Here is a 52,120-nt window from a genome sequence, read left to right as displayed (position 1 = left end):
TCCGCCGCTAACGTCATAGAAGCAAGCTTCTAATCAGTTCGCTCGACTTGCATGTATTAGGCACGCCGCCAGCGTTCATCCTGAGCCAGGATCAAACTCTCCGAAGAAATGTTTGACTTGCTCATTTTAAAAAATAAAAATTAACGTTGACGTTTGTCGCTTTGTTCAGTTTTCAAAGTTCAACCGCCGCTCTTAAGCGACTTTATTATCTTATCAAGTTACCGACGTAATGTCAACAACTTTTTAAAATTCTTTTTTCAGCTTCGTTGTTACTGTTATGTCTCAACGACGCCTTATAATAATATAACGCCCTGCACATAAAGTCAATATGTTTCGAGAAGAAAAATGTTTTTTTTCTTACTTTACTTCTTCCCCTACTGAGAAGTAGTTAAACGTAAATAATCTAAATTTTCTAATTTTTATTTATACCTATATTAAAAAAGAAGCCCTTCACAAAAAGAGCTTCTTTCTTATCTTACTAATTAAGGTAAATAACGACGTGCACCTGCATACTCTTCAATATACCCCTTCGTGTTTAAAGGAATAATCTCTACTGTCCGCTCGGAGTTCGGCGAATGAATCATCATGCCATCTCCCGCATACATTGCTACATGGTGGACGCTTCCTTTTCCTTGGTTATAGGCAAAGAATAATAAGTCTCCGGGTTGAAGATTGTTCATCTCTACTGGTTTCCCTGCTCTAGACTGTGGGCCTGAGTCACGTGGAATTGTAATACCATGGGACTGGTACATCGTAAACGTAAATCCAGAGCAGTCAAATCCAAAACCACTCATGCCAGCCCATAAATATGGAAGATTTAAAAATGCCTTTCCGCTTTCAACAAGCTCCGTGCCAGTTGGTACAGGAATATCTTTTTGAGACGCGTAGATTTTTCCTGCTTTTGCAGAAACCCATGCTGTCTTTCCATTTGGTTTTAATACTTTATATGCACTCTTTGATTTTGCCAAAAGAGGTAAGCGCGTATTATAGCTAACTTCAATGCCTTTCTTTTTCAAAGAAGGCGAATGATATAAATAAGTAGTCGGAGCCGTCACCATTACAAAAGGCTTCTTTGCATACTGTTCGTACGTTTTGCTATAGGTTAATTGTTTAGTAGGCATCCACCCGGGATATCCTAATTCATTTCGAGAAGTAGGCTGTCCGTCTACAGCTACTTTGACCCAATCTCCTTGTCTCTCTAAAACCGTTACTTTGTTTCCATATAACGCTTGTGTCTCAAGCATCCCGTCACTAGATAACTGCTGCTTCTGTTTCAAATTCATCGATGTGGTCCACTTCTTCATATCTACAGGATTAGTAGCTGACGGAGCGTCCACTTCACGCAAGATGTTTGGTGCTGTCCAAAGAGTAGCTGCTGCGACATCTATATAAGCAGTTTCTTTTTCTTCAGAAGCATGAACAGAAGGAACTGCACTGACTCCAAATGTAGCTAAAATAACTGTTGTTGCCGTCAAAAGCCAAAGTTTTATATTCATCGTCTCTCTCCTTCTACTATATTACTATCTTTTTATTTTGAGATAGGAACGGTGATTTCTCCTATTCCAGGAAGATCTGATAAGAAAACCTCTTGACCGCTGTACTTTAACACATCCAGTTCAGTTGAAAGCCAAAGAGGAGCATCTAAGTCAAAATACGTGATATTTGGATGAGCGGCTGCCAGATGAGCAGCTGCTCCCACGGAAAGTGATGGTTCCATCATACTTCCAATCATACACGCAACACCGTTCGCCTCGGCAATACTCGCGATTTTTCTTGCTTCATTAATGCCTCCGCACTTCATTAGCTTAATATTTAAAAGATCCACGTACCGCCCGCTTACAAGCCTTAATGCATCTTTGGCAGAAAATAGACTCTCATCTGCCATAATGGGTACGTTTACTCGTTCAGTCACAAACTTTAACCCTTCCCAATCATGAGCAGGGACAGGCTGTTCTACCAATTCAATACCAAAGTTGAGAGTTTCCATTTTATTAATTAATTGCACTGCTTGTTTTGGAGTCCATCCTTGATTTGCATCCAACCGAAGTTTTACATGATCCGGAATGACAGATCGAATATGTTTAATACGCTCAAGGTCTAGCTCAGGAATTGAACCTACCTTCACTTTTAAAATGTCAAATCCGTCCGCTGCACTTTTTTGTGCGTCTTCAGCCATTTTTTCAGGTTTATCAACACTTATCGTCATACACGTAGAGATAGGCTGCTTATCGCCCAAGAAAGCATATAAAGGAATGTTGAGAAACTTTGTATAAGCATCATGCAAAGCGATATCGGCAGCCGCTTTAGCACTTGAATTGTGAATACAGCAGCTTTGAATTTTTTTTAAGAGTTTTTGAAACTGACGTATATCCTCCCCTATTAGCGCTAGTTTAATAGGTCCTTGAAGTGCAGCTTGAATGCCTTCTAAAGAATCGCCTGTAATAACATATGTTGGCGAAGCCGCTCCTTTTCCTTTTATTCCGTTTTCTAACTGAATCTCTACACTTATGCTGTCTATCTCTGTTGCTGTTCGAAGCGCTGTTTTAAACGGAACGAGCAGTGGAACGGTTTGATGCTTTACAGTTATGTCTTTAATTATCATTTCAATCGCTTCCTTTCGATTCAGCACACATATTCTTTTATACCTATTTTGGTTTATTCTTAGATCGCCCCTAAAATTTTGGCGATCATCATACCAAAATAAGTACCTAAGAAGGAACCCATCAGAGCCATAATGACTCCTACCGGAATCAGTGCACGGTTATAAGCAGCTGCAAGCATTGGAGCAGACGCCATTCCGCCAATATTAGCTAAACTGGCTACCCCGAGCGTAAATAAATCATATTTAAATAGTTTAGCTAGCAACAGCATGATCACTAAGTGGACGAACATAATGAGAAAACCAGATACTAAGTAAATAGGAGCCTGAGCTAAATTTGAAAAATCTGATTGAGAAGCAATTAACGCTACAACGATGTATAACATAACGTTTGATACATCGAGCGTACCTGGAATTTTTGCCGCTGGAGTTACAGCAAGCACTAAACCAACGACAGAAGCAATCATAATCGTCCAGCTCGTTGCATTAATAACGGCTCCCACTTCAGGCAAACGCCCTCCGATAAATGTAGACAATGCCGAAACGAACAAACCTAGCCCAAGCAAATAAAGAAGATGCTGAAACTGTGGGCCTTCTTTTTCGCTTTCAGATGTTGCTGCGACTTCATCTATACTATTCTCAATAAAGCTGACGTCTGCTTTTGTCCATTTATTAAATTTAGATGCAAATGGTACAAGCCAAAACATAAGCATAACCCATACGGCATAGTTAATCGTATCCATCATAAGAGCGTAGCCAAATATATTTTCTGGAACATCCAAAATCCCTTGAAGGGCAACCATGTTAGCTGACCCACCGGTCCAACTTCCTGATAAAGCACCAAAAGCTTTCCACGTATCCTCTACATAGAAATTCTTAAAGATGGCATAGACGAGGATAAAGCCTATCATTATACTAAAAACCGCAACGATGAATCCTCCCAGCATTCTTGGACCAAGTTTAATTACACTTCGAACATCACACTTTAACAGCATAAGCATCAGCATAGCAGGAAGAAGTGCATTTTTAACGCCTGCATACATGGCGGCATTTGACTCGCTATCCCCAAATAATCCTGCCGTTTGCATAAGAGCCGCTCCTATATAAATAAGTACAATACCTGGAATAAACTTAAAAAATCCATTGGCTTTAAATCTTTTTTCAATTCCTACCATGAGCGCAGCAAAGGCAGTTAACACACTCACATACATAAATCCATCTTGAATCATTTATTCTTCCCCCTTCATCTCCCCGAAAATGTTTTTATGCAAAACAAAATCCAGCCCAACGTTTGAAAACGTCAGGCTGGATTTCGTCTAGGTCTATGTAGACAAAGCAGCTGTTATTTGCTGATATTTTTTCTGTGCATCATGAAACGCTACCACCAGCGCTTTTTGGGAAGACCCGAAGTAGCGGCTGTTAATGTCGTCTGTAAGGGTGGGATCACTTATATGACGTCCAATAAAAATTGATTGAACAAATCGAACGGTTAACTCAATCGTCGCTGAGCATTCCACATCAATAATTTTTCCATTTGTTTTATCAACTACCAATCCTAAAAAATACTGATTGAACTTTTTAGTAATCGGATTGCTTTGAGGAGCTTTGGCATCTCCAATAATATAGATAGTATCTTGATCATACATGATTTTTTATTCCTCCTAAAAGAGATAACAGACGATGCTAGGGACCGGCAAATGAACATTTGCGGAGCTACGCAACATGTATTCGCTTTCATAAGGAACATTATAATCTACTCTCAATATATCATCTATAAAACAATTTCACAATATAAATTTTATACTATTCAGAATAAAATAATATTTACCCTATAAAAAAGGCCGTACGAATACATACGGCCTTTCTGCGTCATCCTTTGAACATTGTAGAGGAAAAACGGTTAGGGTAATCTGTCATCACTACTTTTACTGAAGCCTGCTGGAGCTTCAAAAAGTCATTCAGTTCATTAATTGTATATACTCGTAAGTCTAATCCTTCTTGCTTTGCTTTTTTCCCGTACGAAGAAAGAGCAAACGACATATCACAGTGCAGGTGCGCACCTATCGATTTTGCTTTTCCAATCGCATCTTCACTCACCCCTTCAAATAAAAATCCTGTTGGGATATATGAATGGAGAGATCTCACTTTAGCCAAGCTATCATAGTTAAAAGATGACAAAATAACTTGATCTTCTAAATCAAACTCATCGATTAGACGAAGAACTTTTTCCTCAAGTTTTGGATAGTAAATTTGGTCATTTTTTAATTCAATGTTCACGGTCATTTCTGTCTTTTTGTCCATCATCCACTCAAACACTTCTATTAACGTGGGAATTGATTGTTTAGAAAAACGAGAATCATACCAGCTTCCAGCATCGAATAACCGCAGCTGTTTATATGAAAATTCTTGAACATATCCCATTCCATTCGTCGTTCTGTCAATTCGTTCATCGTGAATCACTACTATTTCTCCGTCTTTGGTTAGTTGTACATCCAATTCAATACCTGAAACTCGCATTTTTCTAGCTTCTTCAAATGCAATCATTGTATTTTCAGGATATCGTCCGCTAAAGCCGCGATGCGCATAAAGATCAATTGAATTATTCATTGTCCTCTATCTCCCCTAACTAGTCATTCACTAAATAAAAAGCTCGTCCTCAAAATAACTTGAAAGACGAGCTTCGTAATCATACGTTATTTTTGATTGGCTACTTCTAATGCTCTATTCGTTTCTTTTGCTGCTTGATCAAGTGCTTGTTTCGGCTTTACTCCCTGGTACAGGCTTTCCATTCCTGTTACTACCTTTTGGCGTGATTCCGGAAATACCGAAATTAAAGCGCCTTGTGTTGCCGAAGTTGATTTAGTTTTATGAAGCTGATCAACCGTCACTTTTAGTTGAGGATATTTTTTCCATTCTTTCTTTACGATTTCTTGATCATATGCTTTAGGATTAACCGCAAAATAGCCACTTTCCACGTGCCATTTTGCCTGAACTTCTGGTGTTGCTAAATATTTCATGAAGTCCCACGCCGCTTTAGATGTTTCATCACTAATTCCTTTAGACATCCATAAAGATGCTCCCCCGATAGCTACTCCTTGGCGATCCTCTTCTTTTGGCACAGGAAGATCTGATACACCCACATCAAATGGAGCATTGTCTACTAATGTTTTAATACCTGCTGATGAATCTAAAAACATTGCAATTTTTTTAGATTGAAATGCTGCGCGCATATCATCCCAGTTTTGCCCTACATTGTAGAAGGTACCTTCTTTGTACATATCATTGATTAAATTAAATGCGTTTTGTCCTTCTTTTCCATTAAATACTGCCTTCTCGGCATCCCCTTTACGGCCGTTTTCGTGATCTACATACAAACCGCCTTGAGAAGCAACTAGCTCTTCAAAGAACCATCCGTAATTTAGAATTGAAAAACCGTATTGTGATGTTTTATTTCCTTGTTTCTCTGTTAGTTTCTTTGCAGCTGCCTTTAATTCATCATACGTTTTTGGTGGATTTTCAGGATCTAACCCTGCTTTTTTAAAGGCATCTTTGTTGTAAACTAACACAGGTGTTGAAGAGTTAAACGGCATTGAATATTGCTTTCCATCTACTTGGTAATAGCTTGAAATATTTTTCTCCCACTGTGAAGTATCGTAGTGGTCTTCATCAATAAATTTTTGAACAGGCTGAACCTTGCCGCTGTCTATCATGAATTTCGTTCCTACTTCGAACGTTTGCATGATAGCAGGTGCATCTTTAGTTCCTGCTACCGTATTAAATTTTGTTTGTGCTTCCTCATACGTTCCTTGGAAAACGGGCTTTACTTCAACTTTATCCTGAGATTTATTGTACTCATCGACTATTTTATTGAGTGATTTTTCAAGGTCACCGCTCATGGCGTGCCAAAAAACGACTTCTGTTTTACCTGATGCTGTTTTTTTAGTTTCTTGCGCTTCCGAAGAACCAGTTGAGTTTGAGCAAGCGCCTAGAATGACCAGCAAGCATGCCGTTACGATAGCCAATATCTTTTTCATCACATTCACTCTCCTATTTAATTGCACCTTGTGTTAATCCTTTTTGAAGACGTTTTTGACCTAGGAATAATAGTAATAATGTCGGTATAATAACAACCACGACAGCAGCCATAACCACTCCCCAATCAGTTGAAATCTCCTGCGTTTGCATTTGTTTTAAACCAATCTGAACGGTACGAACATCCTCTGTATTTGTCACTAACAGTGGCCATAAATACATATTCCATGTTGTTAAAAAGCTATATACGCCAAGCGTAACTAGACTTGTTTTAGAAACAGGAAGCACAACATTCCAAAAGAAACGGAAGCGGCTGATCCCTGCGACTTGAGAAGCTTCATACAGCTCGCCCGGAATGGTTTTAAACTGTTGGCGCAATAAAAATGTTCCAAATGCTAAGGCGAAAAAAGGAATTGTTAATCCCAAATAGTTATTAATCCAGCCTAGCTTTTGTGCTGTTAAAAAGTTAGGAACCATCGTTGCTTCCCATGGAATCATCATCGTAGAAATAAAGAGAAAGAAAATAGTATCTCTTCCTTTAAATTTAATAAATACAAATGCAAAAGCAGCCAAACTTGAAACTAACAGCTGCCCGGCCATGACAAAAATAGATACAGCAAAACTGTTAATTAAATAATGAAGCAGCGGAACTTTTTCAAAAGCATCCCGATAGTTTTCAAATGAAAAAGATGATGGCCAAATCTTCCCTTCCAACACTTCCGCTCCACTCATAAAACTAATGGAAAAAGCGTATAGAATAGGAAACATCAATACTAAAGTAGCTGCAATGAGTAACAAATAAGTTGTCCATTTTCTCGTGATGCTCATTGATAATGTACCTTCCTTTCTCCAAGCTTAAATTGAAGAGCCGTAACCAGTAGAATACAGAAAAACAAAATTGTAGCTTGAGCACTTGCAGAGCCAACATTATAGTTTACAAATGCATCTTTGTAGATTGAATAAACAATGACATTTGTGGAATCTGTAGGCCCGCCTTTTGTTAAAATGTCAATTTGTCCAAACGTTTGAAACGCGTTAATAAACGAAACGGTGATAATAAAAAACAGCGTTGGCGAAAGCATAGGAAGCGTAATTTTACGGAGCTGATACCAATAGCTAACTCCAGCAATACGCGCGTTTTCATACAGCTTTTCATCAATATTTTGTAACCCGCCAAGTAAAATTAAAAAGGTAAAACCAATGTTCATCCAAATCGTAGAGATGGACACAGCAATCAGCGCATACTTAGGATCTAATAACCACTGCACATCATGAATGCCTACAAGATTTAATACTTTATTAATAACACCGATTGTCGGGTTATACATAAACATCCAAATTACAGAAGAAGCCGCTACGCTCATTCCCATCGTAGATGAAAACATTGTTCTGAAAAAACCAATTCCTTTTAGCTTTTCATTTGCGATTAGCGCTAGGAATAATGCAATAATTAAGCCAATAGGCACCGTGTATAGTACAAATAAAAAAGTGGCTTTCATACTTTGTAAAAAGTTTGGATCTGTAAATAGATAAAAGAAATTTTGTAATCCTACAAATTTCAAGGGATTTCCCTGTGTGTCTGTAATAAAAAGACTTAAATATAAGGTCTTAATCATTGGGTAGAAAAGAAATACACCAAATAACAATAATGATGGCAGCAAGTAAGATAATCCTACCAATAGGTTAGGCATTGACTTCTTTTCTTGTGGATTTGATGAAACAGAAACAGGCGAGTTTGCTGTTTTGGTAACAGCACTCATACAAATGCCCCCTTTACAGTTAAATCTTCCGTTGATGGTTCATAGTGCAAGCATGAACCTGTATCACTATCAAATAAAAACAGGTGTTTTGGATCGATAAAAATAGGGACGCGCTCTCCCACTTTTATATTCCATTGACCGTTCCACTTAGCCATCCACTGTTTGTCTCCCATTTGAAATGTAAGCAGTGTTTCCGTTCCTAGAATTTCGACATTATCTACCTCTACGATAAAGCTGGTGTTGTCGTTTGTCGCAAGCTGAACGTGCTCAGGTCTTACTCCAACCACAACTTCCTTTTTACCGCTAAGGTTGTTGTATGATGCACTCATAGAAATAGCTCTTCTATCTTCAAAAACGAGTAAGTTATTTTCTATAGAAACGTTTGATAAGTTCATAGGGGGAGAACCTATAAACGACGCTACGAACGTGTTTGCCGGTGCATTGTAAATATCGAGCGGACGCCCAACCTGCTGAATATTACCTCCATTTAAAATCATCATTCGATCCGCCATCGTCATCGCTTCCGTTTGATCATGCGTGACATAAATCATCGTAATACCTAACTTACGCTGAATCTGGCGAATTTCTGATCTCATCTTTGCTCGCAGCTTCGCATCCAAGTTGGATAACGGCTCATCCATCAGGCAAATAGGTGAATGAGTAACTATAGCACGTGCGAGTGCTACACGCTGACGCTGTCCTCCCGAAAGCTGTCTAGGCTTTCGTTTTAAATATTCACTTAAACCAAGCATTTCTGCTGCTTCCCTGCAGCGCTTGTGCTGTTCTTGCTTTGAAATCTTCTTTGTATGCAGACCAAAAAGAATATTTTGTTCTACTGTCAAATGCGGATATAAAGCATAGTTTTGAAACACCATGGACAAATCGCGCTGACTTGGAAGCAGTTTATTTGCTTTTACATCTCCAATTAGCAACTCTCCCTGCGTGACTTCTTCTAATCCGGCAATCATTCGCAGCATTGTACTTTTCCCGCATCCTGAAGGACCTACTAATACGAAGAATTCTCCAGGTTCAATTGTGACGTTAATATCTTGAATGACATTTGTTTTTTGATCATATGACTTTCCAACGTTAACTAACTCTACTTTTTTCATTAAAAATGCTCCTTTCTCGCTCATTCATATTTTTTCCACAGCCATGATTTCCCTGTAGAAACTGCCGTAGCCCCTGCTTTTAAAGCAGCTTGGATATGGCTTTCATTTTGAATGAGTCCACCTGTAATAATAGGGATACTTGTTTTTTTAACGATTTTCTCTATCATCTCCGGAATCAACCCTGGCATTAGTTCTAATGCATCCGGTTTAATATTTTGAACAGTTTTTAACCCTTGTGCTACTGCGTCTGTATCCACTAAAAATAGCCGCTGAATAGCAACCAGCCCTTCCTGTTTTGCGTAATTAATGAGTGAACTTTTAGTGGTTACGATACCTGTGGGCTTTACAAACTTAGCGAGAAATTTAAGCCCTTCCCGGTCATAGCTAATTCCCGGAATTTTTTCAATGTGTAAGAAAACCATTCGATTATGCTGTTTGAGTAAATCTACATAGCGTTTAATTACACTAATATTGCCCGTTAATAAAAAGGCGGCCTGGATCTCTGTTTCTAAAAATTGCTCTAAATTTTTCGGACTTTTAATGGATGCAATTAAACGATCTTGTCCAAGCTGTTGTAAGAAATCTGCTTCCTTATTCAAAACGATTCCTTCCTTTCATTTATAAAAAAACCACAAAAAACGCATAGGATGTTTATATAGACCTATTGTTTTTTGTGGTTTCTCAATTTCATAACCTTAGTAACTATTCACTTATCGTTCACATGTTTTATAATAATGGTTATTTGTGAAGGCAATATAAAGAAGCTGTTGAGTTTTGTAAAGTAAACGTATAGTTCCTGTAAATCTGCTGAAGATAAAAAAAAGCCGTTGATTTCTCAACGGCTTCACAGTGCACATTCTTCGATTTCAAATCCTAAATCTTCAATTAATCCCCAGTCAGCTGTAGGTTCTTGACCTTGAGTCGTTAAATAATCGCCTACAAAAATTGAATTTGCAGCAAACAAACCAAGCGGCTGAAGTGATCTAAGGTTAACTTCTCTGCCTCCTGAAATTCGAATTTCTTTGGCTGGATTTACAAAACGCATCATCGCTAACAGCTTTAAGCATTGCATTGGCTTTAACGCCTTTTTGTCTTCTAGAGGCGTTCCTGGAACGGCAACAAGAAAGTTGCATGGAATAGAATCTGCATCTAACTTTTTAATTTGAAAAGCTAATTCAACGGCTTGTTCATTTGTCTCGCCCATTCCAAAAATCGCACCGGAACAAGGTGACAAACCTGCTTTTTTAGATGTAGTAACCGTATCGACTCGATCTTCATAGCCATGCGTAGAACAAATATCGTCGTAGTTATCAGCGTGAGTATTTAAATTATGATTATAGCGATGAACACCCGCCTCAACTAGTTCGTGTGCTTGATCATCTGTTAAAAAGCCTAGACAGGCACAGATTTTCAAGTCTGTCTTTTGACGAATTTCTTTTACCGCTCCCACTACGTGCGCTACTTCTTTATCAGTAGGACGACGGCCTGACGCCACGATACAATATGTACCTGCTTTTCTTTTTTGAGCTTCAAAAGCACCTTCTACAATTTTCTCTTTTGTTAACCACGCATACTTATCAATCGGCGCTTCTGATACAATTGACTGCGAACAATATCCACAGTCTTCTGGGCATAAACCCGATTTAGTATTAATAATCATATTGAGCTTTACTTTTTTTCCATAATGATGATGACGAATTAAGTAGGCGGCATTCATGACCTCTAACACTTCTTCATCCGGTACATGAAGAAGTTGAAGCGCTTCGTTATATGTAATTTCTTTTCCTTTAATAATAGACTGAGCAAGTGCTTTCCAATCTCTTAAACTTGTTGTTTCCATCAATTCCCCTCCATTTAGTAAACTCATAAACATAAAAAGTTTACAATTATAACTAAAAGTTACCATTGCTACACCTTTTATGTCAACACTACTTAATTAATAGTTAACTAAAAAAGCCACTTCTTTGATACTGAAGTGGCTTCTTGCTTATTGAGCTTGCAGTGTGTAAATAACCGATACAAAGTCTCCCGATTTTTCATCATAGGCTTCAACACCCGGATATTCATGATTTAGAGCAATTCCTGCATACATGAGCTCATCTCCATAAGCTGTTTGGTCTGTTTCCATCACGGTATATTCATAATCAGGATGAAGCCCTTTTAGCTCGATGCGTTCATAAGAAGGATTTGGTCTAGTCAATACTTGATAATAACCGATGATTGCCTGTTTTTGATCGGTTGAAACAATCATCCAGCTCGTCACATTCCCATCTTGTTCAAACGGACTTTTTAAACGATAGAATGTACCATTTTGAATAAGAGAGCGGTGTTTTTTATAATAACGAATTTGTTTTTTTACCGTTTCTTTTTCATCTTCTGTCATCAGCGTAACATCTAGCTCATAACCAAATGCGCCAAAATACGCAACGTCTCCTCTTGTTTCCAGACTTGTTACTCTGCGTACTTGATGATTTGGTACGGCTGATACGTGTGCTCCCATTGAACTGATTGGATAGGCAAAAGACGTGCCGTACTGAATCTTTAGACGTTCAATCGCGTCCGTGTTATCGCTCGTCCAGGCTTGAGGAGCATAATAAAGCATTCCCGGATCAAATCTAGCGCCTCCGCTTGCACATGATTCAAATAAAATATCCGGGAACTTCTTTGTTAGTCGCTCATACAAATCATACACACCTAAAATATAGCGATGCACTACTTCAAACTGGCGATTCGCAGGCAGCCCAACAGATCCAATCTCCGTTATATTTCGATTCATATCCCATTTTATATAAGAGATAGGTGCTTCACTTAAAATAGCTTCCATTCGTTCATAAATATAATTCACTACTTCTTCTCGTGAAAAATCAAGCACGTATTGATTTCGTCCATGAGACTGATGACGATTTGGTACATGAATCAACCAATCTGGATGCTGTTCATACAAGTTGCTTTGCTTTGAAATCATTTCAGGTTCAAACCATAATCCAAACTCCATGCCTAAATCCGTTACTTTTTGAGCCAATGACTTCATACCGCCCGGAAGCTTATTTTTGTCTACAAACCAGTCTCCAAGAGAAGTTGTATCATCATTACGTTTACCGAACCAGCCGTCATCCAATACAAAAAGTTCAACGCCTAGCTTTTGTGCTTCTTTGGCAATATGTACAATTTTCTCTTCGTTAAAATCAAAATACGTCGCTTCCCAGTTATTAATTAAAACCGGGCGCTCCAAATCCCGCCATTTTCCTCTAGCGAGACGCTTGCGATAAAGCTCATGATACTCTTGGCTAAGTCCGTTTAGACCGCTATTTGAATAAGCCAGTACTAGTTCTGGTGATTGAAAAGTTTGTCCACTTTCTAGTCGCCACTGAAAATCAAAAGGATGAATGCCCATCGTTATTCTTGATACATTATAATGATCTACTTCCACTTGTCCAAGAAAGTTTCCGCTGTATACAAGACTAAAACCATACGCTTCTCCACTATGTTCAGTTGCAGCTGGATTCTTTAAAATTAAAAATGGGTTTTGCTGACTGCTGCTTGTACCTCTCGCACTAGAAATACTTTGAATACCAGGCTGAAGCATTCGTGTTTTCACGTGTCTTTCTCGAATCCACGCACCGGAAAGCTGAACCATCTCATAATTTGATGTAGGCAAATCAATGCTGCCGCTCATGATACGCAAAATATCGACTGCTTCTTCTCCTCTATGCTCAAATCGTGCGTGACGCGTAATAATATTTCGGTCTTCGTAAACGGTATACGTTAAAATAAGTGATGCATTGAGCAATTTATCAATCAGTTCAACTTCTACACTTGTGGCTTCACTTTCTTCTTCTACATATGTAGCAGGTAAGCCGTTCAATGGCTTCTTGCCTTTGTAAATTTTATGGTTATCGTATTCAAAATTCGTGATTCGGCTTCCGTTTTGCTGAAGAAGTTGATAGGCTGGCTCTCTGAAGTCTGTTGTTCCATAAGAAGGATACTCTTGTTTAATTGTTTCAAGAGAAAATGCTAGTTCTCCTTCATATACTGAAGCGCTAGCTCCTCTTGTTTCTACACGTAAAAAATGCTGAAAAGATGAACGGTGCTTAAGCTTCTTTCCATAGTACAAGTGACCAAGCTGCCCGTTTCTCAACACTGAAAAGATATAACTTACATCGCGTCCCTGCAGGTGAAATTCCTTTGTACCTTCATTAAATAAGATTCCCACTTTATTCCTCTCCTTACCATCAAATATCTAACGAGACATTTCCTTTTTCATCTATTGCCGTTGCATGCTCAAAGGCAGATGCTAAATTAATCTCTGTTCTCTCATACCATTTCGCTAAATCTTTAAATAACTCTTCTGTTTCAAGCATTCTTGTATCTATTCGCAGTTCAGTTTCATAGCTATGAAGAGACCAAGTGCTTTCACTAAATAAGGTCAGTTCTACATCTAGACACATGTCTTTCCAATTGGGAGCACACAGAATAGGATGGCGTATATCTGAACATGCAATGGTGTAGCGGTTAGAACCATTCTTATTCATAAAACAATGAACAAAAGAGGCATTCACATCGCCCTTACTAGTTTGTAAAGATTTATATAGTTGGATATCTAACAATGGAACGCTCCATTTTAATTTCATTTTTGGAAGAATTCTTTTTTTAACCGACTTGACCGTTAATTTAATAAAGTAAACACCATCTTTTTTTGTTTCATCCAATACGACATGCACACCTGGTTCCTTGTTTATCTCCAAGTTTATATAGGGTGTAGCAATCACTTCCTTCATCTCCTTCACCATCATTCTTAACTTTGTACACCAACAAAATGTAACCGCATTCAAAAATTTGTTCTCGTATTTATTACAAGTAGATCACCCTAAACGAAGCTTTTTTTACTTTCTTTCATTTTATGTAAAATACTTTCTAGGCTCAATGGTAAAAATCAAAGTGAAAAAGAGCATTTTTTTGCTTTATCTAGTAATCAATTAAATGCTCTTTATCTCTTAGCGCGCAATTTTCTCTTCTTTTTCAAAAAAAGATGACAAACCTAATAATATAGTATAATAATAAATAATGCAGAATGATTATACACAGAAAGGATGACAAATATGAATCATGAACCTTCTCTTCTTAAACAACTAAAATTATGGCATATTGTTGTGATAGGGTTAGGCTACATGGCACCTATGGCCGTTTTTGATACATTTGGCATTGTAACTGAATCAACAGATGGACATGTTTCAGGCGCTTATGCATTCACGTTGATTGCTATTTTATTTACAGCCATTAGTTACGGAAAGATGGTAAAAGCTTTTCCCGGAGCTGGTTCCTCTTATACATACGCACAGCAAGTAATGAATCCAAGCATTGGTTTTTTGGTAGGATGGACGGCTCTTCTTGATTATCTATTTCTGCCAATGATTAATGCACTTTTGACAAATATTTACCTAAGCTCTCTGTTTCCAGGTGTTCCAAAGGCCGTATGGATTATCAGCTTTGTTGTCATCATGACCATAATGAATATTTTCAGCGTTCATTTAACCGTTTCTTTTGGTACGCTATTAGTTGCTTTTCAAATTTTAGTCGCTATTATCTTTATTATTTTAAGTGCTACAACTCAAGGCCAAGAGCTATCATTTAAACCGTTTATAAGTGAATCGGCCTCTATATCTCTGTTATTAAACGGAGCAGCTATTTTATGCTTTTCTTTTTTAGGATTTGATGCTGTAACCACTATGGCCGAAGAAACACTTAAGCCTGAGAAAACCATTCCTAAAGGGATTCTTATCATTGCGTGTACGGGAGGCGCCTTATTTATCACGGTTTCTTACTTTGCGCAGCTTCTTTTCCCTTCAGCCTCTTTGTTTCATGATTTAGAAGGTGCATCAGCGGAGATCGCTTATAAAATTGGCGGCCAGCTTTTTCAATCTATTTTTGTAGCAGCGGCCTTGACTTCAACTATTGCTTCTGGACTTGTCTCACATATGAGTGCATCAAGACTTCTCTATGCAATTGGGAAAGATGGTTATCTGCCTCGGGGAATTTTTGGCTATATTCACCCTAAAACAAAGACGCCTGTTTGGAACGTAGTGATTATTGGTGGCCTCTCTTTAATTTCACTAGGTCTGTCTCTTGAAAAAGCTACCTCTTTAATTAATTTTGGTGCTTTAATTGCGTTCAGTTCAGTGAACATAGCGGTTTTTATCCATTATTTTATTCAACAAAACAAACGATCTCTCAGTGGATATATTTCATATGTACTTATGCCTTTACTCGGCAGTTTATTTTTATTTTTTATGTGGCTTAACTTAGAAAAAACATCTTTATTTATCGGTATTGTATGGAGTATAATCGGAATTATTTATTTACTGATTGCCAGACGAAAAAATAATATTACCATTCCTACTTTTCATTTTGATTAAGGAAATAGACTTAACACATGAAAGCTGCATTTACTATACCAATGAAAAAATCCGAACGCATTCGATTCTTAATCAAGAATCAAACGCTTTCGGATTTTTCTTCAACTAAAATACTTTCGTACCAGCCTTTTTCTATTTTTTAGATTGTGAGACTTTTTCCAAAATACGCCTTTTACGGTAAAGCATCATTCCAACTTCTCCTATATCGCTAATCGCTTGTTTGTTAATATACGCCCCAAATACCATTCCTGCTATAGGAATCATTTGAAATAGCTTTTTCCATCCCAAGTTGTCTCTATAGGTTAGAAACACTTCTCTCCAACCTTGGAGCTGCTGCAAGCTCTGCGTTCGATTTCCGCTTGCTAATTCTTCTAAAATCGCACGTTTCCCTACAATGTCAGAAGACGAAAACTGCATGCATTTGACCATAAAAATTCGTTCCTCTTGCTCAGTGGGGTCATAACCATAAGAAACAGCCACTTCTTGCAGTGTCTTAAGTGTAAGTCCCAATACAAAAGGAATATCAATCGCCAGTGTAAAAATTCCACCTACTCCGGTTGTAGCTCCTTGCAGCTGTGCATTCTTTTTTCGGACTTCAATAAAATACTCCGCCAATTCATCCATTTCCTGCAGAGATAAATGCTGAATATCCTCTATTGAAAGCTGCTTATTTTCTTGTAATTGGGCTGATGCTTTCTCTAGCGTGACAGACGTATTAGCTAAATACTGGCCTCCATTATCAACATACTTAGCAATTTCATCTAATAATTTTTCTATTTTTTGATGAATGAACTTTGGCGTTACTTTATCTAAAGCTGAAAAAGGCAAGCGAGCCAGCCGCTCCCAGAAAAAAAGTCCTTTTTGGTCTTTCTCCCACTTTTCAATTTTTCGTAACTCTACTCTTAACTGCTCATGCTCTGACATATCCTCACTCTTTTCCTCGATTTATCAGCTCTGCCCTACTTGTTTATTCCGCACATATTTAATGATAAAAAACAATGCAATTAAAACAACAATTCCGATTCCAATAGGCTGCATATATTGAGAGACAATCGGCCCGACCTCTTTCCACTTAGGTCCTAACTTATATCCTAAATATACGTAAATAGCCGTTACTGGAAGCATCGCAACAAATGTGTAAATAGAAAACAGCCATACATTCATTTTTGCCATCCCGCACGGAAAAGAGATAGCCGTGCGCACTCCTGGAATAAAGCGTCCAAAAAAAGCAACCCCGCTGCCGTACTTATTAAAAAAGCGATCAGCGGCGTCAATTTCTTTTTCTTTCACCAAAAAGTATTTTCCATATTTTAAAACCAGCGGTCGTCCACCGTAACGTCCCAGTGCATAAAGAGTCAACGGTCCACAAACACCGCCTACTGTACCTGCAAGGATAGCCAGATACAAGTTCATATCACCTTGATACACCCAATACCCTACTAAAGGTAAAACAAGCTCTGCCGGGACAAATTCAAACGTTAATGCTAAAATTACGCCAAAATAAGAGAGCTGTTTTAGCGCTTCAATTAAAGAAAGTAAAACCGACTCTAACAAAAATTCTCCTCCTCATGTCATTAAATCTAAGACTGCAAAACTATAATTAGCCGATTGATAGATAAAAACCAATGCGGCATAGTTTTTTCCTTTCCCTCTTTACGTATTACGTACTACAAAAGTTTCAATAAAAAAAAGCGCTAGTTTTATCCAGCGCTTTTATAGTTTAAAGTTAATTTGAATAATACCTACTTTACGAAGAGCATCGTATAAAATAACTAAAGCCGGTCCTAAAAATAATCCGACAAAGCCTAAAAGTTTAAATCCAATGTACAAACTAACTAGTGCAGCCAAAGGTGAAATGCCCATATTTGTAGAAAATACTTTTGGTTCTACTACACGTCTTACTACCGTAATGACTCCAAATAGAATAAATAAGCCGATTGCTAATGAGTCATGTCCTTGAGTAAGAGCAAAAATCCCCCATGGAACGAGCACCGAGCCTGTCCCAAGGATTGGTAAGATATCGACAATTACAATTAATAAACTAAGAAGCGCGGTATACGGAACATCTAATAGCCAAAGCCCTACATAAGCCATTACAAACGTCATGACACTTAAGATAATTTGTGCCTTGATAAAACCAACCCCCGCTTGGATAAGCTGAGTGATGACAACTTGTAGCTTATATTTCGTTTCTTCTGTTAAAAATGACTTAATTTTATTTTTAATAGCAGGCAGCTCAAGGCTGATAAATACAAGTGCTACTAAATAAATAAGAAACTCTAATAGAAACCCAGGAACAGTAGCGGCAAAGCTAATGATGATTTCTACGGTACTTTTTAATAGAGAATCTAATGAATTTACGGTTTTTTCAAGCGTGCGCTCGATAGAAGAAATCACTTCTGTAGGAAGAGCGTTTGAATAGTATTTCCACTTAATAATAGTTGGATAAATCGCGGTTTCATAGATTTCTTTTACAAAGGAAGGCGCTATTTTTGAAAGAGCAACCACTTGCGTAACGATTGTCCGAACAATAAAAAATCCAATAAGTATGAGCGAAACAACATATAAAATGAAGGTCATAAGCACTGCATAGACTCTCTTCATTTTAAAAGATTGATGCAATTTTTGAACAATACCCTCAAGTGCTAATGCTGTTAATAAAGCAAACACAATCGGTAAACTGTAAGGGATTAACAAACATACGATTACTATCGAGGCGATGACCCATATTCGCTTTTTCCACATACTCTACTATCCCCCTACTAGCTAAGCTATCTCTATATTTACTGATAAAGAAAGGAACCAGTGACTGCTTTATGTAAGAATAAAATTTGGATATTTTTATACCTGATGTTACATATTATAGGGTCAATTCCCATAATAATAAAGGGATTATTATGAAAAAAGCTACTTATTCTAATTTTTTGAATAGAATAAGTAGCTTTTTAATTTATAAATTAGCCGGCCCTCATGACCTCTGTACCTTTTTTAGGGTCAAATTTGCCTTCTGATTTAGACATTACAATTGCTGCTAGTGTGTTTCCTACTAAGTTAACAACCGTACGTGCCATATCCATGATTCTGTCTACTCCGGCGATGAAGGCTAATCCTTCTGCGGGAACACCGATTGTTCCAAGAGTAGCTAGTAATACAACAAATGATGTTCCTGGCACTGCAGCCATTCCTTTAGATGTAACCATCAATACAAGAATGAGCGTCAGCTGTTGAACGATCGTTAAATCAATACCATACACTTGCGCTAAGAATAACGCTGCAATCGCTTGATAAAGAACGGAACCATCTAGGTTAAATGTATAACCGATTGGTACAACGAACGATACGATAGCTTTTGGACAGCCCATCTTTTCAAGTTTTTCCATAATACGCGGAAGAACTGTCTCAGAGCTAGATGTACTGTATGCTAACAACAGTTCATCTTTCATATAGCGGAATAAGTGGAAGATGTTAATTCCTGCCCATTTCGCAATTCCTCCTAATACAACAAGTAGGAAGAAAATTAGCGCTAAATAAACTAAGATAACAAGCTTTCCTAATGAAAGGAGTGAATCTAAGCCAAATTTTGAAACCGTTACACCAATTAAAGCAAATACACCAATTGGAGCCACTTTCATTACAAGGTTTACCACGTGAAACATTGCGTGAGAAACGCCGTCGAAGAATTGTACAACTGGCTTTCCTCTTTCCCCAATTGCTGCTACTCCAAGTGCAAACAACACTGTAAAGAAGATAATTGCTAGCATGTCTCCTTCAACAATTGACTGGAAGAAGTTTGTCGGAACAATGTGTAAGAAAGTTTCAGCCACTGACTTTCCTTCTTGCTGTTCGGATGTTTCAACGTATTGTGAAATATCACTCTTCTGTGCTGAATGAATGTCTACACCTTGCCCAGGGTGAAAAATATTAGCAATCAATACACCGATTACAATTGCAAAAGTCGTAATAATTTCAAAATAGAGAATGGTTTTAACGCCGAGCTTTCCGACCTGTTTACCGCTCCCTGCTCCTGCAACTCCAACGACTAAGCTTGAGATAACAATTGGAATAACAATCATCTTGATTAATCTTAAAAATAGGTCTCCTAGCGGCTGTAGGTATGTTACTACACGCGGATCGTTAAACCAAATTACCCCTACAAGAACACCAAGGATTAAACCGGTAAAAATCTGCGTAGCCAAACCAAAACGAATTTTTTTCATAGATGTACCTCCCCAAAGATGTATGACATTTGTATATACTTTTCTGAAAAAACAAAAAAAGACTATTCTTAAGAAAGAACAGCCTTTTACTTACGCTATTTTGGGCTCTTTCTCTCAATGAAGCAAACGGGGTTAACTGTCGGATTCGGAATTGAGAGTTTCCTACCTTTTGTAAGGATTCACCCCAAGGCAGCTTTACTGCCGATAATGATTCCCCCGCTCTATACGATTAAGCTTATTATTCAGTTTTTATAAAATTAAAACGATCTATACGTTGTCATACGTTTTTTACAGTCAATAAAACTAAACAGAAGTCTTACTTTTACTTAACTTTATACTGCACAAATATTAATTTACTATTTTTCGACACGTTTTGTCAATACCCATGTTTATAAAACGCTTTCAAAAGGCGATAATATATATTTATGCAAAAAAGCTATTGCAACATTGCAATAGCTTTTTCTTGCTCTTTGAGTCTCTATTAGAAGTTTAAAGGACTAAAGAACTCGCGTGTTTATTTTATAAAAATACAAAATATAGAATAGCTGCTAAAACAATTCGATATAGTGCAAATGGTACTAATTTGATACGATTAATTAATTTCAGGAAAAAGCGAATAGATACCAGCGCAAAAATAAAGGCGCTGATAAAACCAGCAATAAAAAACGGTAGCGCATCTGATGTGAAATACTGCCAGTTTTTAACCAATGAAAGTCCACTTGCTCCTGCCATGATTGGCACTGCCATAATAAATGTAAAATCTGCGGCTGCCTTATGGCTCATTCCAAGAAGAACTCCTCCTGAAATCGTTGAGCCTGAGCGAGAAAAGCCTGGCCAAAGAGCAATACATTGAAACAGTCCTATACCCAGTGCTTGTCCATAAGACATTTGGTCCACCGTTTCTACACGCGGACGTTTAGGTCCAAACAAATCTGCTAGAATCATTAATACAGCTCCGACTACTAAGCCAATTAGCACCGTATTTAAAGAAAACAAATGTTCATCAATGTAATCATCAAACAAAAGTCCTAACACTCCTGCGGGTAACAGCCCAACAATTACCTGCATTAAATTCAAGCGATTTGTCGGTCCAATTGGAGCAGCTGGCTTTTTTCCCAATCCTAATAAATTAATAAAACGATCTTTAAAAATAACAACTACTGCTAAGATCGACCCTAGCTGAATAACAATTTTAAATGTATTAGCTACTGGAGATGAAAATAATTCTTTTGAATTTAACCACAGGTCATCCACAATAATCATATGCCCAGTTGACGAAACAGGAGCAAACTCTGTTAAACCTTCTACAATCCCTAAAATGATTGCTACAATAATTTCCCACATAAAGCTATGTACCTTGCCTTTCTTTCAAATTAATAAGCTTATCGCTTCGTTTTACATGCTCAACTATTTTCCTATTTTGACACTTGCTTTTTTATCATAATTGTTAAAACTATGAAATACAATGTGTATTTGCAAAAAGATAAGAATCTTTAATAATTTGTAATAAAAACCTTACATGCTATAACCAAAAAAACAAGATATCAGCTTTTATTTGTTTTAAAAAGCAGTCGCTATGTTCGGTATAAATTCCGGGCCGTTAGCTAAAAATGAATCATCTAGACTATTTTTCTTTGGTGTAAAAAAATGACTAAATCATTATGTTTTTTCCATCCTCTTTACTGTCATCTATCATTTTAATCAACTAGTGCTTGCTTATACGACATATCCCCTAAGTAATTTGAAACTTTTTCTCTCTTTTCTCGTATATAGTAGTATCTTTTTTAGGAGGCTTTTTACTATGAATGGAAATGTACGTACAATGAAATGGATCACTGCTGGGTATGAAGCCTTGCTGGGAATTCCTTTAATTGGCGCGGGGATTGTTATGGGGTTTAGTTATACTCCTCTTTTTATTGGATTTATTCTTCATGCTATCACGCTCATTTTAGCTAATAGACGAGGGTTATCTGCTTATGGAAACATACTAGGGATTGTTACCTCACTGGTTGCTTGGATTCCATTTTTAGGGTTTATCATGCATATTATTACAGCTATTGTGATTGCAATCGATGCCGCTAGACAACGCTAATTGTCTAGCTTTTTTTATTTAAGGGTTGATTTTTTACCGAATGATGGTAAACTTAAGCCGTAAATTGAATAATTTGAATGTTATTTCTACTAGGGGTGTCTGATAGCTCAGACTGAGAGAAGAGTGCAATAAAACTCTTTAACCCTTTGAACCTGATTTGGGTTATACCAGCGGAGGGAAGTAGTCTTGAAAAGAATATATGTTTATTCTTTTTTCGCCTATTCCATCGGGTTCTGTCTATCACAGAACCCGATTTTTTTATGGTTCGGTATAGCTACACTTTATGCGAAACCGGAGGAATATGTCATGTCAAAACAAAATGTATCAATTTCTATGAAAAAGCCTTTTCCAAACAGTCACAAAGTATATGTCCAAGGATCCAGAGAAGACCTTAAAGTGCCTATGCGTGAAATTCATCAGTCTCCTACTACAGGATCTTTTGGTGAAGAAGAAAATAGTCCCGTCCGTGTATACGACACGAGCGGTGTTTATACAGATCCCTGTTATGAAATTAATTTACAAAAAGGATTACCGGCTCTGCGCGAAAAGTGGATTGCAGAACGAAACGATGTAGAAACATATCAAGGCCGTACGGTTCAGCCACAGGATAACGGTTATTATGATGGTGATCCAAGAGATCAGTACGAGCGCTTTATCACTAATCGTTTACCGTTGCGCGCGAAAAAAAATCAAAATGTAACGCAAATGCACTATGCGAAAAAAGGAATCATCACGCCCGAAATGGAATTTATCGCTATTCGTGAACAGATGGATCCTGAAGTCGTACGTGAAGAAGTAGCAAGAGGACGTGCCATTATCCCTAATAATATCAATCACCCTGAGAGCGAACCGATGATTATCGGCCGCAAATTCCACGTGAAAATTAATGCTAATATCGGAAATTCAGCTATTCGTTCAGCTATTGAAGATGAAGTAGAAAAAATGACATGGGCAACGCGTTGGGGAGCCGATACAATTATGGATTTATCAACAGGAAAAGATATCCACACAACACGCGAATGGATTATCCGCAACTCGCCTGTTCCTGTAGGGACCGTTCCTATTTACCAAGCGCTTGAAAAAGTAAAAGGCGTAGCAGAAGATCTAACGTGGGAAGCATATCGCGATACATTAATTGAACAAGCAGAACAAGGTGTTGATTACTTTACTATTCACGCAGGTGTTCTTTTACGCTATATTCCTCTAACAGCGAAACGTACGACAGGTATTGTTTCACGCGGAGGATCCATCTTGGCGCAGTGGTGTTTAGCTCATCATGAAGAGAACTTTTTATATACTCGCTTTGAAGAAATCTGTGAAATCTGTAAAGCATACGATATTTCTATTTCCCTTGGCGATGGGTTACGTCCTGGTTCCATTGCAGATGCTAACGATGAGGCACAGTTCGGCGAATTAGAAACGCTTGGTGAATTAACTAAAATTGCTTGGAAACACGATGTTCAAGTTATGATTGAAGGTCCTGGACATGTTCCTATGCACCTCATCAAAGAAAACGTAGATAAACAAATGGAAATATGCCAAGAAGCTCCCTTCTATACTCTTGGACCGCTTACAACCGACATCGCTCCAGGCTATGACCATATTACATCAGGTATTGGGGCTGCAATGATTGGTTGGTTTGGGACAGCTATGCTTTGCTACGTAACCCCAAAAGAACATTTAGGTCTGCCGAATAAAGAAGACGTTCGAGAAGGGGTTATCACCTATAAAATTGCTGCGCATGCCGCTGATCTAGCAAAAGGCCATCCAGGAGCACAAAAACGTGATAACGCGCTGTCTAAAGCAAGATTTGAATTTAGATGGAATGATCAATTTAACCTGTCACTAGATCCAGAGCGCGCAAAAGAATATCACGATGAAACACTTCCTGCTGAAGGTGCTAAAACAGCCCATTTCTGTTCAATGTGCGGACCTAAGTTCTGTTCAATGCGTATTTCTCAGGATATTCGTAACATGGCTCAAGAAAACGAGAAAGATGTAAACGAAGTAAGAAAAGAAGGCATGAAAGAAAAAGCTAAAGAGTTTGTTAACAGTGGTTCAAATATTTATCAATAATGAAGTAGAACAGCTTAAAGAACAAATTAAGCTGCTTGAAAGAAAGTTATTATTTGTTCAGCAAAATTGTCAGCACATTATCGTTGAATCATCCCATTCTTCCGTAAGGCGCTGCATTAAGTGTTTCTATCAACAAGAAGCAGAGGCTGAGCCAAAAGTATTTTAGTTGAAGAAAAATCCGAACGAGCTGAATTCTTGATTAAGAATCCAGCTCTCTCGGATTTTTTCATTGGTAGGGTGAACGTAGATTTCATGCATGCAGCAACCGCGATGTAACATGCTTTCCATACTAGCTCCTTAATCCCATATGTTCGTCTTTAGATTGGATTGATTTCGTTACGTCTCTCAATTTCATCCTTTTTTGAAACGTGCTTTCAGCATGTTCTTAATCCAATATAGTATTTTAATAATAACCCAGCCTATAAATGTACCTAGCGTATTCAAAAAGATATCGTCAATATCAAATACTCGTTCCGTTAGCTTGTACTGTAAAATTTCAATCAGAAAACTGATTAAGAAACCCGTCGTAAACACTTGAATAAAACCGTCAAACCACTTCATAAACAAAGGAATAAACATTCCAAGCGGCGCAAACATCACGATATTCCCCAGTATATTTGTCAGCGTGAGGATTATATTCCCGCTGTCCCACATCAGACGGATCGTGCTAAATAAATCCAAGTTCATTGCTTTTCCGTAAACATGTTCGTTTTCCCGTATGAGAGTAGCATAAATGACCACTGCCGTATACGCAATAAATAGAGTGAACATGACTTTTTTAACGATTGACCTGATGCTTACATTCACTTCAACATCACCTTCTTTGACTCCCAAAACCATTTATTATTATCTATATGTACCCGTCCACTGCTTTCATTCGTAGTGAATGCATTTACATGCTTTTTTATCCTATCACATCAATAAATAAATACAATTCCCTTTATACAATTTTATTAAACTTGATTCTTTATAAATAAAAATCCTCATCATTTTATGCTGCTCATTTCATTAATTTCTACATCTATAAATAATAAGAAGCAGCGAGATAACACTTCGCTGCTTCTTATTTAATCTGGATAATAAGGATTCAAATGGATTAATACTTCCTGGATATTATCATGTTTTTTCATAAGTGTTGCTTTGATTTCTCTTCCTAAATCATGACCTTCCTTAATTGTTTTAAAGTGGTCAATTGAAATACGTACATCCACTAATATGTAATGGCCATGTTCTCTTGCTCGAACGCGATCAATCCGCTTCACATCTTCAAATTCATAAATGCTTTCTTCAAGTTCTTTCAGTAGCTCTTCATCAATATTGCCTTCCATTAAGATTTGAAAAGACTCTCCCATCATTTGTCTGGCAATGTTAAAAATTAAATAAGCAACAAAGATACTTGCTATTTTGTCTCCGTATAACAGCAGTTGAACATCCATTTTATCACCAATAATGGATAATAAAACACCAATTGCCGCTGCAATAGAAGCAACAATATCTGCTTTATGATCAAATGCAATTGCCTCAATTGCCTTACTGTGGTGCTGCTTCGCTACGTTTAAAGAATAACGGTATAACAATACCTTTGCTATGTATGAAATAACAGCAATCCACATGGCTAAAATATTTGGAGATTCAACCGGATGGAATAAACCAACGACTCCTTCAAATACCACATAAAATGATACAAGCAATAAAATAATTCCTACGATTCCTGAGACAATCACTTCTGCTTTTCCATGTCCATATGGATGGTCATCATCTGCTGGTTTATTGGCTACTCGTATAACCAACAAGACAATAATAGAGGCAAATACGTCTGCTGCAGAGTGAATACCATCAGCAAATACAGCATCACTATTTCCAATCCATCCTACTATTACTTTCCCTAGCGTAAGGGCAATATTGCTCCATACGCTAATCCATGCTACTTTTTTGGCAATGGACTCCCTTATACTATTGTTCATTTGCACACCTCGACTTACTTCTTAAAAAATCAGCTTTTTTATCTTATCACTGCACATTCAAGTGGGTCTAGAGCAATCTATTTTCTCTTAGCTATATATGTTTCAGTACCGCAAAATTACTGATAACCCACAACATACTCCTTATTATTTCTCCGCCAACTTCTTACGATCAGTTGCCATTGGAGGTTCTTCCATCCAACCTTGCTCAATCATAATCCGAATTCCATCTTTTCCGTACTTTCCTATACGTCCAATTAGCTGAGAAAATTCTACGGCTACATCCGAACGGAACGACATAGACAAACCAGCACCACAGTTATCAATAGCGATCGTCACCGCTGTGGAAGTATGATACATCATCAGCTTATCTGAAAACGGTGAAATCGTTGAGTTGGTTACATATGCATCAAGCAGCCTCGGACTTGGTAAATCAGCTTCAGACAGTAACTCGGTGAAGTGCTTGATTTGCTTACTTGCAAGCTTGACTCCATCAAAAAAGTAAGAGCGTAATTTTTGTGTGGTAGCTACTTGACTAAATGCCAGCATCAGCGTTTTACCTAATACATTTGTATTAACAATTTCTTGAATAGCCGTAACCTCCAAAGAAGTTAGAGGATGCATTTGAGAGAAAAGTGGTGATATAAACGTTTTCTGGTCCACAAAATTCACTTTTACAGGATAAGGAATAACCGGAGGTCTCATCAGCATGCTTTTGCTTAAAATAACGTGGTTAGAATTCTTTAAAAGACTGTCGCTTTCTTTTACACATCGGGATAGATGATCATAAATATCTTGCCTTCTCACTGCGCTTAGCGCTCTGGCATATTTCTTCATACCTCCAATGGCCATTTCATTGACATAGATAGCCATAAAAATATCATCAAACAAAGCAGGAACTCCTTTGTTCACATCTTGTTCTCCAAAACCTACTGGGATTGGGATTTTTTCCAAACTGAATAATTCCGTCAATTCATCTACATGAGTTTGTGAAATCTGATGTGCTTTTTTTAAGAGGTCCTTAATCTCAGGATCTTTTACAACAGATAGAAAATACCCAAGAACACATACATACAGCGTATCGCCTAAATATTGCGCCCATAAGTAACCTAACTCGGCTGCGTTCAACCGCTGATTTTGTTGATGTTTTTGCATTTCGCTCTTTATATTTTCGTTCATTCACTTATTCTCCTTTTAGATAAAGTCGTACTTTTACTATCTCCAAAGAAGCGTTGAATAAACCGCATAAAAAAGACCTAGATAACAAGTCTAGGCCTTTTAGGTTACGCATATTTCTGGTCTTCTGTTTCTTTTCTAAAAAAGCTTTTCATCGCGTGAAAAACGTCTGATTTTTGTTTTAAAATAAAGTGTCTAAAACTTTCGTCTTGAATATTTTTGTAAGCAGACATTAAAGTGGAATGTCGATTGTACTGATTCACTTCCCCATACCCAAACATATTTGACACTTTCATTAATTCATTTACTAATTTTACACACCTTGCGTTATCTGAAGTTAAGTTATCACCATCTGAAAAATGAAACGGGTAAATATTATAGCGGCTCGGATCATACTTTTGGTTAATTAATTCAAGCGCTTTTCGGTAAGCAGATGAGCAGATGGTTCCTCCGCTTTCTCCTTTGGAGAAGAAGTCTTCTTCTGATACTACTTTTGCCTCTGTATGATGGGCAATAAATTCAATTTCCACTGTTTCATATTTCGTACGTAAAAAGCGTGTCATCCAAAAGAAAAAGCTTCGTGCCATATATTTTTCCCATATGCCCATCGAACCGCTCGTATCCATCATAGCTAAGACGACTGCTTTAGATTCTGGCTTTATAACTTCATTCCACGTTTTGAATTTTAAATCCTCCGGATAAATAGGATGAAAAGCAGGCTTTCCTGTCATTGCGTTTCGCTTATAAGCGCTCATCATCGTTCGTTTTTTATCAATATTTCCCATCAAACCTGTACGTCTTATATCATTAAATTCAATGTGTTCCACAACAATTTGATCAGATTCTTTTCGCTGAAGATTAGGCAATTCTAATTGAGCAAATAAAGCCTCTTGAAGCTCCATGAGTGACACTTCCGCTTCAAAGTAGTCTTCTCCAGCCTGGTCTCCTGCTCCTTGACCTTTTCCTGCTCCTTTTTGACCATCTCCAGCAGATCCGTCACGTGCTACTACATCCCCAACTTTACTGTCTCCATCACCTTGACCCACATGTTTGTTTTTATCATAATTGTACCGAATTCGATATTCATCCAATGATTTGATCGGAATTTTAACAACTTCTCTTCCATTGGACATCACGATATTTTCTTCTGTAATTAAATCCGGTAAATTATTTTTAATTGCTTCTTTAATTTTTTCTTGATGTCTTTTTTGATCATCGTGGCCTTTACGATGGAGGGACCAGTCTTCTTTTGAGACAGCAAAACTTTTATCTACTTCTTTTCCCACGCTATTCCCCTCCTTATTTAAAAAACACCTGCACGTTTTTACTCGACATGCATAAGCTATACCGAAAGTTTCTGACAAATACCTTTAGTTCAAAGGTTGGTTATTCTTATCCTATGCGCAAGAATGGTATACTTGCTAACTAATTCTTTCACTATTAACTATTCATTTTATAGTGTCTAGTGTCATGTATATGTTTATGACTTATCATATGATGGTTAAATGCAATGCGTACTACACATTAGCCTAATTATGCAGAGTTTATTTTAAGAGATAAGAAAAACATGGCACAGATCGGAAGTGCCATGTTTTCTTGTTAGTACTGAGTTATCGATTTAACAAACTTCCTACATAGCGCAGCAGTTCATTAGCAGATACTGAATTGTATCCATGCTCATCAATCAATCGAGCCACTACTTCATTTACTTTCTTCAGCTGCTGCTCATCTGGTGTTTTAGTGGACGTTGTAATTTTCACTACGTCTTTTAAATCCGCAAACAATTTTTTCTGAATCGCTTCGCGTAAGCGCTCATGGGAATTATAATCAAATCGTTTTCCTTTACGTGCATAAGCCGAAATACGAATTAGGATTTCTTCGCGGAATGCTTTTTTTGCATTTTCTGAAATACCAATTTGTTCTTCAATTGAACGCATTAATTTATCATCTGGATTTAACTCTTCTCCTGTTAGCGGATCACGAAGCTTATTTTTGTTGCAGTATGCTTCGACATTATCTAAATAATTATCCATTAATGTTTTAGCAGACTCTTCGTACGAATAAACGAACGCTTTTTGCACTTCTTTTTTAGCAATTTCATCATATTCTTTACGCGCCAGAGAAATATAATTCAGGTAACGCTCTCGGTCCTCAGCAGAAATAGACGCATGCTGTGCTAACCCTTCTTTCAATGAACGCAGTACATCTAATGCATTGATTGATTTAATATCTTTTCGAATGATGGTAGATGAAATGCGATTAATGACATAACGAGGATCAATACCGCTCATTCCTTCATCCGTATACTCTTTTTGTAACTCTTCTACGTCTGCATCGTTATAGCCTTCTACAGATTGACCGTCGTATAGGCGCATCTTCTTTAATAAATCGATATCACCTTTTTTAGGCTCTTTTAATCTCGTTAATGTAGTAAAGATAGAAGCAATACGTAACGTATGAGGGGCAATATGAACATCTGATACGTCACTTTCACGAATCATTTTGTCATAAATTTTTTCCTCATCACTCACTTTTAAGTTATATGGAACAGGCATTACAATAATTCGTGAATGCAAAGCTTCATTTTTCTTATTGGAAATAAACGAGCGATACTCTGTTTCATTCGTATGCGCTACGATTAATTCATCTGCACTAATTAAAGCAAACCTGCCTGCTTTAAAGTTTCCTTCTTGCGTTAAAGAGAGTAAATGCCATAAAAATTTCTCATCACATTTTAACATCTCCTGGAACTCCATCATTCCCCGGTTTGCTTTATTAAGCTCTCCGTCAAAGCGGTAAGCACGCGGATCTGACTCAGATCCATACTCTGCAATTGTTGAAAAGTCAATGCTTCCTGTTAGGTCGGCAATGTCTTGAGATTTCGGATCAGAAGGACTAAACGTTCCAATTCCAGTTCGTTTGTCCTCTGAGAAGAAAATGCGTTCGATAATGACGTCTTCAATTCTTCCGCCATACTCTTCCTCTAATCGCATTGTATTTAAAGGAGATAAATTTCCTTCGATTCGGATACCATACTCTTCAAAGAAGTCTTTACGTAAATGATGTGGAATTAAATGCAGCGGATCTTCATGCATTGGGCATCCTTTAATAGCGTAAACAGCTCCTCGATCAGTAAGCGAATAAGCTTCAAGCCCTCTTTTTAACATGGTCACTAGCGTCGATTTACCACCACTTACTGGACCCATTAAAAGTAAAATACGTTTACGAACATCTAAACGCTTTGCAGCTGGATGAAAATATTCTTCCACCAAGCGTTCTAGCGAATCTTCAAGTCCAAACATTTGTCCACTGAAAAATTTATAATGTCTTTTACCATTTACCTCTTCAATTCCTGCATCCTTTATCATGTTGTATACTCTAGAGTGTGCAGGCTGAGCAATTAAAGGCTCATCTTTAATCAGCTTTAGGTACTCTTCAAATGTCCCTTCCCACTTAAGACGATTCTCTTCTTCGCGGTATCTTTCAACTTTCTTTAATATATCCATTAAAGGACCTCCCCTACTAGTTATGGTGCTAGTGAACAAGATTAATACAATCTATGCAGCAAAATGTTTGAACATGCTTTTTAAATTGTAAAATTCAGAAATTTGTCCTTGCTAGGCATTCACACTGAAGTATTTATTAGCTATAATAAAAGAGTAAGAAGGAACGGTTAAACTTTGTTAGAGAACTTACGTCTCTAGAAGAGTTATTTTGTCATTATTATCATCATGAGATATGGGAAGTCGGTTTTAACTGCAGTAGCTGTATAATCCTTTTAATTAGATTGAGGAGGAAAATCAATGCGCTTACTTTTAGTATTAGGAGTAACAATTGCTTTTTTAGCATCCATCTTCAGAGCGGGATACAATGATAAACCGGGCGTTAAAAAATAACCACTACATATCATCGTCGACATAAATAAAAAAGCGAGGTTCAATAAAATTTGAACCTCGCTTTTTATTTAAGATAAACCAGCGTAATTTTGTTGACGCAGCGCTTCATAGATTAAAATAGCTGCTGTATTAGATAAATTTAAAGAACGAACATTTTCTGTCATCGGTAAACGAAGACATCTTTCCATGTTCTCTTCAATAATGTGCTTTGGCAGACCCTTTGTTTCTCTTCCAAATACGAAGAAATGATCCTGCTCTAAGTCACTATAATCAAATGTTGTATGTGGTTGCTGACCAAATTTTGTGATGAAGTAGAAACCTGCTTCAGGATACTTTTCGAATACTTCTTCTAATGAATCATGATACACCACATTTACAAATTCCCAGTAATCCAATCCAGCTCGCTTTAACATTTTATCATCTGTTGAAAAGCCTAACGGCCGAACTAAATGCAGCGTCGTATTTGTTGCTGCACATGTTCGCGCAATATTTCCTGTATTTGCTGGAATTTCTGGTTGAAATAACACTACGTGTACTCCCACAAATTTTCACCTCTGCTAACAAATCTATTCATCATTATACCATTAACTTGCTAAAACGAAAGACTTACCGATCAACGATATGGAAAAAATCATACTTAATCTTTGGCGTGTAAGCCGTTGAATCTTCATAAGCCCAATATCTCATTCGACTATTATACGTGTTCGCATTCACAAGAGGCATACCGTGACCGTCTTTTGCTACAACAATGGTCGTATGATTCCATCTTCCATCTCCTTCAAAATCGTAGCAGATAACGTCTCCCGGGACAAGTTCGCTTGCTGAAGATTTCCTCACAGCCCGAAGTCCTGATTTGGAGTTACTTAAATAGCTGTGCATGGAATGAGCGACTGCCCAGCTATAGCTCCAGGCGTTCCCTCTCATCCACCATCCGTTTGCTTTTTTAGGATATCCCCGCATCGGCGCCTTTCCTGCATGCAAACACTGTGAGATATAGTTGGTGCAGTTTACCTCAAACTGCTTATAACTTTCATTAGGTTTATCCCAATATTTTTCTGCATACTGAACAGCCGCAAGACGATCATAATAAGAGGCTCTTTCTTCGTCTTCCTCTACTTCTTCCACATCCATTTCAACCTCATCTTCAAAAAAGTCCTTTACCAGCAGCTCATCTTGAATAAGCGTATCTTTATAAAAAAGAGCTAAACGATCTTCAATTTCTTCTTCTATATAGAAAAAATTGTTTTGTTTTAAAAATGCCTGAATGTGCACCTTATATAATACTCTAGTTTCTTCCTGATCCGTATGAGCAGATTGAATAGAACCTTTCATATTACATTTTAAAACATCAACTTCTCTTTTTTTTATAAGAGACCGCTTTAGCTCACACTGCTGTTCAATGAAAGGCTTAAAGTCTTCATGAAGCTCACCTTTTACGTAGCTGTCCGCACGCGCTTTAATTAAAGTATATAATACATTCCTTTTTGTTAGCATAATGTCACCACTTTTCTAAGCGTTTATTATACGCTATGACTCATTAGCTAACTTTATCAATAAAAATACGGTTTAGATCTCTTGAAGCATCTCTATACCTTTTGACATTTCTTCAATTACTTCTTGGTCCTTTTCTTTTTCTCTTAAGTTCATAAGTGTATCTAATGCTTCTTTATCACCAATTTTGCCTAACGCCCATGCCGCCGTTCCTCGAATAACAGGGCGAACGTCATTTTTAATTAACTCAATTAAATCTGGAACGGCGGTTTGATCTTTAAAATGGGCCAGTGCAATAATGGCATTACGCTGAATTGGCTTTTTCCCTCTCCAAGACCCTGAAACATGTCCAAATTTCTCTTTGAACTCACGATTACTCATCGTTAAAAGCGGTTTTAATTTAGGCTTCGCAAGTTCTGGGTCAGGCTCCATCTCAGGATGAAAATGAAAGTCTTTTCCTTTATTTTCGGGACACACAGTTTGACATGTATCACAGCCATATAAACGATTGCCTAATTTACTTCGAAATTCTTCAGCTAAAAATCCTTTTGTTTGGGTTAAAAAGGCAATGCATCGCTGCGAATTCAGCTGACCGCCTGTTACAAGCGCGCCGGTAGGGCACACGTCCACACACTTATTACAAGTACCACAACCGTCCTCTATCGGTTTATCAGGAGGAAACGGGATATCTGTAATCATTTCTCCTAAATACACGTAGGAACCAAATTCAGGTGTAATAATGGCACAGTTCTTACCGCTCCAGCCAATACCAGCTCTTTCTGCTACAGCTCGGTCCGACAGCTCGCCTGTGTCTACCATCGATTGAAGGATAGCTGCAGGTACTTTTTCTTTTATGAAGGTTTCAAGCTTTTGAAGCCTATCACGTAGAACCGTATGATAATCTTGCCCCCAAGAAGCACGGCAAAAGATTCCTCGGCGATCTTCCTTTGTGCTCTTTGGTGCATCTTTTAATTTAGAAGGATACGCAAGTGCAATTGAAATAATAGATCTAGCTTTTGGAACAACTAATGTGGGATCTACTCTCTTTTCAATATCAGGTTCTTCAAAGCCTGAAGCATAACCTAACTCTTGCTGTGCTAACAATCGATTCTTTAATTCATCAAACATAGAAGCACTCGCAAATCCAATCTTATCGATTCCAATCTCTTTGCTGTATGAAATAATTTCTTCCTTCAACTGATACGCATTCATAGTGAGTAATGGCCTCCTTTCTAAGAAATTCTATATATTCATGCATTGAACTGTTTTCTCACTCAATGAAATGATAGGATGGTATCTATAAACGAACAAATACTAATTATAATAGAAAGGATCAAAAAAATGAACTTTACATTATCGCCCGCTATTAAACAGCTTTGCCCTTCTTTTAAAATGGGAATCATTCAGTATAAAAATATTGAAGTTGGTGATTCTCCTCAAATGCTAAAAGGACGTCTGCGCCTCTTTCAAGAATCCATTTATTTCGACCTTGAGTCAAAAAAAGTAACAGAATTCGAAGGTGTTAGCGAGTGGAGAAAGCTTTTCAAAACATTTGGAACTGATCCAAGTAAATATCGTCCTTCTATAGAAGCTTTAATTAGAAGAATAGGAAAACAAACGTATTTGCCTTCTATCAATTCTGCTGTGGACATTAATAACTTTTTTTCATTGCAATATGAAGTCCCAATTGGAATTTATGATTCCTCTAATTTAGAAGGCCCTATCGAATTTACTATCGGTAAAAAAGAAGAATCTTATGAAGCTCTAAATGAACGTAATATTTCTTTAGAAAATAAAATCATTTCAAAAGATGCCCTAGGAGCTTTCGGAAGCCCTTATGTCGATTCTAACCGAGCGTACGTAACTGAAAAGACAACACAAGCTGTACAGTTCATTTATTTAAAACCTTCACTTTCAGAAGAACAGGCTTATAAACTAACTAAATCCCTAAGTGACATGTTCATTCAAATTCACGGCGGCGAAGCAACCTATCAAGTCATTAACTGATGTACGTAAATATAGCGTCTATCTTGAAAAGATAGACGCTATATTTACGCTAAAAATAAAAAACGCAACATCTCAGCTTTGAAAGCGAGACACTGCGTTGTGATAACAATATGTATGGAGCGGGTGATGAGAATCGAACTCACGACATCAGCTTGGAAGGCTGAGGTTTTACCACTAAACTACACCCGCAAATATTATCAAAATTTGTCGACCGATAAGTAAAAATAAAAACAGGAATCATCCTGTCAAGTAAAGCTAAAGTACCGATGGTCGGGGTCGAACCGACACTCCCGAAGGAACACGATTTTGAGTCCCGAAAACAACTCGAATCTTATTTAGATCTTTACCTTCAACGTTTGTCGAACTTTGTTGTTTTTTCGGTTAACACGATTACCTTTATTATTATGCCTTGTTCCTTTGGAAAAGTCAACCCTATTTATGATTTATTTTGAGTGTTTTTGATTAAATCTTATTGAATTTGGCTTGTCCCAATTTCTTATACTTTTTTATAAGCTCCTTTTCATAGCTCCTTGCATCTTCTTCTCGATCAAACTCTCCTACAAACTTATATTCGATTTTACCATCCTTCATTAATTGCTTATGTTCCGAGTTTCTTCTATTAGTATATCTTCTGCACCGATACCAAACTCCACTGCCTACATATATTATTTCGTTATTTAATAAATGTAAATAGACAGTGTATTTATTTATTTTTCTCAATTCATTTGGATTGAGATTGTGCTTCTTAATAAGCTGTATTATCTTTTGAAATGTAATCCCATAAATTTTCGCAATGTCTTGATTTGTCATCTTATTCGATAAATGTTCGATAAGATCTCCCCTTGTAGGCAACATAAAAAATCAACCTCCTAGATCTTTTATATCTGGAAGATTGATTTTGTAAATGAAATTTTATTATTTTTTAAGTTAAGTTGGAGAACTGAAGAGCTAGAGAGTTAGCTGCTTTCTCTCCTGCTTTCTCCCCTTCTTTCTCTCCTTCTTTCTTTTCTTCTTTCTCTTCTTCTTTCTCTTCTTCTTCACTTGATGGAATATTTAAATACTCTTTCATATTCTCTAAAGAGAGTAAACCAAATTTGTCCTTAGCTTTTTCTATTTTCTGTTCAAGATAGACTAAATATTCTAATTTAATAGATGGCGTTGATACAAAATTTATATCAATTTTCTCCCCTACTTTTTTCCAACCTGGTAATGCATTTTTCTTTGCAAAAACTTGTTGAGTATAAATAATGAGTCCCATCTTTTGCATACAATATTCAATAGTGTCTTCATTAAAGACAAAATCCACATCTAGCTCAGAAAAGTATGAGCCCTGAAGCTTTTCCGTTGATAAATATATATCTTGTCCATTATGTTGTTTTAGCAATTCAAAAGTATCTCTTAGAACACTTTCTTGACTATAATTCGTTACTAAATATTTCACCAAAAAACCTGTTACAGGATACTTAGATAACTCGATACTTTTTAAGATAGATTGTAAAATAAGATATATTATAGCTTTTTCAACATTGGAATTTTCCCTTGGTTGCAAACTTACTCCATTGGACCATGAAGGCTGGACTTTTGAATTAGTTTTTTCTTTTTGATTAATAAGCCTTTTTATAGAATATGCAGTATGGCTAATTAGGTTTATATCTCCTTGCTCTACTGAATTCAATAGTAAATGCTTATAAATCCGCAACCCGCCAATATTTGAAGCATCTTTTTGAATCTCTCTCTTAGAAAATTGTTGCAGAAATTCTAAACCTGTTCGAAACAATACAGGTTCGTCTGAATCTAAATACATAATTAATTCATGTAAAATGGTATGAAATTCTTTTTGTAAATCGCCAAATTGATCTGATGGCTCAAATCTAAAAAATATTTGTATGCATCTTGATATTTCTGAATGACGATTATGATCGTGTAGTGATTTTATCAACGCTACATGCTGTATTAGCAAGGATTTATGTAAGCTTTTATAAGCTTCATTGGATGCAGTATACAGTAATTGAGAAGGTACCTTAATTTTTGAAGGCCTTTGTAAATAATTATCTATTAATTTCTGACTAACACCTTGAAAAAACAAAATAGCAAACTTTTCAAGTGACTTGAAAGATTCGTTATATACTTCCATCATATTTTTCTCAACACAAACAATTAATGTTTGATAATAGGTTTCAATAGATGCAATCAAATATTCATATAAGCCTTTTCTAAATTTAAAACCTCTATTTAAAATCATAGATCGAATTATAGCTTTATTAATATTAGACATAGAGTGTCCAAGCAGTGTTCTGATATCGATACTGTTAAGCATCTTCCTCAATGTATTTACTCCATAAAATACACTTATAAAGGTAATAGTAAACCATATAGAAAGTCTCACAACATTTTGTGTATCATGATAAAAAATCTCCATATGTTCTTTATTAAACGGGATAGCAAATATCTTACCATAGATTGTATCAAAAAGAATGAGTGCTAAACCTATTATGAACCCCATATTTCCTGACGCTAAATTACTACTAATAGCTACAGCTTTTCTTTCTCTATAAGCAAAGAAATAAATAGTAAGAGAGATAGACCAGAAAATTGCTAAAACATTAGATGCTACATCAATTACTCCTATAGTATATGAAGGATACTTTCTTATTGCATTAACAATATTTAAGTCTATTTGCATAAACCATTCATTAATATATTTTAAATTATGTACAACAAACTTTGTATTTGGAATGGTTAAATATAAAATATAAAACAATCCTATAAAAATTACAGGACTAATAAGTGTTGCCCAAAAATTATATTTTCCTACACGATAAATCAATTCTTTTTTCCAAATAGAAATTGTTGAGATAAACTTAGCTAACAAAATTCTAACTTTTTTATAATAAGTACTTAGAATAAAAGCAGTAACTACAACAATTAGACCTAGTATCAACTCTTAAATTCCCCCAAAAAAACAAGGCGCAATTAGTTAGCGCCTTGCAATAATCCCTGATAATAATCACGCATATCGTCTACTTCAATAATTTCGTTCATTCCTCTTCCCCAAGCGTTTATCCATGGAGCCTCTTGATGTGTAAGAGTTTCTAAATACTTACCATCATGTTTTCCGTACAGCCTCCATACTCCTTCTAAAACATCTGAGTCCTGTTCATTGATTTGGAAATTCAATCTATCTACAGGTGGAATTTCTTGAAATCCGAAATCACGATATTCGCGATAAAGTTCTCTAGAAACTGGACCATGTAACCATGCTTCTAGTTCACTGTCAATTAAGCGTTCACCGTATATGGCCATGCTCCATGCTTGAGCATAATATACAAGCTTCTGTAATTTTAGATGTGTAATAGAAAATTCTTTACCTTCTAAACTTCTATTTCTAAAATATAGAGCTACTTGATTAAGTTCCATCATACATATCCCTCCTTTTAATTTTGAAGGAAACATTGTTTTAATATTGTATTTATTCGACAAAAAGACAGAAAAATCCTGCTTTATAAGCAAAAAATAAAAAATTAAAATAGTTAACATTTCTTATTATAACTAAGATTAGGTAATTTTGTATAAAAATTTTTAAATTTTTATAGCTCTTTATACTTCTTTAATACTAAGAACATAAGGAATTTAGAACAAAAACTATTGATAATTTTTATATTATTGACAAGCTACAAAGAAATTATTTAGTCTAGAACTTAAAATTTCACTTTAAACTTATAATATTCTATTCACTATAATTTTATTTGTTCCTCAATTATTAATGCTTCCTCAGTTGCTAAAACTAATTTTTTATTTTTACTTTGGATACCCTTATTTTTCATGTGAACAATATAATTTTTATAAGATAATTCTACGATATTATTTTCCATAGTGAATAATATAAACAGAACAGGATCTAAGAATTCAGGATTACTAATTAAAATCCTTATAGCTTGCTCTTTACTAAACTTCTTTTCTTTTGCCATGTTTAAAAAATCCTCTATTTTTTTAGAAGTTTCAGGATACAGCTTATTTAATACTTTCATATTACATATCCCCTTTTAGTAACTCATCAATAAACAAATCATCACCATTAGAGCTGAAATGATTAATATTATTACTTACTGTTTCAATTAGGGCTTGTCTCGAGCTAGGGTCTAACTGCAGATTCTTTAACTGATTGCTTAATGTAGTAATCAGGGTATTTCTTTGTTGTAACATTGAATTAGGAATAATTTTAGTTGCTCCCTCTCGTGTCAATAGAGTTTGTTGAAGACCATCTTTAGCAATAATTTTCTCAGCTTCATTGAGCAAATCAAAAGTATTGGCCAATGAAATCAAAGTGAATTTATCAATACCCACAAGATGGACTGCGCCTAGTTCAGCTAATTGTCCAACGATTAATTTATAAATTTCTTCATTTCTTAAAAATAAAGAAGATGGAATTTCATTTAAATTAGATTGTGGCAGGGCATTTTTAAATTCTACTGCCTTTTCCTCTTTTTGCTTGGCTCGTGTGACATTACTGTCATTATGAGTCCCTGCAATCTTATGTTTACGTGCCATTTTTATACTCCTTTCAATTTGAAATTACGACATGGACCTTGCATTACGGTAAAGATGGTAAAAGAATTCCTCCCCCTGTATTCCCCAAGCTGTCATCACTTTTATTCAGAGGGATAGCCGGTACCTTTTCAATTTTTTCATAATAGAAAAATAAAAGACGACTGAAATTGTTCACTCTTCCTTATTTCTTAAGCTTTATCATAAATATTTGAGAACTATCTATCATTAACACTACTTACAAGACCTGCGTCCTTAGAAACTCCTTGGAAACCTCAATATTATTCATTGTGTCACAGTTCTTAATTGGTATATGATATAAAAGAAAGGAGACATTAAATGGAAAATATATTTGGTAGCAACCTTCGCTTTGACGCAATAGAGTATTTAAATAAAAAACACTACATAAAAGGTTATTGTAAAGGTTTTAACCTGAATAAGATTGATGAAAATTTAAACGGAATCTATATTCTTTATGCTAAAGAGGAAGATGGTTCTGAATACGTTTTATACGTAGGAGAATCTATTAAAATGAAAGGTCGTCTCACTACTCACCTGCGAAATTATGAGGGACTAATTAGTAAAGTATGGGCCCTTACTTTTTCAAAAAAAACGACCAAGACAGAACGGACCTATATGGAGAAATTCATTATTAATCTTCTTCAGCCTAGACTAAATACAACAAATACAAAAAAAGATTTTTTTGAATCACAAATTGTATTAGAATACACTGGCATTGATGAAGACAATTATGAAGAATATTCACTCAAAGAATTAGAAAGTAAATAGTAAGAAAACGCAGAACCTGTGATAGACCTGCGTTTTCTGTGCATATATACCTACTGTAAAGCAGTAGGTTTATTTAGTTAAATGAGTATTGATTCTTACCTTCTTCCTAAGACATTGCGAACAAAGCCTAGACTTACAGGTGCGATGTTGTAATGTCGTAAAACACGATTAGTATTGTTTTGAATGATGGTTAGACTTGAATCTCTAGAAGAGAAGTAGTAAACCAATGACTCTGCAATCATGAATCGATAGCTTGAAGGGCGGAATTGATGGCGAATCTTTTCTAATGGTTCGATATATTCCATGCAATCTATATAATTGTTCATTGTGTATCACCTCCTTTACTGTTCTTTTAGGCTATGGAATAAAAGCCTTCTATGTATAAAAGGAGAGCCAAACGCTCTCCAATATTGTGAAATATTTCACATAAAAACTTAAATTAAGACACTGTTAATTTAACTACAGCTTGTGGATTTACTACTGCTCCATCTGCGTAAAAATCAAATAGGAACATTTTTGCGCCTTTCAGAGCCATTGTAGTATCATTGATTTCTTGTAATTTTGCTTCCTGCTTGATCATCACGTTGTAAGCTTCTGTAATGTTACCGAAGATTACAGGAGTTGAAGCAGGCAATGCATCAGTTACATCAACTGGTAGTCCAAAAAGTGTATATTGAACTGCCCCGTTCACCACGCCCATTTGTAGGTAGAAGTGACCATCATTGTCTTTTAATTTAGCAATAGTATTAAAGAATTCACGAGACATAGTAAATGAAGATCCATTTAAGAAGTCAGGATGAATTGTAAGGTATAAAGTTTGTAAATCATCAAGAAGAACTGCCCCCGTTCCTGTACTTAGGACTGCTTGAATATCAGCATCATTGATAATACCAGCAAACTCAGTGTTACCAGTGCCGACTAGAATTGATTTTTCAATGGCTTTACCTGTTCGACGTGCTAAAAGTGAGCCTACATAATCTTGAATATTTACCGCGCTATCATTGATAAGTTGATTTGAAAGAGATACAGCTGCACCAACTCGTTTTTGTTTTAGGTCAACATATTCAAAACCAATTTGACCTTCTGTTAATGCTTCTCCTTCCCCTACAAATCCTGCTACTACACCATCATTTTCACGAGTAACACGAAGTGTTCCAGCTACTGATTGAAGTTTACGTGCTTTAGCAAATACGGGAGATGTTTCTTCCATTTTCAAGATAATTTCATCATGCACATTTTGAGGAATAATTGCTCCTGCTTGTGCTGTCATTTGTAGTGAACGAGTTTCACCTTTTAAAATTTGTTCAAATTCATTGTTACGTTTTTCTGTAATTTCCATCATGTTGTTTCTCTCCTCTTTATTATTCGAATATTCTGAAATTTCTTTAGGCACCGAAATGTTTTCGATTATGTCAATTCCTCGTGCCGATATTGAACTGCTCATATACGCAGGATTGCGAACTGCGGATACTTCAAAAAGTTCTAATTCATGGATTGTACGAATTGCGATACCTTCAACCTTTTGCCATGATTCCTTGAGTGCTCTAAAGCCAAATGACATTGATTGAACGATTCCGTCAGATATTAAAACATGCCAATCCTTTCCGTAAGATGTAGGACTAATACGAGCTTCCATATATAATCCTTCTGCATCTTCCTTTAGAGTCAAACTGTCATTTCTTGTAGAAGCTAAAACAGTTTTACTATCATGCTCTGCAAGAAAATCTACATCTCTCGACTTATTACGAATTGCTTTAGCAAATGCGCCTGGTGCAATCTTCTCTTTAAATCTGGTAGTGCTGCCTAACATTTCTGATAGAGTATTTGTTTTGTTAACGTAGCCTTTGACAAGTAGATCACCATCACTTGTTAACTGTGTTTGGCTTTGTCGAAGTTCCATCTTCATTAGTTGTACTTCCTCCTTGATGAATGGTTTGTCCTTGATTTAGAATTGTTAACTCTCCTGTTTCTGCATCTTTAATAACTGAACCAAGAGAAAGAAAATAATAATCTCGTTCAAGTCGTTTCATATCAAGTTTGGCTCTTGCTTCATTTGCTGAAATTAGACTCTTGTCAAACAGTTTGATAGTTGTATCAACTAACTGCTCTTGGGTAGTTCGAAGAACTTCCGAAGTATCAAATCTAAAGTAGAAACCACTGTTCTTTTCATAGATTTCTAATAGATTGTGATTTAACGTAGATTCAATGAGAGTAATTAAAGGAGTGATTGTGTATTGTAAAAACGACAGGTTATTTTGCTCTAAACTGTTGTATTTGTTGGCTTCTGAATTGATAAGTGATTCGGGAAGGTTAAATAAACGGGCAATTGATGAAAGGGTTTGTTTCGAAGATTCATTTAGTTGGAGTTCATCAGGCTTCATTGAAATTGCTTGGTAGTCCATACCTTCTTCTAAAATAAGTGTTTTACCAGCTTTAGAGGGACCACCATATATGTTCTCCCAACTATTTCTTAAGCTATTGATTGCATTTTCCGTTAGCCTTGAAGCAGTTTTAAGAACGCCTAATGGAAGGGCACCGTTTGTCATAACGTTCGTGGAGTAATTTAGCTCATTTAAAGCTTTTTGAAGAATAGTGCTGCCATCAACTAAGACACCTTCTGTTCCAGTAGAAAATTCAATTACTTGATCCCCTGAAAGCTCAATAGTTTTTTGGCCATTATAAGTGAATACTTTTTGAGCAACTGTAATTCCGTCACTGCTAAAGATTCTTTGAGTAATCTTGCTTGCTTCTAGATAATGAAATTCATTACTCTGCTTAAACAAATAGGCTCGTCCATATAGAAGTAAGTCTTTAACTAATAATTTTTTAATTTTGGTTGCTGAATCGTACTTATTGGCTGTTTCATTTAATAAAGAAACTCGTGGATCATCAATTTCATTAATATCTCCGTTTCTTAATTCTTCATAGAGATATACAGGTAATGAACTGATTGTTGAGGAAATAAGCTCAACAGAAGCTTTTACAGCAGGAATTTGCATTGCAGAAATTTCATCTACTGAGTAAGATCGCGCAGTTGAATAAATCGCAGTCGGATAATTTTCAGCAGGCTGATTTTTCTTATTGCTGAAAAATCTAAATGGTGCCATTGGGGATTCTTCCTTTCTATGGAGTTAAATTTTTATAGGATTGTTTTTTAAAACAAATGAGGACAAAATAAAAAACGCACCACATAAGTGGTACGCTTCTGGACTAGAGGACGAGAACCGACGCATGGATGTATGCTTGTTCTGTCTTTGTGTTTAGGTTCATGGAGGATGAACTTATGAATGAAAAACTATTAACTTAACTACAAGTTAGAAGGACCATCCGAAGATGGGGATCATAGATAGAATAAAGTCTTTTGGAGGAAAGACCGATGTTCTTCTGACTACATGTTATGTGAAAAGAAATGAAGGAGATAGCGAACTCCTTCACTCTAATAACTCAATGTTTACTTAAACAACTAATAACAAAAAAATATAAGCCTTATAAAAGACCTCTACATATATTACGTAATACAACTACCGGACATTTCATCTTTTTTAGCCACTTTTTTTAAAAACTTTTATTTTTTTTCTCGCTAATAAATTCCTCGTACGTATTTACTGAAACAAAATAATATTGTCCCCGAAAAAGTTTGCCAGAAGTTAAATATCTATAAACAGTCTTATCTGTAATCCATATATCTTCATTTCTTATAAGCCATCTACGAACAAGATTTTTAGCCTCTACTCGTGCAATGATATTGAAATCTTTGTCCAAGATATAAACTGGTTGGCAATGTTCATAAGGTAACGGCATTCTTGTAATACCATTAAAGGCATACTGGCGATCATAGTTCCAATTATGTGATACCTTGCTTTGTTGTTGCCTTGCTTTTTCTATTTCAACTACTTGATCTTTTACTTGGTCAGGAAGTGGATGATATCCATATTTTTTAAAAACTAACTCTTCTACTTCGGCTTCTTTTTTTTCTGCTTTTATTTTTTCTATTTTTTTTCTTTCTTCTTCACTTATTTCTATGTTTTTCGTAGGTTTCATAACTCTGCTGTAATCTATCATTTGTATATATACCTCCATATATTTTTGTTTTTATATCTGTTTATTAAAAACACAGATGAACTTAATTCATTCATCTTGAAAAAGGTTTAATTCTTTGGCTGCATGTTCTAGAAATGGCCCAAAATAGGCTTTAGCTTCATTATTTAGCCTTTTATGTGTCACTTTTCTGAGGATTCCATATTCCGACTCTGTATTAGCAGAAGCAATTGCTTTACATATTTCAACTTGTTTCATATCAGGTTCTATAACAGACACTTTTCTAAGATCAATCTGTCTAAAAAAGGCTCTACTCCAGTAGTCCTCAACATACTCTGATTGTTTTTGGCTAATAGATTCCCAAGACCAATCTTCTCTATTAACTAGATAATGGTCATACCCATAATCAACTAATAAATCCATTTCTTTAAACTTATTGATATATCTATGAATCTCTTGTTTATCTTCACCAATACATAGAGCCAATTCAGAAGGCATGTTTATTTCGATCTTATAAAGTACAATCATTATTTTAAGCGCTTTCATTTTGTTTCTTAGAGGAATTTTTTCATGACAAAAATGAGATAGCATAGATTCAAATGTATCCTCTAAAGAATTTTTTATTGCTTCACTCTTGTAAGAATTAATTGTATAAACCTTCTTTTTCTTATCTCTTGACCATTCATAGTTCTTCAAATGTCTTTGTTCAGTAATTTTTCTTTTGGATTTTAAGGTAGATACACCAATATTTAATGCGTGACTTAATTCTTCATCGGTGTAAGTTTTTAATTCAATCATATTACTAAGAGCTCCCTGGCATAGTATTATAGTTTTTTAAACCAAGCTTGACATAATATATATATAAAATAGTGTCAACAATGGTTTAAAACCTACAATATATTTATATCTTGCTTACAGAAAACGTAAATTGAATTAGAAATTAAATTACAAAAGCCGGCGCTGTCGCACCGTCTACTCGAAAGCTAAAGCTTTCTCGTTGTGTTTTATTTATTTTTTTATTTAATGAATAATTAATTATTTAATTAAGAATATAAAGACCTATATATCGTAGGCATCCATGAAGACAAATGTTAGAATTCCTACGACCACATCTAACAAACTCTGATTCAGTTCTTCTCCAATGTTGATTAATGAAGTTAATTCTTCAAGGCTCAAACATTAAAAGCCATTACAAACGGGTAGACGCTAATATCATATGCAAGATAATAATAAGGTTGGTTATTATCGTATGAATATTAAACCCATCGACCAGACTTTGGTTGTTGCAACAGCTCTGGTGAACTTTGGAGTTTGCTTCTGGTTAAACTCTCAGCTTCTAAATACCGTTATATTTAATTGTCTATTGTATTTATATCTGGAACACGTAAAACGTAAATTACAAAAAGAATTTTATTAATATCTTCAAAGAAAAAAGAAGAGCTCATTAGCTCTCCTGAAATATTTCTTCATAACTCTTACCCTCGTAACTCTTAAAATTTCCATTTTCATCTTCAGAACCAATATACTTTACTCTCTCATATCCAAATTGAGGTAATCTCAATTCATACTTAAAATATTTAAAAATAAATTCTTCGTACTCAAGCCACTTATCATCACTTTCTGTTTTAAAGTATGCTTCCCCTGTTCGCTTCCCATTATCAATACACTGGGAATGAAATAATAACTGCAACTCAACTAACGAATTAACCTTTACTTTATAGACATCTCCAGCCGGTTCAAATCGATACTCATAACTTTTCATCAAAAATTCCATTAATACAACCTCCAGTAGTTTGTTAGTACACTTTCGTTATATCGGAACGTATGTTCGGTGTAAAGTTAAAATGTGTCTAAAATGTGAACTATCAAAAATAACCGAGAAAAAGCTGCCCAACCTGTCTCATTTTCTTATGCAAAAAAGTCGGGAAATAATGAGAAATAATGCCCTAAAAACACTGATATATCAACGATGTATAAACCAATGCATATTCCATAAAAAACAGGCATCCTAAAACGCTTATATATCAACGTTTTAAAGGATGCCTTGCTTCCTAGAAGCTCGATTATGTAAACTGCTTTTGAATATTGTATTCAATGTTTGTATATTTACTTTAACTTTATTTTTCAAAGATTTTGCTTATTTTATAGAATTAATTAGACAGTATAACAAATGACCTGTTTTCTCCAGCAAATCTCTTATTGAAAAACTTTCGGACCTTCAACCTTCAACTTTCCAGTATGTATAACTTTAAATTTAAACTTATTATCTTTATCTGACTTTAATTCAATAAATTGAAAGCTAGGGCTAATAACTTTTGTATTTAAATTAACAGGTTCTATTATCAGCATATTTTTATAATTGTTAACTACAACGTATTTCTCGTTATTTGCTTTTTCTAAAATAATATATTTTTCTTTAGTTATAGCTTCGTGTTCTCCCATTTTGTTAGCCATATTAACAGCCATAATAAAAATGGCAACTATAGAAATTAGTCGATGGTGATTCCTCGTATACCAACAAAGCCAAACAGCTAATATACAGAAAGACATTACCGTCCAATACTCTTGATTGTATGTTAAAAAATCCCAATCTAAATATCTATAAAGACACATTATAATTAACATGAACGGACTTATAACCTTAAGTACCATCACAGTTATTATCTCTATACTTTCAATAAAAGAATTGTTCAAAATAGTTTGTCGGAGAACGTAAGCTGCAATTACAAAAAGTACCACACTAAAAGTATGAGAAACTATATTTTGGAAACTAAAATCTAAAAAGCGATCTGGAACATCATAATATGCATTAAAACGACTAGAGTTTACATAATATAAAACATAGCCTAAAAAAGTACCTAAACTTATAAACACTCCAAAATCAGAGTTAATAAATTTGTCTTTAAAAAAATTCATTTAATTTCCTCTTTATCTAAATATTCTTCGATGTCAGTTTCTCTGGCTGACTTGCTACCTAATTTGCATTTAATAATTTAGTGGTCTGTTTAAACTAATTAGAATAATTTTTTACTTTTAACTTACCTGTATGCATACGTTCCCATTCTATTTCTTTTCCTTTTTCAGATTTAGTTTCCACTACTTGGAACTTAGGCATTATAAGCTTCTTCTTTAACTTAACTGGCGCAATTATAAACTTTTCTTTAGAAATATCGAGAACAGCATATGTTTTATCTTTTCCTTGTTTTATAATCCAATAATCTTCGGATTCTTGAGTATTGGACCTTCCTAGTACAAATGATGAAGCTAATAAAAGAAGTATTATAAGGGTAATTGGATATAGATACTTCTTTAAATAGATACTCAGAGAAATTAATAACCCTGTGATAAATGGAGAAACTCCCATTACGAATGTTTTTTCAACAGAAAAATCCCAAGCCCATCTTAGAGCAATAATAAAACCTATATATAAGACTACAATTCCCCAAAAAATAAAAGGGAAGTATTTATTTCCAGTTTTTTCTTCACCTGGTTTATTAAAAGAAACTACAATCATTACAAGATAAAAAGCTATAATGACAGTAACAACAGCCAAAACTGATGTTACAGTTAAAGCTCTTATATCTAAGTCAATAAAATCAATTGGAAGATTATAAACACTATAAACCCCCCAATAATAACAGAAATACAAGCCATAACTGCAAATTGCTGAAAATGTTAATAAGAATGCTAAATCAATAGTAGAAATTAAATCTTTAATAATTTTCACTGAAAGACCTCTTTATCTAAATATTTTTTGCCACCAATTTTTCTTCTTTTCTTCTTTTTGTTCTTCCAAAGAAGCTGCCAGCATTTTTTATCTTTATTGCATACTTTAAATTACATATTAACCCCCCTTTGTTAAAAAGTCCTAAAATTATAATAGATATTAAAATGAAATTTTTCAATATTAATTTAATCATTTATACTATAAGCTTTTATTGTCTATAAAGTTGGTTTAAGACAATAAATATCATCGATATAAAATTATGTTTACTCTTTATTAAAGTGCTTTAAAATGAATTCTGGAGCCTCTAGAAGCCATTTAATGATTAAACTGTTTAAGCTCAAAAGATAATCCTTTTAATTCAGTTTGAAGTTTTAACTTTTCAATTTCAAAGTCTTCATCACTCATCTTTATTTCTTTAGGTTGACTCTCTCCTTCTCTATGTAACCAATCTGGTATCATTTCTTTTCTAATAACCGTTTTATTCTTAATATGTGAATTTTTCTTAGAAGGTTTCCAATTCGTCAAACGATATTTGAGTACAGCTTTATATTGTGCTGGTGTTTTAGTAATTAAAGTCTCATCATTTAAAATATCGTTTTTTATCTCTTCAAAAGGTCTATCTGAATATTTTTTACTTAGTTCCTTATCAATAATTTCTCGAGCATCACTACTACTAATTATATTTTTAATTATTTTATTTTTATCTTTTAGTTTTAGTAGTTCATTGTGAGCTACCTCGTAGTTCATATTAGGCTGCGCTCGTAGTTCATCTTGAGCTCGCTCATTTTGACCTAGTTCATTTTGAACTACCTCATTATAGTCATTTAATATATAGATTGAAGTATGGCCCGGTCGATTTTTTATTTCTAACAACTTTAATTTTTGAAGTTCTTTTAATATTCTTTTCACAGTTGAAATAGAACAGCAAACTGCTTTTGCAATTGTTTCATGAGAAGGGAAAATTGAAGAGCATTTCTTTAAAGAATATAGGTAAAGATAGCACAGCTTTTCGTTAGCATTATTAAATATTGTTTCTTCTTGAAGAAGCTCATTTGTAATGACTGTAAATGGTTGTCTTGTATTATTTATAAAGTTTTCCATGCTGTATCTCCTTTTGACACACCAAAAGAAGACATGCTAAGATTATTTTATAGCAGAGGTCTTAACTTTTGCTTATTGTTTACTAAGAGATGGTAGAGCGACCAAACTCAAATACCATCTCTTATTTAATTATAATATTCATCTAAATATTCGTACAATTATATTTTCAATCCTTTTAAAGCACCATGCAGTTTATGTTTCGCCTCTAAATCTTCTCCCCACATATTAACGTATCGCTTTGTAACGGTAATATCTGAATGCCCCAGCAAGTGCATTAAAGAAAAAGCATCCACTCCTGCAAGTATCATTCTTTTTGCCATAGTATGTCTAAACGTATGAGGGCTCACCCTCTTATTTATATTTGCTTCGTTTCCATACTTAGTAAATCTTTTTTGAATGCTATGAGGTTGTAATTCAAGATTATCTTGACTAATAAACAATCGGTTGATTCCTTCTATATGTCCTCTTATTTGTATATATCTTCTCAGCTGTTCTTGAGTTACTTCAGAAAGATAAACTGTTCTTTCAAATAGATTTTTAGTCTTTTTTATTATAATTTTATTTCCAGTAACGTCTTCAACTTCAATACCTACCAACTCTGATAGTCTAATTCCTGTATCAAGGAAAACGAGTAACATTACTTCATCTCTAAAGGAAACAAACGTCTGCTGTCGCCTTATTGTTTTTATTAATAACTCTATTTCTTTATTATCTAAAGTCTCAATATTTTTTTGTCTATCTCTCAGCAATTTAATATTTTTCATTGGGTTCTTATCAATAAGTTTATTTTTAAACAAAAAATTATAAAATGAACGAAGTGCACGCAATCGAGTATTAATAGTGGTGATCTTAATAGATTGTTTACTCATTAGAATAAAGTCTTCAATATCTTTGTGATTACATTCCACAAGTTCTTTATCGATACGCCTTCTAAATGCTTGAAATTCGTTCTTATAATATTCAATAGTAGCAGGTCTTAAATTTCTTAGATAACAGTCTCTAAAGAACTTTTCAAATGCTTCTTCATCGTTTACTTTCTTTTTAATAATGTTTAACTCTTTTTCATTTAACTCTCCACGTCTACTCATAAAAACCTCCTATACACACGATTCGGTGCACACGATTTTGGTTTAGTTTTGTCGTGTTAAGAAAAACACAAAAAAGACTTCAACGTATTTGTTGAAGTCTTGTCATTATAAGATTCAAGTAAAGCTAAAGTACCGATGGTCGGGGTCGAACCGACACTCCCGAAGGAACACGATTTTGAGTCGTGCGCGTCTGCCAATTCCGCCACATCGGCAAAATAAAAAAGGCAAGTTAAAATTATAAATGGTGCCGAGGGCCGGACTTGAACCGGCACGGTAGTCACCTACCGCAGGATTTTAAGTCCTGTGTGTCTGCCAATTCCACCACCCCGGCAGCTTGTAAATAAATGGAGGCGGCAACCGGATTTGAACCGGTGATAAAGGTTTTGCAGACCTCTGCCTTACCACTTGGCTATGCCGCCATTTACTCAAGACTAAATAACTTTATTAAAATTGGAGCGGAAGACGAGGTTCGAACTCGCGACCCCCACCTTGGCAAGGTGGTGTTCTACCACTGAACTACTTCCGCAAATATGGCTGGGCTAGCTGGATTCGAACCAACGCATGACGGAATCAAAATCCGTTGCCTTACCGCTTGGCGATAGCCCAATATTGAAATATGCATATCGTTTATAAATGGGGCGACTGATGGGAATCGAACCCACGAATGCCGGAACCACAATCCGGTGCGTTAACCACTTCGCCACAATCGCCACGTATATATGCAATGTTATTTTTATAATTGGCAGGGGCAGTAGGAATCGAACCCACACTGACGGTTTTGGAGACCGTAGTTCTACCTTTAAACTATGCCCCTGTAAATGGTGGAGGGGGGCAGATTCGAACTGCCGAACCCGAAGGAGCGGATTTACAGTCCGCCGCGTTTAGCCACTTCGCTACCCCTCCACAATAATTGTGGTGCCGGCAAGAGGACTTGAACCCCCAACCTACTGATTACAAGTCAGTTGCTCTACCAGTTGAGCTACACCGGCATTTTAAAAACAAATGTTTTTAAAATGGTGGCTCGGGACGGAATCGAACCGCCGACACAAGGATTTTCAGTCCTTTGCTCTACCAACTGAGCTACCGAGCCTTATTAAATTTAAAATGGCGGTCCCGACGGGAATCGAACCCGCGATCTCCTGCGTGACAGGCAGGCATGTTAACCGCTACACCACGGGACCACTTTGGTTGCGGGGACAGGATTTGAACCTGCGACCTTCGGGTTATGAGCCCGACGAGCTACCGAACTGCTCCACCCCGCGATGATAATAGATAATATATGGTGGAGGATGACGGGATCGAACCGCCGACCCCCTGCTTGTAAGGCAGGTGCTCTCCCAGCTGAGCTAATCCTCCACTATTATGTAGATAAAAATAAATGGTGACCCGTACGGGATTCGAACCCGTGTTACCGCCGTGAAAGGGCGGTGTCTTAACCGCTTGACCAACGGGCCACTGTGCTAATTAAATAAAAATGGCGGAGAGCAAGGGATTTGAACCCTTGAGACAGCGTTAACCGCCTACACGATTTCCAATCGTGCTCCTTCGGCCACTCGGACAGCTCTCCAAATGGCTCCACAGGTAGGACTCGAACCTACGACCGATCGGTTAACAGCCGATAGCTCTACCACTGAGCTACTGTGGAATAATAACAGCCTGGCAACGTCCTACTCTCACAGGGACAAAGTCCCAACTACCATTGGCGCTAAAGAGCTTAACTTCCGTGTTCGGTATGGGAACGGGTGTGACCTCTTCGCTATCGTCACCAGACATATTATATTATACATGATTCGATAAAGAAAGCAAGACTTTTTTAAAAAGTCTTGTTCTCTCAAAACTAGGTAACAGTTTGCTGAGTAAAGCTTACGCTTTTAAAGTTTGGTTAAGTCCTCGATCGATTAGTATCAGTCAGCTACACATGTCGCCACGCTTCCACCTCTGACCTATCAACCTGATCATCTTTCAGGGATCTTACTAGCTTACGCTATGGGAAATCTCAT

The 52,120-nt window shown here is 36.0% G+C and carries 48 protein-coding genes, 17 tRNA genes, 3 rRNA genes and 2 riboswitches; of the genes, 6 read left to right on the top strand and 62 right to left on the bottom strand.

The genetic code is table 11. The features are described from left to right. The 14 genes from MMB69_RS26175 to MMB69_RS26110 all read right to left on the bottom strand — a co-directional run. Positions 1-107, bottom strand: a 16S ribosomal RNA gene (locus tag MMB69_RS26175); the annotation flags it as partial. A gap of 375 nt (positions 108-482) precedes the next feature. Then, positions 483-1,496, bottom strand: coding sequence for a C40 family peptidase (locus MMB69_RS26170; RefSeq protein WP_277448690.1), 1,014 nt, complete (start codon positions 1,494-1,496; stop codon positions 483-485). Between the two features lie 32 nt (positions 1,497-1,528). After that, the gene (locus tag MMB69_RS26165; protein WP_277448689.1) at positions 1,529-2,602 is read right to left on the bottom strand and encodes a dipeptide epimerase; all 1,074 of its coding nucleotides are present in this window, start codon (positions 2,600-2,602) and stop codon (positions 1,529-1,531) included. A 59-nt stretch (positions 2,603-2,661) separates the two neighbouring features. Beyond that, complete coding sequence (locus MMB69_RS26160) at positions 2,662-3,828, bottom strand: DUF819 family protein (RefSeq protein ID WP_277448688.1); 1,167 nt, start codon at positions 3,826-3,828, stop codon at positions 2,662-2,664. A 93-nt stretch (positions 3,829-3,921) separates the two neighbouring features. Beyond that, positions 3,922-4,245 (bottom strand): DUF3870 domain-containing protein, encoded by a 324-nt coding sequence (locus tag MMB69_RS26155; protein WP_074683974.1) that lies wholly within the window; start codon positions 4,243-4,245, stop codon positions 3,922-3,924. Between the two features lie 223 nt (positions 4,246-4,468). After that, positions 4,469-5,206 carry a glycerophosphodiester phosphodiesterase gene (locus tag MMB69_RS26150; RefSeq protein ID WP_028412671.1) on the bottom strand — a complete coding sequence of 246 codons (738 nt, stop codon included), beginning with the start codon at positions 5,204-5,206 and terminating at the stop codon, positions 4,469-4,471. An 86-nt stretch (positions 5,207-5,292) separates the two neighbouring features. Further along, positions 5,293-6,633, bottom strand: a complete 1,341-nt coding sequence (locus MMB69_RS26145) for an ABC transporter substrate-binding protein (RefSeq protein WP_277448687.1) — start codon at positions 6,631-6,633, stop codon at positions 5,293-5,295. A 13-nt stretch (positions 6,634-6,646) separates the two neighbouring features. Further along, the gene (locus MMB69_RS26140) at positions 6,647-7,459 is read right to left on the bottom strand and encodes a carbohydrate ABC transporter permease (protein WP_033580861.1); all 813 of its coding nucleotides are present in this window, start codon (positions 7,457-7,459) and stop codon (positions 6,647-6,649) included. After that, positions 7,456-8,391, bottom strand: a complete 936-nt coding sequence (locus MMB69_RS26135) for a carbohydrate ABC transporter permease (RefSeq protein WP_028412674.1) — start codon at positions 8,389-8,391, stop codon at positions 7,456-7,458. Before MMB69_RS26135 ends, MMB69_RS26140 begins: the two co-directional genes overlap by 4 nt. After that, complete coding sequence (locus tag MMB69_RS26130; RefSeq protein ID WP_028412675.1) at positions 8,388-9,503, bottom strand: ABC transporter ATP-binding protein; 1,116 nt, start codon at positions 9,501-9,503, stop codon at positions 8,388-8,390. Before MMB69_RS26130 ends, MMB69_RS26135 begins: the two co-directional genes overlap by 4 nt. Positions 9,504-9,523: 20 nt before the next feature. Then, the gene (locus tag MMB69_RS26125; RefSeq protein ID WP_221786152.1) at positions 9,524-10,102 is read right to left on the bottom strand and encodes a glycerol-3-phosphate responsive antiterminator; all 579 of its coding nucleotides are present in this window, start codon (positions 10,100-10,102) and stop codon (positions 9,524-9,526) included. Between the two features lie 245 nt (positions 10,103-10,347). After that, positions 10,348-11,346 carry a biotin synthase BioB gene (bioB, locus tag MMB69_RS26120; protein ID WP_277448686.1) on the bottom strand — a complete coding sequence of 333 codons (999 nt, stop codon included), beginning with the start codon at positions 11,344-11,346 and terminating at the stop codon, positions 10,348-10,350. 144 nt (positions 11,347-11,490) lie between these two features. Further along, on the bottom strand, positions 11,491-13,716 hold the full coding sequence (locus MMB69_RS26115; protein WP_221786150.1) for an alpha-galactosidase: 2,226 nt from the start codon (positions 13,714-13,716) through the stop codon (positions 11,491-11,493). 19 nt (positions 13,717-13,735) lie between these two features. Next, positions 13,736-14,281, bottom strand: coding sequence for a hypothetical protein (locus MMB69_RS26110; protein ID WP_260507094.1), 546 nt, complete (start codon positions 14,279-14,281; stop codon positions 13,736-13,738). Positions 14,282-14,602: 321 nt separating this feature from the next. Here MMB69_RS26110 and MMB69_RS26105 point away from each other — a divergent pair, with 321 nt between their 5' ends. Next, entirely contained in the window at positions 14,603-15,916 is a 1,314-nt protein-coding gene (locus MMB69_RS26105) for an APC family permease (RefSeq protein WP_277448685.1), read from the top strand. A gap of 132 nt (positions 15,917-16,048) precedes the next feature. Here MMB69_RS26105 and MMB69_RS26100 read toward each other — a convergent pair whose 3' ends face one another. The 5 genes from MMB69_RS26100 to MMB69_RS26080 all read right to left on the bottom strand — a co-directional run bounded on the left by MMB69_RS26100 (position 16,049) and on the right by MMB69_RS26080 (position 21,477). Continuing rightward, entirely contained in the window at positions 16,049-16,840 is a 792-nt protein-coding gene (locus tag MMB69_RS26100; RefSeq protein ID WP_277448684.1) for an EcsC family protein, read from the bottom strand. A gap of 24 nt (positions 16,841-16,864) precedes the next feature. Further along, positions 16,865-17,470: a DedA family protein gene (locus MMB69_RS26095; protein ID WP_013055189.1), complete on the bottom strand. Its 606-nt coding sequence runs from the start codon at positions 17,468-17,470 to the stop codon at positions 16,865-16,867. Positions 17,471-17,629: 159 nt separating this feature from the next. Then, complete coding sequence (gene ytvI / locus MMB69_RS26090) at positions 17,630-18,661, bottom strand: sporulation integral membrane protein YtvI (protein WP_013055188.1); 1,032 nt, start codon at positions 18,659-18,661, stop codon at positions 17,630-17,632. 212 nt (positions 18,662-18,873) lie between these two features. Continuing rightward, positions 18,874-20,133, bottom strand: a complete 1,260-nt coding sequence (locus tag MMB69_RS26085; RefSeq protein WP_098239943.1) for a cation:dicarboxylate symporter family transporter — start codon at positions 20,131-20,133, stop codon at positions 18,874-18,876. A gap of 106 nt (positions 20,134-20,239) precedes the next feature. Beyond that, a riboswitch (cyclic di-AMP (ydaO/yuaA leader) is annotated at positions 20,240-20,379 on the bottom strand. Between the two features lie 273 nt (positions 20,380-20,652). Continuing rightward, positions 20,653-21,477: an undecaprenyl-diphosphate phosphatase gene (locus MMB69_RS26080; protein ID WP_013055186.1), complete on the bottom strand. Its 825-nt coding sequence runs from the start codon at positions 21,475-21,477 to the stop codon at positions 20,653-20,655. Positions 21,478-21,934: 457 nt separating this feature from the next. Here MMB69_RS26080 and MMB69_RS26075 point away from each other — a divergent pair, with 457 nt between their 5' ends. The 3 genes from MMB69_RS26075 to MMB69_RS26065 all read left to right on the top strand — a co-directional run bounded on the left by MMB69_RS26075 (position 21,935) and on the right by MMB69_RS26065 (position 24,467). Continuing rightward, on the top strand, positions 21,935-22,225 hold the full coding sequence (locus tag MMB69_RS26075) for a hypothetical protein (RefSeq protein WP_221786146.1): 291 nt from the start codon (positions 21,935-21,937) through the stop codon (positions 22,223-22,225). A gap of 81 nt (positions 22,226-22,306) precedes the next feature. After that, positions 22,307-22,421: riboswitch (TPP riboswitch) on the top strand. A gap of 110 nt (positions 22,422-22,531) precedes the next feature. Next, positions 22,532-24,301: a phosphomethylpyrimidine synthase ThiC gene (gene thiC, locus MMB69_RS26070; RefSeq protein WP_277448683.1), complete on the top strand. Its 1,770-nt coding sequence runs from the start codon at positions 22,532-22,534 to the stop codon at positions 24,299-24,301. After that, positions 24,279-24,467, top strand: coding sequence for a hypothetical protein (locus MMB69_RS26065; protein ID WP_221786145.1), 189 nt, complete (start codon positions 24,279-24,281; stop codon positions 24,465-24,467). The genes thiC and MMB69_RS26065 overlap by 23 nt, the downstream gene beginning before the upstream one ends. Here the strand turns inward: MMB69_RS26065 and MMB69_RS26060 are convergent. The 9 genes from MMB69_RS26060 to queG all read right to left on the bottom strand — a co-directional run bounded on the left by MMB69_RS26060 (position 24,464) and on the right by queG (position 34,037). Next, positions 24,464-24,589 (bottom strand): hypothetical protein, encoded by a 126-nt coding sequence (locus MMB69_RS26060; RefSeq protein WP_277448682.1) that lies wholly within the window; start codon positions 24,587-24,589, stop codon positions 24,464-24,466. The two genes, MMB69_RS26065 and MMB69_RS26060, sit on opposite strands and share 4 nt — an antisense overlap. A 63-nt stretch (positions 24,590-24,652) precedes the next feature. Beyond that, positions 24,653-25,108 (bottom strand): VanZ family protein, encoded by a 456-nt coding sequence (locus tag MMB69_RS26055; protein WP_264408831.1) that lies wholly within the window; start codon positions 25,106-25,108, stop codon positions 24,653-24,655. A gap of 260 nt (positions 25,109-25,368) precedes the next feature. After that, on the bottom strand, positions 25,369-26,265 hold the full coding sequence (locus MMB69_RS26050; protein ID WP_014461808.1) for a cation diffusion facilitator family transporter: 897 nt from the start codon (positions 26,263-26,265) through the stop codon (positions 25,369-25,371). 144 nt (positions 26,266-26,409) lie between these two features. Next, on the bottom strand, positions 26,410-27,441 hold the full coding sequence (locus tag MMB69_RS26045; RefSeq protein ID WP_221786143.1) for a DUF3231 family protein: 1,032 nt from the start codon (positions 27,439-27,441) through the stop codon (positions 26,410-26,412). A 104-nt stretch (positions 27,442-27,545) separates the two neighbouring features. Further along, entirely contained in the window at positions 27,546-28,724 is a 1,179-nt protein-coding gene (yhbH, locus tag MMB69_RS26040; protein ID WP_028412691.1) for a sporulation protein YhbH, read from the bottom strand. A 324-nt stretch (positions 28,725-29,048) separates the two neighbouring features. Further along, on the bottom strand, positions 29,049-30,944 hold the full coding sequence (locus MMB69_RS26035; protein WP_013055179.1) for a PrkA family serine protein kinase: 1,896 nt from the start codon (positions 30,942-30,944) through the stop codon (positions 29,049-29,051). 458 nt (positions 30,945-31,402) lie between these two features. Further along, positions 31,403-31,876, bottom strand: a complete 474-nt coding sequence (gene trmL, locus MMB69_RS26030) for a tRNA (uridine(34)/cytosine(34)/5-carboxymethylaminomethyluridine(34)-2'-O)-methyltransferase TrmL (RefSeq protein ID WP_016762878.1) — start codon at positions 31,874-31,876, stop codon at positions 31,403-31,405. Positions 31,877-31,940: 64 nt separating this feature from the next. Beyond that, positions 31,941-32,828: an amidase domain-containing protein gene (locus MMB69_RS26025; protein ID WP_264408830.1), complete on the bottom strand. Its 888-nt coding sequence runs from the start codon at positions 32,826-32,828 to the stop codon at positions 31,941-31,943. 72 nt (positions 32,829-32,900) lie between these two features. After that, positions 32,901-34,037, bottom strand: a complete 1,137-nt coding sequence (gene queG / locus MMB69_RS26020; protein ID WP_277448681.1) for a tRNA epoxyqueuosine(34) reductase QueG — start codon at positions 34,035-34,037, stop codon at positions 32,901-32,903. 129 nt (positions 34,038-34,166) lie between these two features. On the opposite strand from queG, the gene MMB69_RS26015 reads away from it, so the two are divergent. After that, a complete protein-coding gene (locus tag MMB69_RS26015; RefSeq protein ID WP_029325270.1) occupies positions 34,167-34,832 on the top strand; it encodes a B3/B4 domain-containing protein in 666 nt (221 codons plus the stop codon). Between the two features lie 115 nt (positions 34,833-34,947). On the opposite strand, the gene MMB69_RS26010 is transcribed toward MMB69_RS26015, so the two are convergent. The 6 genes from MMB69_RS26010 to MMB69_RS25985 form a co-directional block, all read right to left on the bottom strand. Next, a tRNA-Gly gene (locus MMB69_RS26010) sits at positions 34,948-35,021 on the bottom strand. A 273-nt stretch (positions 35,022-35,294) separates the two neighbouring features. Further along, the gene (locus MMB69_RS26005) at positions 35,295-35,687 is read right to left on the bottom strand and encodes a hypothetical protein (protein WP_277448679.1); all 393 of its coding nucleotides are present in this window, start codon (positions 35,685-35,687) and stop codon (positions 35,295-35,297) included. A gap of 67 nt (positions 35,688-35,754) precedes the next feature. Beyond that, on the bottom strand, positions 35,755-37,773 hold the full coding sequence (locus MMB69_RS26000; protein WP_277448678.1) for a hypothetical protein: 2,019 nt from the start codon (positions 37,771-37,773) through the stop codon (positions 35,755-35,757). Between the two features lie 32 nt (positions 37,774-37,805). Then, on the bottom strand, positions 37,806-38,252 hold the full coding sequence (locus MMB69_RS25995; protein ID WP_277448677.1) for a Panacea domain-containing protein: 447 nt from the start codon (positions 38,250-38,252) through the stop codon (positions 37,806-37,808). Between the two features lie 314 nt (positions 38,253-38,566). Next, a complete protein-coding gene (locus tag MMB69_RS25990; protein WP_277448676.1) occupies positions 38,567-38,860 on the bottom strand; it encodes a hypothetical protein in 294 nt (97 codons plus the stop codon). A gap of 1 nt (position 38,861) precedes the next feature. Then, positions 38,862-39,380: a P27 family phage terminase small subunit gene (locus MMB69_RS25985; protein WP_277448675.1), complete on the bottom strand. Its 519-nt coding sequence runs from the start codon at positions 39,378-39,380 to the stop codon at positions 38,862-38,864. Positions 39,381-39,716: 336 nt separating this feature from the next. Between MMB69_RS25985 and MMB69_RS25980 the strand changes: the two genes are divergently transcribed. Continuing rightward, positions 39,717-40,166 carry a GIY-YIG nuclease family protein gene (locus tag MMB69_RS25980; RefSeq protein ID WP_277448674.1) on the top strand — a complete coding sequence of 150 codons (450 nt, stop codon included), beginning with the start codon at positions 39,717-39,719 and terminating at the stop codon, positions 40,164-40,166. 95 nt (positions 40,167-40,261) lie between these two features. On the opposite strand, the gene MMB69_RS25975 is transcribed toward MMB69_RS25980, so the two are convergent. The 28 genes from MMB69_RS25975 to MMB69_RS25840 form a co-directional block, all read right to left on the bottom strand. Further along, positions 40,262-40,492, bottom strand: coding sequence for a hypothetical protein (locus tag MMB69_RS25975; RefSeq protein ID WP_277448673.1), 231 nt, complete (start codon positions 40,490-40,492; stop codon positions 40,262-40,264). Positions 40,493-40,605: 113 nt separating this feature from the next. Continuing rightward, the gene (locus MMB69_RS25970) at positions 40,606-42,072 is read right to left on the bottom strand and encodes a phage major capsid protein (protein WP_277448672.1); all 1,467 of its coding nucleotides are present in this window, start codon (positions 42,070-42,072) and stop codon (positions 40,606-40,608) included. Then, on the bottom strand, positions 42,029-43,273 hold the full coding sequence (locus MMB69_RS25965) for a phage portal protein (protein WP_277448671.1): 1,245 nt from the start codon (positions 43,271-43,273) through the stop codon (positions 42,029-42,031). The genes MMB69_RS25970 and MMB69_RS25965 overlap by 44 nt, the downstream gene beginning before the upstream one ends. Positions 43,274-43,721: 448 nt before the next feature. Continuing rightward, positions 43,722-44,228 (bottom strand): hypothetical protein, encoded by a 507-nt coding sequence (locus MMB69_RS25960; RefSeq protein WP_277448670.1) that lies wholly within the window; start codon positions 44,226-44,228, stop codon positions 43,722-43,724. Positions 44,229-44,294: 66 nt separating this feature from the next. Then, a complete protein-coding gene (locus MMB69_RS25955; RefSeq protein WP_277448669.1) occupies positions 44,295-45,002 on the bottom strand; it encodes a hypothetical protein in 708 nt (235 codons plus the stop codon). A 646-nt stretch (positions 45,003-45,648) separates the two neighbouring features. Beyond that, a complete protein-coding gene (locus MMB69_RS25950) occupies positions 45,649-45,978 on the bottom strand; it encodes a hypothetical protein (protein WP_277448668.1) in 330 nt (109 codons plus the stop codon). A gap of 422 nt (positions 45,979-46,400) precedes the next feature. Then, complete coding sequence (locus tag MMB69_RS25945; protein ID WP_277448667.1) at positions 46,401-47,120, bottom strand: hypothetical protein; 720 nt, start codon at positions 47,118-47,120, stop codon at positions 46,401-46,403. A gap of 94 nt (positions 47,121-47,214) precedes the next feature. Then, on the bottom strand, positions 47,215-47,931 hold the full coding sequence (locus MMB69_RS25940; RefSeq protein ID WP_277448666.1) for a hypothetical protein: 717 nt from the start codon (positions 47,929-47,931) through the stop codon (positions 47,215-47,217). 315 nt (positions 47,932-48,246) lie between these two features. Beyond that, positions 48,247-49,032, bottom strand: coding sequence for a helix-turn-helix domain-containing protein (locus MMB69_RS25935; protein ID WP_277448665.1), 786 nt, complete (start codon positions 49,030-49,032; stop codon positions 48,247-48,249). Positions 49,033-49,190: 158 nt separating this feature from the next. Next, the gene (locus tag MMB69_RS25930; RefSeq protein ID WP_277448664.1) at positions 49,191-50,120 is read right to left on the bottom strand and encodes a tyrosine-type recombinase/integrase; all 930 of its coding nucleotides are present in this window, start codon (positions 50,118-50,120) and stop codon (positions 49,191-49,193) included. Between the two features lie 130 nt (positions 50,121-50,250). After that, positions 50,251-50,332 (bottom strand) — tRNA-Leu (locus MMB69_RS25925). Between the two features lie 30 nt (positions 50,333-50,362). Then, positions 50,363-50,451, bottom strand: a tRNA-Leu gene (locus MMB69_RS25920). Between the two features lie 14 nt (positions 50,452-50,465). Further along, a tRNA-Cys gene (locus MMB69_RS25915) sits at positions 50,466-50,539 on the bottom strand. Between the two features lie 32 nt (positions 50,540-50,571). Further along, positions 50,572-50,646: transfer RNA gene (locus MMB69_RS25910), tRNA-Gly, on the bottom strand. A 5-nt stretch (positions 50,647-50,651) separates the two neighbouring features. After that, a tRNA-Gln gene (locus MMB69_RS25905) sits at positions 50,652-50,726 on the bottom strand. 28 nt (positions 50,727-50,754) lie between these two features. Then, positions 50,755-50,830, bottom strand: a tRNA-His gene (locus tag MMB69_RS25900). A gap of 30 nt (positions 50,831-50,860) precedes the next feature. Beyond that, positions 50,861-50,934 (bottom strand) — tRNA-Trp (locus MMB69_RS25895). Positions 50,935-50,939: 5 nt separating this feature from the next. Then, a tRNA-Tyr gene (locus MMB69_RS25890) sits at positions 50,940-51,023 on the bottom strand. A 10-nt stretch (positions 51,024-51,033) separates the two neighbouring features. Beyond that, positions 51,034-51,109, bottom strand: a tRNA-Thr gene (locus MMB69_RS25885). 25 nt (positions 51,110-51,134) lie between these two features. Then, positions 51,135-51,210, bottom strand: a tRNA-Phe gene (locus MMB69_RS25880). A 15-nt stretch (positions 51,211-51,225) separates the two neighbouring features. Further along, positions 51,226-51,301, bottom strand: a tRNA-Asp gene (locus MMB69_RS25875). Positions 51,302-51,305: 4 nt separating this feature from the next. Next, positions 51,306-51,382 (bottom strand) — tRNA-Met (locus MMB69_RS25870). 18 nt (positions 51,383-51,400) lie between these two features. Further along, positions 51,401-51,476, bottom strand: a tRNA-Val gene (locus MMB69_RS25865). 23 nt (positions 51,477-51,499) lie between these two features. Next, positions 51,500-51,574, bottom strand: a tRNA-Glu gene (locus tag MMB69_RS25860). A gap of 21 nt (positions 51,575-51,595) precedes the next feature. After that, positions 51,596-51,687: transfer RNA gene (locus MMB69_RS25855), tRNA-Ser, on the bottom strand. Positions 51,688-51,690: 3 nt separating this feature from the next. Next, a tRNA-Asn gene (locus MMB69_RS25850) sits at positions 51,691-51,765 on the bottom strand. 9 nt (positions 51,766-51,774) lie between these two features. Continuing rightward, positions 51,775-51,890: ribosomal RNA gene (gene rrf, locus MMB69_RS25845) — 5S ribosomal RNA — on the bottom strand. Between the two features lie 108 nt (positions 51,891-51,998). Next, a 23S ribosomal RNA gene (locus tag MMB69_RS25840) occupies positions 51,999-52,120 on the bottom strand; the annotation flags it as partial.

The organism is Priestia sp. P5 (assembly GCF_029522155.1).
GTDB lineage: Bacteria > Bacillota > Bacilli > Bacillales > Bacillaceae_H > Priestia > Priestia megaterium_E.
Note: the sequence above shows the minus strand (reverse complement) of the source record. Positions and strands in the feature narration are given on the sequence as shown.

What these genes read in the sequence shown, in the direction of transcription:
- MMB69_RS26080 (WP_013055186.1), bottom strand. Translation starts at nt 21,477, where the DNA reads ATGTGGGAAATTATTGTAGCAATCATTTTAGGGATTGTAGAAGGTTTA.
- MMB69_RS26035 (WP_013055179.1), bottom strand. Translation starts at nt 30,944, where the DNA reads ATGGATATATTAAAGAAAGTTGAAAGATACCGCGAAGAAGAGAATCGT.
- MMB69_RS25955 (WP_277448669.1), bottom strand. Translation starts at nt 45,002, where the DNA reads ATGATTGAATTAAAAACTTACACCGATGAAGAATTAAGTCACGCATTA.
- MMB69_RS26110 (WP_260507094.1), bottom strand. Translation starts at nt 14,281, where the DNA reads ATGAAGGAAGTGATTGCTACACCCTATATAAACTTGGAGATAAACAAG.
- MMB69_RS25970 (WP_277448672.1), bottom strand. Translation starts at nt 42,072, where the DNA reads ATGAAGATGGAACTTCGACAAAGCCAAACACAGTTAACAAGTGATGGT.
- ytvI (WP_013055188.1), bottom strand. Translation starts at nt 18,661, where the DNA reads ATGTGGAAAAAGCGAATATGGGTCATCGCCTCGATAGTAATCGTATGT.
- MMB69_RS26150 (WP_028412671.1), bottom strand. Translation starts at nt 5,206, where the DNA reads ATGAATAATTCAATTGATCTTTATGCGCATCGCGGCTTTAGCGGACGA.
- MMB69_RS25975 (WP_277448673.1), bottom strand. Translation starts at nt 40,492, where the DNA reads ATGAACAATTATATAGATTGCATGGAATATATCGAACCATTAGAAAAG.
- MMB69_RS26075 (WP_221786146.1), top strand. Translation starts at nt 21,935, where the DNA reads ATGAATGGAAATGTACGTACAATGAAATGGATCACTGCTGGGTATGAA.
- MMB69_RS26050 (WP_014461808.1), bottom strand. Translation starts at nt 26,265, where the DNA reads ATGAACAATAGTATAAGGGAGTCCATTGCCAAAAAAGTAGCATGGATT.
- MMB69_RS25935 (WP_277448665.1), bottom strand. Translation starts at nt 49,032, where the DNA reads ATGGAAAACTTTATAAATAATACAAGACAACCATTTACAGTCATTACA.
- MMB69_RS26105 (WP_277448685.1), top strand. Translation starts at nt 14,603, where the DNA reads ATGAATCATGAACCTTCTCTTCTTAAACAACTAAAATTATGGCATATT.
- MMB69_RS26015 (WP_029325270.1), top strand. Translation starts at nt 34,167, where the DNA reads ATGAACTTTACATTATCGCCCGCTATTAAACAGCTTTGCCCTTCTTTT.
- MMB69_RS26005 (WP_277448679.1), bottom strand. Translation starts at nt 35,687, where the DNA reads ATGTTGCCTACAAGGGGAGATCTTATCGAACATTTATCGAATAAGATG.
- MMB69_RS25990 (WP_277448676.1), bottom strand. Translation starts at nt 38,860, where the DNA reads ATGAAAGTATTAAATAAGCTGTATCCTGAAACTTCTAAAAAAATAGAG.
- MMB69_RS26135 (WP_028412674.1), bottom strand. Translation starts at nt 8,391, where the DNA reads ATGAGTGCTGTTACCAAAACAGCAAACTCGCCTGTTTCTGTTTCATCA.
- MMB69_RS25980 (WP_277448674.1), top strand. Translation starts at nt 39,717, where the DNA reads ATGGAAAATATATTTGGTAGCAACCTTCGCTTTGACGCAATAGAGTAT.
- MMB69_RS26060 (WP_277448682.1), bottom strand. Translation starts at nt 24,589, where the DNA reads ATGGAAAGCATGTTACATCGCGGTTGCTGCATGCATGAAATCTACGTT.
- MMB69_RS26160 (WP_277448688.1), bottom strand. Translation starts at nt 3,828, where the DNA reads ATGATTCAAGATGGATTTATGTATGTGAGTGTGTTAACTGCCTTTGCT.
- MMB69_RS26085 (WP_098239943.1), bottom strand. Translation starts at nt 20,133, where the DNA reads ATGAAAAAAATTCGTTTTGGTTTGGCTACGCAGATTTTTACCGGTTTA.
- MMB69_RS25945 (WP_277448667.1), bottom strand. Translation starts at nt 47,120, where the DNA reads ATGAATTTTTTTAAAGACAAATTTATTAACTCTGATTTTGGAGTGTTT.
- MMB69_RS25950 (WP_277448668.1), bottom strand. Translation starts at nt 45,978, where the DNA reads ATGGAATTTTTGATGAAAAGTTATGAGTATCGATTTGAACCGGCTGGA.
- queG (WP_277448681.1), bottom strand. Translation starts at nt 34,037, where the DNA reads ATGAATGCGTATCAGTTGAAGGAAGAAATTATTTCATACAGCAAAGAG.
- MMB69_RS26155 (WP_074683974.1), bottom strand. Translation starts at nt 4,245, where the DNA reads ATGTATGATCAAGATACTATCTATATTATTGGAGATGCCAAAGCTCCT.
- thiC (WP_277448683.1), top strand. Translation starts at nt 22,532, where the DNA reads ATGTCAAAACAAAATGTATCAATTTCTATGAAAAAGCCTTTTCCAAAC.
- MMB69_RS26045 (WP_221786143.1), bottom strand. Translation starts at nt 27,441, where the DNA reads ATGAACGAAAATATAAAGAGCGAAATGCAAAAACATCAACAAAATCAG.
- MMB69_RS26025 (WP_264408830.1), bottom strand. Translation starts at nt 32,828, where the DNA reads ATGCTAACAAAAAGGAATGTATTATATACTTTAATTAAAGCGCGTGCG.
- MMB69_RS25930 (WP_277448664.1), bottom strand. Translation starts at nt 50,120, where the DNA reads ATGAGTAGACGTGGAGAGTTAAATGAAAAAGAGTTAAACATTATTAAA.
- MMB69_RS26130 (WP_028412675.1), bottom strand. Translation starts at nt 9,503, where the DNA reads ATGAAAAAAGTAGAGTTAGTTAACGTTGGAAAGTCATATGATCAAAAA.
- MMB69_RS26140 (WP_033580861.1), bottom strand. Translation starts at nt 7,459, where the DNA reads ATGAGCATCACGAGAAAATGGACAACTTATTTGTTACTCATTGCAGCT.
- MMB69_RS25985 (WP_277448675.1), bottom strand. Translation starts at nt 39,380, where the DNA reads ATGGCACGTAAACATAAGATTGCAGGGACTCATAATGACAGTAATGTC.
- MMB69_RS26170 (WP_277448690.1), bottom strand. Translation starts at nt 1,496, where the DNA reads ATGAATATAAAACTTTGGCTTTTGACGGCAACAACAGTTATTTTAGCT.
- MMB69_RS26145 (WP_277448687.1), bottom strand. Translation starts at nt 6,633, where the DNA reads ATGAAAAAGATATTGGCTATCGTAACGGCATGCTTGCTGGTCATTCTA.
- MMB69_RS26165 (WP_277448689.1), bottom strand. Translation starts at nt 2,602, where the DNA reads ATGATAATTAAAGACATAACTGTAAAGCATCAAACCGTTCCACTGCTC.
- MMB69_RS25965 (WP_277448671.1), bottom strand. Translation starts at nt 43,273, where the DNA reads ATGGCACCATTTAGATTTTTCAGCAATAAGAAAAATCAGCCTGCTGAA.
- MMB69_RS25960 (WP_277448670.1), bottom strand. Translation starts at nt 44,228, where the DNA reads ATGATAGATTACAGCAGAGTTATGAAACCTACGAAAAACATAGAAATA.
- MMB69_RS26100 (WP_277448684.1), bottom strand. Translation starts at nt 16,840, where the DNA reads ATGTCAGAGCATGAGCAGTTAAGAGTAGAGTTACGAAAAATTGAAAAG.
- MMB69_RS25995 (WP_277448677.1), bottom strand. Translation starts at nt 38,252, where the DNA reads ATGATGGAACTTAATCAAGTAGCTCTATATTTTAGAAATAGAAGTTTA.